This window comes from Enterovibrio norvegicus DSM 15893 (assembly GCF_900115495.1).
Classification (GTDB): domain Bacteria; phylum Pseudomonadota; class Gammaproteobacteria; order Enterobacterales; family Vibrionaceae; genus Enterovibrio; species Enterovibrio norvegicus.
In genome coordinates this window covers 36,075-93,745 of the sequence record NZ_FOWR01000020.1, presented here as the reverse complement: position 1 = coordinate 93,745, position 57,671 = coordinate 36,075, and the positions used below count along the sequence as shown (strand labels likewise).

The window sequence follows — 57,671 nt, the reverse complement described above, 5'->3', positions numbered from 1 at the left end:
CATTTCGCCCGTCGCTGACAACCATTTCAGCTGAAAATGATGCGTAGGGTCCGCGAGGTTCGACATGCTCGGGTTAGCATAACCCAACACCATGAATGCCTGACCGCCATTGTCGGTTTTGGCATAAAGGCTTGCATAAGGAAGATCGTTAACGTTATCGGCAGAGAGCACCACATCGTCAGTTCCAAACAATGCCAGCGACATCGTGTCTTGCACATCCTGAAATTTTTGGCTGCAGCCGGAAAGGGCAAACAGTGCCCCCGTCAGCGCAAGGGCCTTAAGGCCTATTTTACAATTTTTCATAGTACTACAACTGTGTCGCCAATCGATGCGAACCGAGATTCACCCATTATGGTGGCGTAAAATAATGTCAAACCTATCAATCAATACCTTGGCAAAGAGTGGTGTTGTTCGTCTTTTTTCAACAGAGCTAACGAGATCTAACAGAGCCGCCAAGCACATTGACTGGGTATAAATACAAAGAAAACCGAACAGCTCACACTGTTCGGTTTTTTTTACACAACGTACTGATTAACCTTGAGTGGTTACAGAAGTTGAAGTAGTGGTTGCAGTGTCGTTGTCAGATGAGTCAACGGCAACAACGACAGCAGCAATAACGGCTGCGCCAATTGCTACTGTCGTCGCGGTAACACCGCCAACAGCAGCAGTAGATGCTGTCGCACCGCCTGCAGAACCGCCAGTAGATGCTGCTTCTTCAGCTGCCATTGCTGGTGCTGCCATCATCATCGCAACAAGTGCTGCAATTGCTGATTTTTTCATGTAGAACTCCATTTACGTTCAACCCGCCCTGAAAAATGGACAGGTGTATCAAATGCTAAACAGTATTTGAGATCAAGTAAACACAATCTGTGTTTTATAGGGAGGTTTTTTGGTTATTCAATTTTAAAAAATGCGAAGTATGTTTAAATTCTCACCATTGAGTCTTTGTGTAATAATATGGGAACATGTTGTGTTTTTATATTCACTGATATCAGGTGTGTTGTGAGAAAAATAAAATTTTGCGTGCTTATTTGTTCAGTATTTACGCTTTCAGCGTGTGTGAAACCCACACTTTCTCTTCAATCAAATGGTGTGATTTTGTGGAGTAATGGGGTGGAAGAGCGGGTGCAGGTATCCCATTCTAACGATCATCTTGTATTTCTATCGAGTGACATGATGAGAAGTCAAGTGGTTGTATACAGTAGAATAAATGGCGCAAGTAACATGGAGTGTGAGTACTATGTCAATGAACCCATGCCCCAAGTTCGTCTTACCGTGTGTGGCAACGGTGAGGTTGAATTACTCGAACAAGGGCAGACACTTAATATAGGTCAGCTAACAGTGTTTAATTTGTAATCAAATGTTTCTGACTTGGCTAAAATAACTGCGACATTCCATGAATTGCTCTCGTAATGAGAGCTTAATAAGTTGTTCAAATTAAAGACATGTAAAGAAATTCATTTATTGATGAATAATCGATCAAGCTTCCACAGTAATTTCCTTCCAGATCCAAATTCTACAATTTCCAATATCCCTTAATATGGACATGTGTACCCGTAATGATACACTTGCACCGATTTTTATTGTGACAGTGGTCATGTTGCTCTTGTAAAAGCAACGCTGAACCCAACACATAACGACCCCTGACTACCATCGACATAACACTGAGAAAGCGGATATTGGGAACGACACCCAAGGGCGGTAGCGTACCTGAAATACCTCCAATGCTGCTTTCTTGTGCAGTACAACTTGCTCACTTAACGGGTTAAAAAATGGATAAGATGAACAACCATCATCGTGTTTTAACGATTTTACTCGGCTCGGTTCTCACACTTACGGGCTGTGCACAAACACCGCCAGATGTTCAAGCATCCTTACCATTAATGGGTGGAGTATCTGCACCTGACTACGCAATGCTTCCTCAAAACATGTCAAACGCATTGATGAACAACCAAACCGTGGTCGCCACCCCTAGCGGTCAAGCGTTCAATGTGAGTGAGTCTTACTTTTCTGCGTTAGGCATAGAATGCCGCCAATTGACGGGTATCAAAATCAAACCTGTCATTACATCTTCCGTATGCCTTATCGACAACACATGGGTAAACATAGGTGGAACAGAAAATGGCGAAGACATGCACCTTTCTGAGGAGCATGCAGAGGGCGAAACGCGATGAACTTTGTGACAATCAAGTTAAAACGCGGTTTTAGTATTGCCACCCTTATTGCTCTGATGGGGGCCACATTTTCTTCCTCTCTGGTTCTGGCTAATCCGCTTTCAACCAATTTTTCACTGTTAGACGAAAGTGAAACGGCCCAACTGAATGTGGAAGAGCCAAACCAATATGCCGCACAGAGTCGTTCAGGACTGCTATTGCCTGGTGAGGCCGACATCAAGCACTTACTGCCTGCATCTGGTGAATCACTGCCGCCGCCTTACGGTGCAAACCTTTTTGCGGGTGGGTATGAAAGCGAGCGCTTTGATGGCTTGAATGATGATTACCTTATTGCTGCAGGTGACAAGCTATCCATATGGCTATGGGGCGCGGTTAACATGGCCGAAGTGGTGACCGTTGATAATCAAGGGAACATATTCTTGCCGAATGTTGGCCCTATTTATGTCGCGGATACCCCAGCGAGCAAAATCAACGATGTGGTGACAGATAGGATCCGCAAAATATACAAAAAGAATGTCAGCATTTACGTCAACCTGCTGACGGCGACACCTGTCACCGTTTACATCTCTGGTGCGGTGATCCGCCCAGGGCAATATGCAGGTGTTGCGTCAGACAGTATTTTGTATTTCCTAAAACGTGCCGGCGGCATTGATTCAGAGCGAGGCAGCTACCGAAACATTCAGGTGCTCCGCCAAGGTGAACTCCTGTCAGAGTTTGATCTCTACCGTTTTGTGCAAGAAGGCAAATTGGATCACGTCAACTTCAAAGACGGCGATACTATTTTTGTCAATCAGCAAGGGCCGACCATTTCCGTGTCTGGCACAGTAAAAAACCCGTTTCAGTTTGAGATAGATCAACCGCTCACAAACGGTGCTGCTCTGATAGAGCTTGCGAAACCTTATGCAAAAGTGAGCCACGTAGGGGTAATTGGTACTCGCGAAACTGGGCCATTTTCGCGTTATCTACCGATGGAAGCGTTTAAAACCTTTGCTCTGCAAGACGGTGACAAGCTCATCTTTAACGATGACCTTCGTGCGCAGATGCTAGACATTGAAATCAGTGGCAGTTATCTCGGCCCTTCTTACTATGCGGTCAACAAGCAAACGCGACTACATGCACTGCTCGCATCCATAGAAGTTGACCCATCTCTGACGGACTACCCTTCTATTTACATACTCAGAGACAGCGTGGCTGAGCGCCAAAAAGAAATGATTGAACAGTCACTTCAGCGTCTTGAGAGAAGTGTATTTACTGCGCCAGCTTCTTCGGATGGTGAAGCCGCCATTCGTGCTCGCGAAGCAGAAATGGTAATGGCATTCACAGAAAGGGCGAGAAAGATCGAACCCCTCGGACGGGTGATCGTATCTGATAACAACCAAGTAGCAAACATACTGCTTGAACAGGGCGACACAGTTGTTATCCCAGCAAAAAGCGATTTGATTCAGGTAGGTGGTGAAGTCGTGATGCCGCAAGCCTTGGTCTATAACCCGAATGCAAACATTAAAGATTACATCGCGTGGTCTGGTGGCTTTACTGAACGTGCAAATTACGAACGCCCGCTGATTGTAAAAGCCAATGGCATGATTGCGTTTGGTGAAAATGCCAAACTTCAACCGGGTGATCAGGTGCTTGTGCTGCCTAGAGTCGATGCAAAAACAATGCAAACTGTGAAAGACATTACTCAGATAATTTATCAAATTGCGATCGCCGCAAACGTAGTGCTTGATTAAAAATGCGGAAAAAATACAACATACTATCGTTAGACCCAATGTACTCGCCGCTGCATGAAAAAGTGGCAAAAATAGTTGCAAAGAAAAAATATGCAGTCACATCTTGTCTATCAAAAAAATTCTATCTTCCTACATTTAAACTCACTCTAGCTACAGCCATTATTGGCTCTGTGAAAGGAAGAATAGACGATGAATCAATAGAAAAAATGCGTTCACTTTCAACATATCATCATGCCTATGCGAGAAAAGTTGAATCAAGAAAACTAACATCTAATGAATTAGAATATATGGCCAAATTTTACATTGGTCTAAAAACCTTCATAAAGGAAAAAAAGATTGACTTAGTCATACTGCATAATGACACGCGCTGGTATCACGCTATAGCAGTGCTTATTTGTAATGAAAATAACATCAAGTACTTAGTGACTGAGCAAGGCTTGATACGGCCTCATACGACGGTTATTGATAACAAAGGGGTAAATGCTAAGGCTAATATTTCCCTGCTCGATAAAGAGTTAGCCAATAGTGATACGGGTGGTTTTTCCCCAAACAACACGCATGACTCACTAATATCCATGATGTTTTTCATACTATTTATATTGTCGTTTTCAGTAGAACGTTTTTTCGGAAAACCGACGATACTAAAGTATATGCATAATAGATATAGCGTTAGAAAGTACTATAAACGCTTATCTAGAAAGCTTTGTTCTATTAATGATAAAAAAAAGAATAGAAAACTAAGCATCCAGGAAAGTAGTGCTTTACTGCTTTTGCAGCTTGATCATGATTCACAATTTTTAATGTACAGTGATTTCTCTTCAAATCAAGAAGTCATAGACAGATTAAATACAAAGTGTTATGAGTTAGGGTTGAGTCTTGCAATAAAAAAACATCCATTAGATATGAATGAGTATAACTTGCCTATTGACGCATATTTTACTGATGGAGACCTCTCAACTCTAATTAGAAAATCAAAGATTGTTGTAACGATTAACTCAAGTGCAATTGTATCTGCTCTAAATTCAACTACGCCACTTTTTGTTATCGGTAATTCAATGTATAAGTTTGGGAAGACTCTTGAGCATTGCACAATTGAAAGTATAGATCCCAGTTTAGAACAGAATGTACATATACGTAAAAATTATTTGGGAAAGTTGGAAAAAAACTATCTATTACTTGGTGCCGGTTATGATTACTGTCCATCTATTTTAGAAAAAAAACTGGAGCAATTGCTTAATTAATCATGGCACTAGTAAATAATCGCTCGACACTATTAGTTTGGAGAGATGTAATATTTGCGATATTTCTAAGGGAGATTCGCAGTAAATTCAACGATAAACTAGGTATTAGTTGGTCGGTAGTTTCTCCATTAATTTTTATACTAATACTAACTCTTATGCGAAGTAGTGTCGATGGTGGAACGACGCATACTATGCCAACATTCTTCTTTATGGTTTACGGGATTATGTTGGTTCAGTTTTTTATTACGACTGTGAGTTCTGTTGCTGGAGCAATTAATAGCAACAAATCACTATTTGCTTTCCGTCAAGTTCAGCCAATTAGTTCAATTATTGCTATTGCAGGTCTTGAGTTACTATCCAGAGTGTTTGTTGCTTTGGTTATCATTACTATTGCCTACTTCATGAAAGTCGAGTTGGCGGTTAATAACCCTATTGGAATTATATCAACTTTTTTTCTTATTTGGATACTTGGCACTAGTGTAGGAATGCTATTTGCCTTAACTAGATGTTACATACCTGAAGTTGATAAACTAAGAACTCTAATTTTAAGACCTCTACTCTTTATCTCAGCTGTATTTTTTAGCTTGAGAGATGTACCCCAAGAAATGTGGAAGTTTATGACATGGAATCCGATTCTTCATGCTGTTGAGTATACGCGTTATTATGCTTACCCAACGTACGGTAATGTCGGTGTTGATATCTACTACCTAGGTTTTTCTACGCTAATAATTTTTTTCTTTTCACTTTGTTGCTATCACGCATTGTGGAAGTCAGCAATAAGTCGATTATAAAATGCAAGAACTACTAAAAAATATAAAAAACAATCTTTTTATTTCATTAGTTATTTTACCAGTTATTGTTTTTTCTACCTATCAGTTGTTATTCGCATCTCCTCGTTATGAGAGCAAAACACAGCTAATAGTACAGCAGCCTGATGGTATGGCCACCATGGATGCTAGCATGGCATTATTAAGTGGTTTGGGTATGCAAACAGGAAATAAAGATACCCAGTTAGTAAAATCTTATATATTTTCAAATGATATGCTCGATCATTTGGAGGATAAGTTGTCGATCAAGGAACATTATTCTAGTAATGAATATGACTTTTTTAGTCGATTACCAAAAGATGCATCTAGCGAGAAGTTTCATCAGTACTATACGAAAAATATCAGAGTTGAAATTGATGAAAAATCATCTGTTATAAGTGTTTATAATCAAGCTTATACGCCTAAGATGTCTTATAAAATCACTCATGAAATCGCTAAAAAAGCCGAGTGGTTTATCAATAATATAGGGCATCAGCTTGCCGAATCTCAACTTGAATTTATAAAGAATGAGCACGAGAAAACTGAAAGAAGGTTACAAGAAGCCAAAGTTAAAATTATAGATTTTCAACGTGAGCATCGTCTTTTAGATCCTGAGAAAGAGGGGGTTGCTCTCAGTCAGATTGCCTATGGAATTGAGGGTAAAATTGCGATTAAGAATGCAGAAATGCAAGCGATGTTATCTACAATGACAGCTGATGCTCCCCAGATTTTGCTACTTAATGCTGAAAAAGAAGCTTTAAAATCACAGTTGGAGTTAGAAAAGTCAAGATTAACAAATGGAAACCAGAGTGATTCCATTAATAAGGTTTTAAGTCGATTTTCAAATCTAAAAATTGAGTTAGAGATGGCGCTAACTGCTTTTACATCTACAACTATTTCTTTAGAGAAATCGAGAATTGAAGCTTATAGAAAACTAAAGTTTCTAGTAGTTGTTGAGGAAGTAAAACTGCCTCAAGAGAGTAAGTATCCAGAAGTCTTCTATAACATTTCCTTGTTTACCTTATTGTTGGTGATTCTATTCGGTATAACTCGGATTATTATTGCAACAATACATGAACTAAAATAAAGAGACGAAACATGAATAAACCAGTATTTGAAATTTCAGGTCGAAAAGTTGGGTTAGACTATGATCCATTAGTCATAGCTGAGATAGGTATCAACCACGAGGGTTCACTGGACGTTGCATTTCAGATGGTAGATGCAGCCATCGAAGGTGGTGCTGAAATCATCAAGCACCAAACGCATGTCGTAGAAGACGAGATGAGTGGTGAAGCGAAAAACGTAATACCTGGAAATGCTGATGTTTCTATCTATGAGATCATGGATCGCTGCTCACTCAATGAAGAAGACGAAACGAAGCTTAAGAACTATGTAGAAGCCAAAGGTGCGATTTTTATTAGTACGCCTTTCTCACGCGCTGCTGCAGAACGTTTGGAAAGGATGAATGTGCCAGCCTACAAGATTGGATCTGGTGAATGTAACAACTACCCGCTACTTGATCTGATTGCGAGCTACGGCAAACCTGTCATCCTAAGCACGGGTATGAATGATATTCCATCCATTCAAAAAGCGGTAAACATTTTCAGAAAGCATGAAACACCTTTCTGCTTGCTGCATACAACTAACTTATACCCAACACCAGATCACCTCATCCGTATCGGTGCAATGGAACAAATGCAAGAAGCGTTTCCTGATGCAGTGGTTGGTTTATCGGACCACAGTATTGATAACCTGGCATGTTTGGGTGCTGTCGCGGCGGGTGCTTCCGTACTCGAGCGCCACTTTACAGACAGCAAGGACCGCCCTGGCCCTGACATTTGTTGCTCAATGGATGCTAAAGAATGTGCTGAGCTTATTGCCCAATCAGCACGTATGGCAAAAATGCGGGGTGGTAAAAAAGAGCCAGCGAAAGAAGAGCAAGTCACGATTGATTTCGCGTACGCAAGTGTTGTAACCATTGCTGAAATCAAAGCTGGAGAAGAGTTTACTCGAGACAACCTTTGGGTTAAACGCCCGGGGACAGGTGATTTTCTAGCTGACGATTACGAAGACCTACTAGGTAAGAAGGCAACGACAAGCATTGTTGCAGATATCCAACTTAAGAAGTCGGATGTTCAATAATGAAAAAGATTGTTTTCTTAACAGGTACCCGTGCAGATTATGGGAAACTTAAATCTCTCATAACCATGGTAGAAGATGAACCTGATTTTCAGGCGCATATTTTTGTTACTGGTATGCACATGCTCCACAAGTATGGTTTTACGGTACAAGAAGTCGAGAAGTCTGGTTACAAAAATATCTACAAATACATTAACCAGCACGCAGCAGATACCATGGATGTGATCTTAGCAAAGACAATATCTGGCTTGTCGGATTACGTTAAAGAAGTGCAGCCTGATATGATTGTTGTTCATGGCGATCGTGTGGAAGCCATGGCTGGCGCTATTGTTGGTAGCTTGAATAATATTCTTGTTTCACATATTGAAGGGGGTGAGGTCTCTGGCACTATAGATGAACTTATCCGACATGCAGTCAGCAAGATGGCGCACCTGCACTATGTTTCTAATGATTCTGCGAAAAAGCGTCTTCTACAGTTGGGTGAGACAGAAAGGTCAATCAATGTCATTGGTTCGCCTGATCTAGATATTATGTCATCAGGAAGCCTGCCAAGCCTTCAAGAGGCCTTGGATCGCTACGAAATACCGTTTGATGATTTTGGTGTACTGATGTACCACCCAGTGACAACGGAGTTGGATACGTTGGCTGACAATATTAAGTGCGTGGTTGACGCTGTTATTGCATCAAATAAAAACTTTGTTGTTATCTACCCTAATAACGACCATGGTACCGATGTTATCATTAATGAATATAAGCGTTTTGATGGGGTTGATAATATAAAAATTTTCCCAAGTGTTCGATTCGAATGTTTCTTGACACTTTTAAAAAATGCAAAAATTGTTATTGGGAACTCAAGCGCTGGGGTAAGAGAAGCACCTTTTTATGGTATTCCTTCTTTAGATATTGGTACTCGCCAGAAAAATAGAGCAACAGCTACCTCGATTAAAAACGTACAAGGACATACAGACACGATACTTACTGGTATTGAAGTAGAGTATGGGAAAGTGTACGACGCGTTCCATGAGTTTGGTAAGGGGGATAGTGATAAACAATTCATCGCTTCAATATGCTCTAGTAAACTATGGGAAACCAAGAAACAGAAACTATTTGTAGATTTTGAGGTTATATAATTAGACATGAATCTATTTGTGATAGCTCAGTTTGGACAATTAATTCATAATGAAGCTTTAATAAAAAGGGATAAGTTAGAGAAAAATAAACTTATCATACTATATACATCTGCAAACATATTAGTTCCAGAGAAAATTAAAAACGAAGTAGATAGTCGATTGTTTTCTGAAATTGAAATGGTTGAAATCCCCTTAAGTCCTAATAGTATTGATATTGAAAATATAAATGTTATATTTAAAACATACAAAAGGATATTAAAAGGCGTAGATGATCTATACATTTCGTCTTTTGAAAGACACTATAATATATTACATGAAGTTGCACTAAGAAAAAAAATAAGAACCCATCTTGTTGAAGAGGGTTTAGGAACGTATAAGTTTGCAAGTAACGAGTTTTCATTTACACCACCGTCAAGGAAAGATAGTTTAGTCAGGGCTTTAAATAAAAGTGGACTTTCTAGTAATAAATACTTTCCAATAATAAAATCAATAAGAACATGGATTCTGGATACTCTTTCATTACCTAAGCAATTGTTTAAGGCACTATTGGAAATAAAAAATTCCGAATTTAAAAACTATAAAAAGCTTGAGTTGTTTTCTGATGAGAGAAACGGGTTTTTAGGCTATGCAAAAAATTTCCATAGTATTAACTTAGCTTATCCTGAAGCGGTATCCAATGTATTTGAATCTAAAGAAAGTAAAATATTAAATACCTATTCATCATATGAAAGTAATGTGGAGATCACATCACTGATAACTAAATATGATATAAGGGAATCAGATAGTCTTTATTTATCCCAAGTTTTCCAGATTACAAGTGTATACTATGCTGATGCAGTAATTAAAATTATTAAGGATGAACTGGAAAAAAGTGAAGGACGTTTTTTCATAAAATTCCACCCAAAAGATAAAATTGTATTTATTGATAAAATAAAAGAAAAAGTACTAGAGCTCGGGTTGTCTGATAGGATTATTATAATATCAGAATCAGATTTTCCTATAGAAGCCATAATTAAAGAGTCGAAATTTGAAAGAATAATAGCAATATCATCGACTGCATTAGTCTATGCAAAACAGTTAAGCGAGTCTACAGAATGCGTATCAATTACAAATACACTAATAAGTAGACTGGGCTCCAATTGCCCTGTTAAAACGCGAAAACTAATGTTGGAACATACAGAAATGCTATCTATTTTCCCACATATTGAATTTAAATAAATAATTTATATAAATATATCGTGATTTCACTTAATCATAGTGAAGATCATTAGGGGAGATAATCAAACGCTTGATTACTTCCTATTATATTTTTCACTATCGCTGTGGAGCTATCTATGGAAAAAATTAGGGGTGTCTTGGATTATGAAGAAACTGATTGTTGATTTAGATGGCACGTTGACACGTGCAAATACATCAGATTATAAAAATGTTTTACCTCGTTCAGATGTGATTGAACAAGTAAGAACTTATAAAGAGCATGGGTTTCAAATAGTGATCGCGACAGCACGTAACATGCGCACATATGAAGGTAATGTAGGGAAAATTAACATTCATACATTGCCAATAATCATTGAGTGGTTAGATAAGCATCAAGTACCCTATGATGAAATTATTGTGGGTAAACCTTGGTGTGGTCATGAGGGATTTTATATTGATGATCGTTCCATCAGACCTTCAGAATTTGCCAAATTAAGTTATGAAGAAATTACGCAGTTATTTGAGGAAGAAAAAGCGTGTTCCTAATCATGTCCGGCGCATATGTCGGAATAGAACTTGAGTCAGAGTTTGGTAAACTGCCACCGAGTTTTTTACCACTAGGCAACAAGCGATTATTCCAACACCAAGTCGCGCTTGCTCCTCGAGGTACTGATATTTACCTCTCACTCCCAGATTCTTTTGAGTTGTCAGCAATAGATAGGAAATGGCTAAGTGATCAAAACGTAAAAGTATTGGCTATACCTGAAAAACTAACATTAGGCGCCTCTCTTGTTGCTGCTTTGAATGTCTCCGGACATAGCTTAGATAAGCCACTTCATGTTTTGTATGGAGATACTCTTTATCGAAATTTACCTTTGGGAGAAAATATCGTAAGTGTATCAAAAGCTGAAGGCAGTTATAATTGGGCAGTTCTTGGTAACAGCACTAAAAAATGGCTTTTACATGATGGTAATGATGATATTTCTACCTCAAAAAAAGTGATAAGTGGATATTTCAAATTTTCAAACCCTCGAGAACTCATAAAGTGCATAACACAAACTGATTGGGATATTATAGAGGGGCTCAATTTATATCATAATGCTATCGCTTTAAGCGTCGTTGAGTCTAATGATTGGTTAGATTTTGGTCACGTTAATACTTATTACCATTCAAAAACAAGATTCACTACTCAGCGAGCATTTAATGAGCTTACAATTAACTCCAATTGGATTGAGAAATCAAGTTCTAAAGATGCAAAGATTGCTGCTGAAGCGAATTGGTTTAATGCTATCCCCCCAAAGTTGAGAATTAATACACCTCAATATTTAGGTTCTAATTTTGAAAATGGGAAGACATCATATAGATTAGAGTATCTACATCTAACAGCTCTTAACGAACTATTTGTTTTTTCAAAATTACCAAGTCATGTTTGGGAAAAAATCATATTAAGTTGTTTGGAGTTTATTTCTAATTGTAAAAAACATCCTGCGCCAGATTCAAACTCCGCAAATTCGCTTGATGCTCTTTTCATTCAAAAGTCAGAGCAGCGTCTAGGGGAATATTGCTCCTCTATGAAAATCACGTTTGACGATAGATGGATTTTTAATGATTCTGAGCCACTTTCAATAAGAGATTTACTTTGTGAAAGTGAAAAGTTTTTACCGACTGAAAAGTCCCTAGAGACTGTATTGCATGGTGATTTTTGCTTTAGCAATATACTTTATGATTTCAGAGCTGGAAAAATAAAAACAATTGATCCTAGAGGCATGACGCCTGAGGGTGTTCAAACGATTTATGGTGATGTTAGGTATGATCTAGCCAAGCTAAGCCACTCTATACTTGGGTTATATGATTGGATTATTGCGGGTTATTACCATGTAGAGATATCCAATAATAGAATTAGTTTTGATATTACTGAAGATACTCAGAATAGCGCGATGCAAGAATTATTTATCAATATGGTTGAAAAGCAATTTAATTTGTCATCAAAAAATCTCTATGCAATGCAGATTCAACTTTTCCTCTCTATGCTTCCTCTACATTCTGATAATCCAATGCGTCAAAAAGCATTGTTTGCTAATGCATTCCGTTTATACCACATATTGATAAGGCTTTAATGTGATCATAATTCCTATGGCCGGTTTAAGCTCTCGTTTTTTTAAAGCGGGTTATACTAAACCAAAATATATGTTAGAAGCACAGGGCTCAACACTATTTGAACACTCTGTGAATAGTTTTAATGCTTACTTTTCGGATAAAGTTTTCTTATTCATAGTAAAAGATCTATACGACACACCAAAGTTTGTTGAAGAAAAAGCAAAAAAAATGGGTATAGAAAATTTCGAAATCGTAGTTCTAACTGAAAATACTCAAGGTCAAGCTGAAACAGTGGCTTTAGGATTAAATAACTTTGAAGCCAAAGGTGGACTTTATAATGGTCCAATAACTATATTTAATATAGATACTTTTAGGCCGAATTTTGAGTTCCCAGAGATAACAAAAAATTCTGATGGATATCTTGAAGTTTTTGAAGGTACTGGTGACAATTGGTCATTCGCAAAACCTAAATCCGATTCAACGACAGAAGTGTCCTTAACAGCAGAAAAAAATCCAATTTCAAATCTGTGTAGTACTGGGCTATATCATTTTAATGATTTAAACACTTATCTTTATGCCTATGCTGAATACCTAGATAAGCCCGAGTCGGAATGGGAACAGGGAGAGTTATATATTGCACCTTTATATAACCTATTAATAAGCAAAGGGCTTGATATTCACTATCATCTTATTGCTGAAAAAGACGTTATTTTTTGTGGAACACCTGACGAATACACTTCGATTTTGAATAAAGGCTATTAATATTGGAGTTAGCATGAGTATACAATTAGAGAAACAAAGAGATGCAGCGCGATCTCAAAGAGAAATAATCAGAAAGCAGCGAGATACAGCTCGGGCTAGGATAGCACTAGTAGATAATAAGTATTACGATCCTGATTCACTATATTCTGTTTTTAAAGAGGATAAACTTGAGGCAAAGATTTCTACTATCAATACTCTTTTTAAACAGAAAGATCTCGAATCCGTTAAGGTAGTATTGAAAGCCTGTGATATCTTAGGTCTAAAGCACGACTTTCTCCTTGAGAAAAAGCTATCATTAAAAAGCGCTCTAGGCGAGCTTACCTGTGAAGATAGTTTTCTTGAATTTGAAGAATTAAAGAGTTCAGAATTCAACTCTTGTAAAATAAGTTATTTTAAAGAGAAATTATTACTCTTACTTAGAAATAAAAATTATAAAGATGCTTATTCGATAGTAAATGTTTCTTTGAAATCTATCCCTCATTATGCGTTAGATGTACCAATATTATATCTACAAACACAGATTAAGTCTCATGGTAAGATTAGCCATTCCTATTTCGATACTCTTAAAAGATTAGACTCAGAAGCTAGAAGTCTTTTTCAGATTACGAATTCTAGTTTGATAATGAGGGAGATATTGAAGATTAACATGCTCCTCTCCAAAGACTATGATGATTATATTACAGATAATGTGGAGAAGCAGTTTGCTAACTCTGTAAAAGAGGATGGTAATGCAAAACTAAACTATTACCATCTTACTAATTTGAAAAAAATTGTCAAACCAGAGTCTAATCTTAAATCCAGAAAATCCTTAAAAATTGGGATTTTATTCTCTGGACAGGTTCGTGGTATCGAGAAGAGAAAATTCAATATTAACTCATCAAAAGATCTTTTGATTGATACCTTCTATCATGTTTGGGATAAGCGTGGCGTCCGTGTACCAGATAATTTGGCTTTAAGTCATTATCGAAGGGTGTTCTCAGAAGATTTTTGTAATCAAATTAAGAACTTTAATCTTTGGGGTGATGTATTATATTGCCGATATCCGTCTATATATAAACAATTATGTAGTACAGAAAAGATTAGTGAAGATGTAATAACTTCTGATAAAATTTACGTCAATGATCTTATTTGTAATGATAAAAGATCTATAAAAATTCTTGATGAAGATAAAGTTCAACTTCAATTATTGGAAGAGAACAAAGAAACCAACTGGAAGAATCAAGTCAATCAATTGAAAATGTTCTACGGCATGTGTTCTTCATTTAATAGTATTGAAGAAAATATTGATGAATACGATCTTATTATAAGATGTCGTCCAGATTTAGATATGAATATTGATTTAGATGAGATATTGGAGAATCTTAACAACGAACTTGTTCTTGATGTTTTTCGTTGGGATGATTGTGGGGATAGATTTGCTCTTGGAATTCCTAGTTCTATGAAGCTTTATAATAATTTTTATAGTCAACTCGATGAATATATTCCTAGCAAGAAAGTCTGCTGTCCTAACCCCAAACCTCACGCTTCTTTCTTCTACTATTTATTTTATAATGGTATCCAACTCGTGAAATCACCTTTCATTACTGCTGGTGAAATGAATAGTTTTATTATTGATAATGAGTCAGTACTCGGCCTAATCCATAGTGATCTTTCATTGAGAAATAATGATCATATTGATAATAAGATAGTGAATTTTTTATCAAGTTGATACGGTTATCTTTATAATCGAAATTTTATGGAATTATTGGTTTTTGTGATAATAGGATTTATGAAAAAAATAAAGGTTTGTTTACTCGGTGGCAGTAACTCAGTAATAAAAGATGGTTTATCATTAGGTTTAAGTCGAAATGATGTTGAATTTAATAATTATTCTTTAGGTGCTAGTACTTCTATACAGAATTTATATGAAGTAGTTAGAAATAAAGAAAAAATATCTGGTTCTGATTTGATTGTTACTGAATCAAATGTTAATGATTTTCACAATTATAATATTATTGAAACTCCAATTAAAATAATTGAGTTTGGAATAGAAAAACTTTATGCAAAGTTGAGTTCATTAAATTCTAACGTAGTTGTGCTTATCCTCCCCATGCTTTCTGGTACTTTTTTAAAGTCTGAAGAAATTGCTAGACTACATAGAAAATATGCAAATCTACACAACTTCAAATATTTGGATCTTCACTCTCTTATAAAAAAAGAACATCTTGATGATTTCTACGACCTTAAAAACCTAGACCATCCTCTTAGAAGCTATATGAGATGGGTGGCGGATTCCATCTTAAATAACTATCGTAGAATGTATTTCAAACCAAGTAAACATCAAAATCAATATGTTAATGACTTTACAATAATCCGAGATATCTCTACGACAAAATTAAAGAAAAACTCAGTTTTTAGTGAAAATGTTTCATTGGTTAATCGCGTTAGAACAGAATTGAAAGTCCCCGCGAGGAGTGAACTCGTTGGGTTACACGCTTGGAACGATAATAGTTCTAAGATTCTGGTCGAGAGTGAAGGTAATAGATTGATTGTTTCTTCTAATCATGAGAATCAATTCCATGAAATTCATAATAGTTTTGTATTAGGTAATAATGTATTCCTTTCTACCCCTGATGTTAAAGACCCAGTAACGCAGGCCACGATACGAAATCCAAGTAATACTGTTCACTATGAATCAAATTTTTCATTTGTATCTATTCTTGTATATGAGCGCATGAATAGTAAAAGAAAATATTTATATCCTTTAAGAAGGATGAAATATATTTGCTATAAAAATTTTTTTGTTGATAGAATATATAACAATAACATATCATTTATTGCACCATCCATTAACAGGATCTCAGAGATTATAAAAGAGTATAACCATAGGAAATTAGGCCGATGATTTTATGAATGCACACATGCGAATCTATAATGAGTAGTTTTTCTGATTCTTATATGAACTCTATTAATAATCTTTGCGTGAATGATTCCAAGATTGTTCCCTACGGCGGCGTAAAGATGGTAAAGGAGTGTTTTGACTTTCGTGATAAAAAAACAATTTTCCCAGGTGTTTTTTATAAGGACGCTGTCCTATCTTTGATGTCTCGATGTAATTCAGATTCTGTAGTTCTATATAATAAGTATTCTTTTGAAAAGGCTCATCAGGTATTTAGTATCTTTAGTGTTGGGATAAGTATAGCTTCTCGTCCTTATCTAATAAAAAACAATGATGATGATATTAGAGAGAAAGGTCTTTCGGTTTTTTTTGAGCAGTCAATAGTCCCATATGGATATAAGGAACGTTTGTATGTAATTAAAAAGCTAATATCATTTGCAAATAAAGAAAAAAGTAGAAGGTTGGTGATTTGCGTAAGAGACTACCGTAATAGTCCACATGCGCCAAAAATAGCCTTTAAAGATATTATAAGAAAACAAAAGTTAGTAGTTCCTAGTAATTTAGATGTGATTGTTGGTCGTTCTGATGATTGGTTACCAAGGGCTGAACATGTTATCTCTGTTACATCAAGTGTTCTATTAGATGCGATTAATAGAAATAAGTACGTAACTGTACTTGAACTTCCTAGGAGTGAACACTACGGACAGGGTCTTTTTTTAGGCTCAGGTCTAATGAGGAAAGATGTCATTTTTCCAACTGATAATGTCAATGAGGCCTGGAGAAAACTACATGTTTCTTCACATATAATCGATGAGTTTTTAATAGGTGAGAATAAAGAAGTTTTTGACTTTAAGTTGAGTATAAAAAATATTAAATGCATTCTTAAGGCAAATTTTCTTCACTTCGGAAGGTTAAATAAAGACTTCATTAGATTCTCAATAAAGAATATTGTTTTCTTTCACAAATATCATAAGATATATTTACAAAATCAGAGAAATGAAACGCTATGAATATCGCACTAATTACTGCAAGAGGTGGTTCTAAAGGTCTCCCTGGTAAAAACATCTATCCCCTAGCGGGTAAACCGTTACTTGCATGGAGTATTGATGCAGCAAAAGAAAGTGGATTATTTGAAGATGTTTACGTTTCTACCGATTGTCCTGACATAGCAAGTGTTGCCCTAAAGTTTGGTGCAAAAGTCATTGAACGTCCTCCAGAGCTTGCAACCGATAATGCTTCCTCTCATTGTGTGATAGAACATGCTATCGAAGAGCTTGCGTTGAAAAGCTCAGATAGGGTGATGCTTCTTCAACCTACCTCACCACTTCGTACTGTCGCTGATATAAAGCAGTCTTTCGAAGTCTATGATCATAATGAAACATGCAGTTGTGTTATTTCTGTGTATGAACCGGATAACACGCCAGCCAAAGCTTATAAAATTTTGGAAAGCGGCGAAATCACAGGTTTAGTGAGTGCAGAAGCCCCATACACCCGTAGACAAGATCTACCGCGTTGTTTTCAGCCGAACGGGGCGATTTACTTATTTTCTGTAGAAGGTTTCTCTCGAAGTCAGTGCATTCCGAAATTGGGCGGTTTTCCTTATGTAATGGAAGAAGAGCGATCTCTTGACGTTGATACATTGGCAGACATGCAAAAAATTGAAGCGTACCTTCAACGGAAATGATGAAAAACATAAATAAGACGTCGGTTAAGTGTTTTTCCCGAGGAATCAAGAAAATCCCTCACCTTCATGCATTTATCCCTGAGTTGGATATCGTCGATTCGGCTGAAGATGCAGTGATTGGTTGGGGATTTAAAACTACCGCTAAAAAAGCACGAGTGTACGCACGCAATAAAGGCTTGCCATATGTCGCATTGGAAGATGGTTTTTTGCGTTCGGTTGGCCTTGGTGTTGATGGTGCTGTCGCTGCGAGTATCGTTGTAGATGGATCTGGGATTTATTATGACGCCCGGCTGCCTTCAGACCTTGAAACACTTATCCTCAATACAGCCCAGCTCACAGCAGTTCAATTGACACGTGCTCAGTCTTGTATCGCCGCAATCAAAGAAAAGCGCCTATCAAAGTATAATGTAAACCAAGCCTCGACATTTGTAGAAACGCCTAGCGTGGTCGTGGTGGACCAAACTAAAGGTGATGCGTCTGTTGAGGGAGCGTTGGCAGACCAAACGACTTTCGTTGCCATGCTTAAACAGGCTTTGTTGGACCACCCTAATGAGTCTATTTGGCTAAAAGTGCACCCTGATGTGCTCGCGGGTAAAAAGCAGGGCTTTTTATATCCACTACCTATCGAAGATGAACGTATCAAATTATGTTCAGAAGCAGTGAACCCGTGGGAATTTTTAGAATCAGTCACTGATCTTTACACTGTCTCAAGCCTCATGGGTTACGAAGCATTAATGGGCGGCGTCAACGTTCATTGTTTTGGTCTTCCATTTTATGCTGGGTGGGGGTTGACTCACGATTCCCAGAAATCTGAACGACGAAATGTCTCACGTAGTTTAGAGCAAGTATTTTATGCTGCTTATATACAATATGCGCGCTATGTCGACCCTGTGCTCGGTGAACCATGTGAAATAGAGGATATCATCAATTACTTCTCAGATATTCTCAGGCAAAGCAGCGAAGCCCAACAAGACATCGACCTTTCACAACTTTCGGTAACACGAAAATATCTACTGTCACATTACCTCCGTAGCTGGAAGTTTTCACATAACAAACAGTCCACAATTACTTCGTTGTGGGGTCGAAAGCGAACAACGGAAAAAACCGTATGGCGTATTGAAGATGGCTTTATTCGTTCAGTTGGCTTGGGCGTCCAACTATCTAAACCTGCATCATTAGTATTAGATAGATCGGGCATTTATTTTGATGCGACGAGTGAAAGTGATCTGGAAAAAATATACCTTGAACTAGAAATTTCTAACTGGGATAAACTGCGTGCTTCAGAACTTATCAAGACATTACGCAAGGCCAAAGTTACAAAATATAACGTAGGAAATAATGAGGGATTAACCCTTCCTCATGGGAAGAGAATACTTCTTGTTCCTGGGCAAGTAGAAACAGACGCTTCCATTCGATTTGGCTCGCCTGAAATAAAAACCAACAAAGCCTTATTGATGAAGGTTCGTGAGAATAATCCACATGCTTTCATTATTTACAAGCCGCACCCAGATGTATTGGCCGGAGAGCGTGACTTCGTGCTAAATCAAGATTCTGAATATTCCCAGGCCGATATCATAGTAAAAGATATCAATATGGACAGCCTGTTAGAACGTGTTGATGAGGTACATACCATGACATCATTGACGGGTTTTGAGGGCCTGTTACGTGGAAAAATCGTGCATACCTATGGCATGCCATTTTATGCAGGGTGGGGGTTGACTGTCGATTACCTCATTTGTAATCGGAGAACACGCAGTTTAACGCTACAAGAGCTTGTATATGGTGCTTTAGTGCTTTATCCAACATATGTTGATATTTGTTCCAATCAAATGTGCACTGTAGAGCAGACTATCCAACGCATCAGCCAGCAAAAAGCTGGGCGGGTGAAAACAAAGTTTAATCTTGTTTTGTTTGCCTTGCTTCAAGCTAGACGCCTCAGAGATAGGGTGACAAGATGATAAGGTTGGAAAACCTAACGAAATTTTATCCATCAAAATTGGGAAACCAGTATATTTTTCAGGATATCAATTTCACCGTTCCTGAAGGACACAACATTGCGATTTTGGGTTCGAATGGCGCGGGTAAGTCAACGTTGTTCCGTATATTGGCGGGCAGTGAGTACCCAAACAAAGGAAAGGTTATTACTGACAAAGAGATATCTTGGCCTGTAGCCCTTGCTACTGGTATTCACCCGCAAATGACCGGTAGGGAAAACACACGTTTTATCGGACGCGTGAACGGTGTTGCAGACTTAGATGCTTATGAAGAAAAAGTGAAAGGGTTTGCTGAGCTAGGCATTAAGTATGACTTACCTGTGAAAAGTTATTCAAGTGGTATGCGCTCTCGCTTGGCATTTGGTTGTTGTGTCGCCATTGATTTCGATATTTACTTGATAGACGAAGCGACATCCGTGGGCGACCAGAAGTTTCGTAAAAAAGCCAAAAATGCGCTTTTAGAAAAGAGTAAGGTCGCGAGCGTTATCATGGTTAGCCATGATATGAAAGAGATAAGAGAGTTCTGTGATAGCGCAATTATACTTCACAAAGGTGAGATGAATTTTTATCCAGATCTAGAAGAAGCCATCAAAGTCTATAGTGAATTTTAGCGCGAACGTATTCCTGTCATAAAGTTTCTATACTATCAATCCTCTTTCAAAATTATTCAATATTTACTTTTAGGGTAATGATGTTTACTTCAATAATTGCATCTTTTTTACTGTCTTTTTTTCTTCTTTTCATATTTAGAAAATTAGCCAAGAATATTGGCCTTGTTGATAAACCAAGCACTTGTAAGCAGCATGTCGGTGAGATTCCTGTTATTGGAGGTTTGGCTGTTTTTACTGCTATCTATTTATCTTCTCAGATTTTCGCTTCAGAGTCTTTTGGTGAGGGGATATATCTGAATGTTGGATGGATTTTGATATTTATAGGTATGCTGGATGACAAATATGATATTAGTTATAAGTTTAGGCTGTTAGCCCAAGTTATACTTTCATTGTGCGTGATAACTTATAGTGATTTGAGTCTAGATAGCTTAGGTGGCATTGCTGGCGATACTTTCTTAGAACTCCCAATGTGGGCAAGTTATTCCATATCGGTACTTGCAATTATTGGTGCAATAAATGCTTTTAACATGGTCGATGGTATCGATGGACTTTTAGGTGGGCTAGCGTCCGTCTCATTTGCTGCACTAGCGATTATGTTTTGGCTAAACGGTGATACTTCTATTGCGATGAATTGTGTCATGTTTATTGCTGCTTTAATCCCCTACATCTTATTGAACCTTGGGATCCCGCTTGGTCAGCGATTTAAGATTTTTATGGGCGACGCCGGTAGTATGTTAATCGGCTTTACTGTCGTTTGGTTTCTTATCCGCGCGTCTCAAAACGATCATATCGATGCGATTCGCCCTGTAGCCGCGTTATGGTTTATTGCATTACCCTTAATGGACATGACGACCATTATGGTGCGTCGTGTGCGTAAAGGTCAGTCACCATGTAAACCAGACCGTGAACATCTGCACCACATTTGCCAACGTGTTGGCTTATCGTCTCGTATGACCTTGGTGTTCATTTGTTCTCTGGCGTCGTTCTTCGCTGCAATAGGTGTTTTCGGTGAGCTTTATGCGGTCAGCGAAACCATCATGTTTATGGCTTTCTTGGTGCTGTTTGCGGTTTACTTCTCGGTGATTAGCCACATTTTCCGTATCACCACAAAAGTCAGGGCCTTGATGGGTAAATCGGCTCTGTTCGAAGAGGTCGCCTAACGCGAGTGAGACGGGTATCAGGCGAATAGGGCAAAGATGTGACTGAGAAAGGCGATGGGAAACCATCGCCTTTCTTGGTTTTGGGGCAACAAAACCCACTTGAAGAAGGGTCACAGTGACATGGCCTGAGTGGGTAAGTTGCTCTGCATCTTGACCTTCTTTGGGTATATAATCTTTGTTAATGGAATCAGCACGCGCTTGGCGCGTGCGTATAATTACAATCCAATCAGGAATTACTATGAACGTACTCGTTACCGGTGGCGTTGGCTACATCGGCAGCCATACCTGTGTTCAAATGATCGAAGCAGGTTTGAACCCTATCCTTGTCGATAATCTTCATAACAGCAAACTCGCGGTGCTTGATCGCATTGAAACGCTGACGGGCAAAAAGCCAACCTTCTATCAAGGTGACATTCGCGACAAAGCGTTTTTGGCGTCTGTGTTTGCAAAGGAAAGCGTCGACGCAGTGATCCACTTTGCGGGCTTAAAGGCCGTGGGTGAGTCGGTTGAGAAGCCGCTGGAATATTACGACAACAATGTAAACGGCACGCTGGTGCTGGTTGATGCCATGCGTGATGCCGGTGTGAAGTCGATTATCTTTAGTTCTTCTGCAACTGTGTATGGCGACCCTGCGTCTGTGCCAATTCGTGAAGATTTCCCTACTTCTGCGACTAACCCTTATGGCCGCAGCAAGTTGATGGTGGAAGAGTGTTTAACAGACTTCCACAAAGCAAACCCTGATTGGAGCATTACGCTGCTGCGTTACTTCAACCCGGTTGGATCGCACAAATCTGGTGAGATGGGTGAAGATCCGCAAGGCATTCCGAACAACCTCATGCCGTTTATCTCTCAAGTTGCTGTTGGCCGTCGTGAGTTTTTGTCTGTGTTTGGTGATGACTACCCAACGCCAGATGGCAGCGGTGTGCGTGATTATATTCACGTTGTCGACTTGGCGAACGGCCACTTGGCGGCGCTAGACAAAGTGGGACCAAAAGCAGGTCTGCACATTTATAACCTTGGCACGGGCGACGGTAAAAGCGTACTGGAAATGGTTGCCGCGTTTAGCGAAGCGAGTGGCAAAGAAATTGCGTACAAGATTGCGCCGCGTCGCCCGGGTGATATCGCGGAATGCTGGGCTGACCCTGCAAAAGCACGCGCTGAACTCGGCTGGGAAGCGACGCATTCGTTAGATGACATGGTGGCTGATACATGGCGCTGGCAGTCTAACAACCCGAATGGGTATCCGGACAAGTAAGCGCGAGGTCTTAGGGGGAAAAGATAGGTCCTAGGAAAAGAAGGGCTTGTTTGATTAACCCTTTATATACCTAATAGCGCCTCCGAAGAGGCGCTAACCAGCCAACTTATTCCGGAAGGGAAACGGCGTAGCGATGATATTGAGGTGCCCATGAAGGGGCATTGATTTTCTGCTGTACAATACCTCGGTTGGTGTACCAACGTGTGTCAACATCCTCGATGTCACTGCCGTTAATGCGCACTTTTTCTGTCACTTTGCAAGCTGTGATAGTGCCAAAAGGCACGACGACATCAAACTTACCCTCGTAGGTTTCGGTCACATCAATCTGAGTCAGGATCAGGTCGTTGAACGATCCGCCTTCTGTTGTTCCATCGCCGTCTCTATCTCCTCGTGAGAGATAGACTAAATCATCCATTTTTACCTTAGTAAACGAAGATGAGATAGGTGTATTCAAACGCTTCTCGGCATTTTCTGGCAGTGTCGCCCTTACGCTTCCCCATCCGCCATAACTCCCGTCAGCAATCAAGCCAACTTCACCATAATATGACGCAGCATCGTGGAAGGATTCTTCCATATGGAGCAGCTCATCATCCACAGAAAACGCGGAAAACAGTGTTTTGTTTAACGCGCCATCGGTTGCTGCGACCCATGCTGGTAGGTCTGAAATATTTGGGTACGCAGATAACCATGAGAAACCGTTGCCCATATATTCGAAGGTCTCGATATAATCTGTTAGCGCACTGTCATTCTCCCAAGCCACTGATTTTTCAACTTGATAGGTGATTTTATCGCCCACTTTCTGTGTGTGATTGGCATCGGGTAAGCTTGCCATACATTGCGCGAATGTTGTCGGAGAAGGCAACACGATGTTATCTGTAAACAAAGGGAGAAGACTTGATGCAAACACATACTCATCAAATGTGCTGCTACGTTCTTGCCAAATCAATCGTACAAAATCATCGACGACTGAAAAATATGCGCTGTTATCATTGGTATTGAAGTTATTCCAGCCTCGGTTGGCATGGTGAACAACCGCATTTGGCGCCTCAATTTTTCGCAGGGTCTTTCCGAACGCATCAATATCTTGCCAGTATCCGTTCGCAATATGATGGATGTCTCCATTGGAAAAAAGGTACTCGTAATACTTCACTCTGCCATTTTTCTGCAACTCGGCCATAATCGCACCACCCGGAATGCCAACCATAGACACCATACCATTCACGGATGTGCCTGAGTTTGGAGAAATCAAATCACCAAGTGTTTGTGCTAACGTCGGCGCGCCCTCAACATACACGGAATTACACATTCCGCCTCGGGCTTGTTTTTGCTCATCCGTACACCAATCACCTTCATTAAAGCTGAAGTAAGCGTCGGTAATCTCAGATATTTTCAGCTTATAAGCAAATGTATTTGTTGGGAATGTCAAACCTGGCGATAACATAGATTCCCAAGCACCAGACGTATTATCTGCGGTCTTTGAAACAATACTGGTAACACGAAGGTCAGAGACATCCACTTTGCTCGTTTTCACATTCATTGACAGTTCTGGTGTGCGAGTAACGAGCACCGCACTGCCATCTTCGCGTGATTCAATGCTTATGATGGTGTCATCTGCAATGTCCCAGCCTTGGGCGTTCAATATACGTTGTCGGTGACTGCCACCCTCATTCAATTCGAAATCACCAAAATCTGGGGTCGACGCGTACTCTTGATCGATAAGATTACCGTCATTGGCTGACGTGAGGGTTCCATACTGCAATTGGATTTGATCATCTTCTTGTTCACTTCCAATCCAAAGTAATCCTTCTGACTCAATCAGTGTCGCGAGACGTGTCGAGGCTGAATGACGGTCTGCATTATTGGTATCAATCTTGTCTTTCATGTTTGAAGCTGACAGGTCAATCTTGTCCTTCGCCGAGTCTGCGACGGTATCAGGATCAAAACCATTGCCTGCTAAAGTCACGTCAGAAACGATATCTGAGAGTGACTTGGTGACTTCTTCGTTAATCACATTGATGAGATCGACGTTAGAAACGCCGTTATTCAATGCGTCATCTTTTAGCTCATCAAGCTTAGAAGCAATAACACGTGCAGTGACTTGAGCAATTTTATGTAGACGTTCAAACTCTGCTTGATTTGTAACGTCACTTTTTCCTGCAATGTAGTCTGCGGTGACATCGAGATCAGTCCCTAACTTTGTTTGAATTTGAGCAACTGACTCTTCAATCGTCGCCCCTTTTTCGATTTCATTTTGAATTAGGGTGGTCATTGGGCTCACAAAATTGAAAGCCGAAGGCGCGCTTAACGTATAGCCTTTGTCAATGGCTACCCCTGGCTGATCTGAATCCGTCGTGGTTCCTGGAATAACGTTGACCAAAAGTGGCGCCGAATCAATATGCGCCTGCGTCGCTTCTATAGAGAAAGCACCATTTTCATCCGTTGTCGCCGTTGGCTCATCGCTGTCACAGGCTTTGTTCTGATTGATATCTAGACATACGTTCGCGTTTTGCAGATAACCATCAGCCGCTTTACCGCTCAGGTTAGTTTGAGTTGGCTCTGGCGTTGAACCACTGGTGGAAGAGGATGAGTCACCGCCACAAGCGGCGAGGGATAGAGCAATTGCAGTTGCTAAGAGTGTCCTTTTCAGTTTCATACTTTGTTCCCAACTAAAGTTGCTTCGTTCTTATCGAAGTGATGTTTTTAAAATCGAACAAAGTGTCTGAAAACTTAGTGGCTACCGTAACTGTGAAATCTCATTATTGAGATGTACTACTATTATCAAAGTTGTGATTTGTTAAATCTGGCTATTTTTTTATGAAATAGAATGCTTCAAAGATGTTGCTGGGTGTTTAAAACCAATCATTTTTTGTAATCCGTTGGATAATGTTTGTTTATTTTATCAATTGATATTGATCATTTGACGGTTGATCTGAGGAACAGACTCTGCACGCAATAAAGCATAAGCGGCAACCGTGTATGTCGGCGATGAATCCTGTGTGCCTAATCTGTCAATGTGATGGTTTCCATCCCGATGCCTTTATTTTGGTGGTGTAGTAGCATGACCACTGTTGAGTGATTAATGCGGCGTTTCTTTGCTTTGACTGACAATGAAGGCGCTTTGGATGTGGTTTTGACGAGATTGACTTAGTGAAACAATCGCCGTTATCTATTGCCTTGCACGTCTTCGCACTACTTATCGTGATTGTCAGCGTGGGTTCTCTATTTACGGGAATAGGGCCTTCTGTATTCAATATCGAAGGTAGGCACTTTTTCTTCGGCTATGGCGATCTGCTTTTCCACTTCGCGCTGTTTCACTTTTGCGGATGGCTTGCTTACATCTTTAAGCCAACACCTAGAATTGTAGCTTGGAGCCTTCTCGTTTTCTTGGGATGAGTTCAGAGCTTGCCCAAACCTATTGGGTTCAAGGCCGTGAAGGGAGCATGAGTGACGCGGTTGTAAATGTCTTCGCGGTGCTTTCTGTTTTTCCACTTTCCCTCCTTGTTTTCTCTCTTCGCCAGCGTCATCAAACTTCAAAATAAACGTCAGAATTTCTTCATGTCCTATATTTAAGATAAATAAAGATTTTGCCCTTGCTTCTTATTGCAAGAGGCGGAACGAAAAGCAGTTGGATGCGCTTTTATTTTTCTTTTTATAGGGTGTGTGAATGAAGATAGCGGTAGCAGGAACAGGCTATGTCGGGTTGTCTAATGCCATGCTGCTTGCGCAGAATAATCAGGTGGTTGCGGTTGATATCCTCCCTGAAAAGGTCGAGATGCTAAACAATGGGCTCTCGCCAATCACAGACAAAGACATCGAGCATTTTCTGGCCCATAAAGACTTAGCTTTTTATGCTTCGCTAGACGGCGATGAAGCCTATGCTTGGGCAGATATCGTGTTTGTTGCGACACCAACGGACTACGATCCTCACACCAATTTTTTCGATACGTCCTCGGTAGAGGCGGTGATAGAGAACGTTACACGCGTTAACGCTGAAGCGATTATCGTCATCAAATCTACCGTTCCTGTGGGCTTTACGGAATCGGCAAAACTTACCTACCGCACAGACAACCTGATTTTCTCTCCCGAGTTTTTACGTGAGGGAAAAGCCCTTCAAGATAACCTAAACCCTTCTCGCATTATTGTGGGCGCTCAAAACGACAACGCGAGAGTGGTCGCTGATCTTCTGCTTGAAGGCGTCGAGCAAAAAGACGTGCCCGTTCTTTATATTCATTCGACGGAAGCAGAGGCAGTGAAGCTGTTTTCGAACACGTATTTAGCGATGCGCGTGGCGTATTTCAATGAGCTGGACTCTTATGCCGAAGCGCTTGGGTTGGAATCTCGCGAAATCATAGAGGGTGTGTGTTTAGACCCGCGTATTGGTGACCATTACAATAACCCTTCGTTCGGTTATGGTGGATACTGCCTACCGAAAGATACCAAGCAATTGCTGGCGAACTATCAAGCGGTGCCCAATAACATCATTGGCGCGATTGTGGATGCGAACCGAACCCGCAAAGATTTTATTGCCAATGCGATATTGGACAAAGCCCCGAGAGTCGTTGGTATTTATCGGCTGATCATGAAATCGGGCTCTGACAATTTTCGTGCATCGTCCATTTTGGGCGTGATGAAGCGATTAAAAGCCAAAGGCATTGAAATCATTGTTTATGAGCCTGTGTTGGATGAAGACAAGCTCTATAACTCTGAAGTGGTTTCTAACCTTGATGCCTTTAAGGACCGTGCCGATGTGATCGTGTCTAATCGCATGGATGACTGCTTGGAAGATGTCGCATTCAAGGTGTATACACGAGACCTGTTCGGTTCAGATTAAAGGCGCTACTCTAAAGCGCCTTTCCCAAAGCGTTTGCCTTACACCCCCACCAAATTTTTAATCCACACCTTCGCGCGCACGCGGTAAATCGACCCTATCCATTTCACGACTTCTTCTACGGCAAACAGGGCGTAAACCCATTCGAGCGGCAGCTTTAATACAAACGCGGCGAAGGCGACGATGGGGATGCCAATCATCCATTGGGCGGCGATGTCTTGATATAGGCAGTAACGAATGTCGCCACCGGCGCGAAGTACGCCGACAATCATGCTCATTGGCACGGATTTCAACACCAGCATGCCTGCAAACACCCAATAGAATTTCTCGGTTAGCGCCATGGTGCTTGGCGACAGCGCGGAGAACAAACTCAATACAGGTTGGCAGACCAGCAGCATGACTGCCGCGATAAGCACGGCACCAACAAAGCTAAATACCGCGATGCCCCAGGCTTGCGGATACACCACATCTAAACGGTTAGCGCCGAGCTGATTTCCCATCACGACGCTGGCCGCGTTCGACAAGCCAATCAACAACGCAAGCGCGAAGGATTCAATCGGCGTGATGACAGAAAGGGCGGCTAAGCCTTCTACGCCAGCTTGCCCTAAAATCGCGTGGTAGACGAAGATACCGCTCGACCAAATCAGGTGGTTCGCGGCAGTCGGCAGTGACAAGGACATAAAGCGTTTCATGCCCTCAGGCTCAAAGGCTTCAACGATGTGTTGAAGGTGAAAAGCCGCCGCCAAGTTTTTGCGGTATACGTATAAATAGAACAAGCCTACTTCGACGATGCCGCTGATCAAGGTCGCCCAAGCAGCACCTGCAATGCCCATGGCAGGGAACCCGAAGTGACCAAAGATGAGCACCCAGTTCAAACCAATGTTAAGGCTGATACCCACAAAGCTAAACCATGTACTGATGGCGGGTTTGTTCATCGCACGAAGCGAGACAGACAAACTGCTGCCGAGGGCGACGGTGATCATCGCAATGCCTGTAATTTGTAAGTATTCCGCGCCTAGGGCGATAACCGTGGGGTCATTAGTCGCAAGCCCCATCACCTGATCGGCCATAAACAAGAAGACCAGTGCAAACACGCTTGCAGCTGCCGATGTCATGACAACGGTGAGGGCGGTTTTGCGGCGAAATCCTTCCATGTTCCCAGCACCCCAATATTGGGCCGTCAGCATCGAACCGCCTGTGGTAACACCAAAGATCAAGATGGTGGCCACGAACAGGGCTTTACCTGCCACACCAATGGCCGCGACATCGGCTTCGCCAAGCTGACCCAGCATCAAAATGTCGACCAAGCTTCGGCTGGAAAACAGCATGGTTTGCAGCGCAATAGGCAGACCTATGCTGATCAAACGGCCAAAAAAGTGCGCATCGCAGTGCGTGCGAAGTGAGGTCAGTAATGTGTTCAATCTTGGATCCTACAGAGAGGGAGGTGCAAAAAGGGAAGAGATTTCGGGGGCGATTATCAGGCAAACCTAGGTTGTCAGCAAGCAGTAACCAAGCAAGGTTTAAGACTAAATTTTCATACTCTTTGGGCGTTTTTGATAATTGGTTATATCTAATTTTTTCAATAATATAGGAGCATTTTAAGGGCGGAAAGAACAGAATGTGCAGGAAGTGCAGGAAGTGCAGGAAGTGCAGGAAGTGCAGGAAGTGCAGGAAGTGCAGGAAGTGCAGGAAGGGGAGGTTGGGAGGGGTTATTTCTCGGTGTTGGGTGTTTGCATTGGGCATCAGTTTCATCAATCCCAATGGTTCTCAGATTTTAGCTGTGACTGCCTGAATTGAATATCTAAGCGAGATCTCACAGCGATGGTGGAATACGTTAGGACTCTTTCGGGTTACTTGATATTATTTTGGTGATAGTCGGGGAGCCTATTGGCTGAGAGTGCAGTGCGAATCGAAAGACACGCATGCATGACCCGTTGAACCTGATTCAGTTAATACTGACGTAGGGAACTATTGTCACGCTGGTTGCGGCTCCACATCTGCTTTCCTTCCATCAGCGAGATTCTGTTCCTGTGCGTTGGTTTGGGAACGTAATGATGCCAAATCCAAACACACCTTCTTCTCTTGTTTCTTCTACACCGATTGTACTGACCATTGCAGGCTCTGACAGTGGTGGTGGCGCGGGTATTCAAGCCGATATTAAAGCCATTTCAGCCACGGGTGGTTATGCCTGTTCAGTCATCACCGCCATTACCGCGCAGAACACGCAAGGCGTATCTGCCATTTTTCCCATTCCCGTTGAACACGTTAGCCATCAGCTTGATGCGGTGTTTTCTGACCTCAATATTGTGGCGGTGAAAATTGGCATGTTGGCGGATGCCGACATCATCAAGGTGGTGGCGGACAAATTGCGTCAGTATCAGCCTCAATATCTGGTGGTTGATCCTGTCATGGTGGCAACCAGCGGCGACGTTCTGTTGGAAAACAGCGCGATTCACGCCCTCAAAAATGCACTGCTTCCCCTTGCCGATATCATCACACCAAATTTACCTGAGGGTGCAGCGTTGACAGGCAAACCGTTGCCAAAAAGCGAAGCCGACATGCAAGCCATGATCGACGACCTACGACTACTCGGTGCAAAAGCGGTGTTGTTAAAAGGCGGGCATCTCGAACAAGACGAAAACAGTAACGATCTACTGATTTTGTCCGACCGTGTTGAAACCCTCAGCGCCAAACGCATCAATACCAAAAACACGCACGGCACAGGCTGTTCGCTGTCTTCTGCCATTGCATCGTATTTGGCGCAGGGACATGACCTTGAGCGCGCGGCGTTTCTCGGCAAATCGTATATCTCACAAGCCATCGCGCATTCGGATGAACTGAACATCGGAAAAGGCCACGGGCCAGTGAATCACTTCTTTGAAGGTCATGCTGCACGGCGCTAATGCGCGAGTTAAATGCGTTGAGTGAAAACAGTACTAGTCATGCGAGTGGAGGCACTATGAATTCAGGTATTCCAAAAACAAACACAGACGCGGTAAACACCGTCATTTCAGCACTAAACGCGGTGCGAGAAGCTAAACCGCTGGTGGTGAATATCACTAACTATGTGGTCATGAACAACACCGCGAATGCACTGTTGGCGGTTGGCGCGTCGCCCATCATGGCGCATTCAACGCAAGAAATGACCGAGATGATGTCATTCGCGGGGGCGCTGGTGGTTAATATCGGCACGTTAGACAGCGTTTGGGTTCCGCGCATGTTGTTTGCGGTGGAGCACGCCAATGCGAACAACAAGATTGTGGTGCTTGATCCTGTTGGCTGTGGCGCGAGCAGGCTCCGCACTGAAACCTCGCGACAAATCGCCCACCTTGCCGATGCGTTGATCATTCGTGGTAACGCCTCTGAAATTATCGCGTTGGCGGGTATTCAACATCAAGGCAACACCAAAGGCGTCGATGCGCAAGACAGCAGCGATAAAGCGTTAGATGCCGCTAAGTATTTGGTTGAAACCTACCGTTGTCAGGTCGTCGTTTCTGGTGAAACGGATTATGTCGTGACGCGAGATGGCCATATTACGCTAAACAATGGTCATCAAATGATGCCGTTTGTGACAGGCATGGGCTGCTCGCTGTCAGCGTTAACAGGTGCGTTTGCAGCCGTGGGTGAAAAGTCTGGATTAGCGGCGGCTGCCGTGATGGGAGTGGCGGGTGAGATGGCCGCAGAGAAGGCGAGTGGGCCGGGCAGTCTGCAAATGCATCTGTTAGATGTGCTTTACCAACTCGATGAAGAAAACCTGAAGCAACGTTTGCGACTGACAGTCAACATTGGGTCGGAAGGCTAGGATGAATACCTCTAATTCAATTTCTAACCCTAACCCTAACCCCTATCGTTTGTATCTGGTGACTGACGATAATCAAGATCTCGACACGCTTAAACGCGTGGTAAAAGATGCCGTGGCGGGTGGCGTTACCATGGTACAGGTGCGCGAGAAAAGCGGTGATGTGCGCCAATTTATCGCCCGCGCCGCCGCAGTGAAAGCCATTCTGGCTGGCACAGGCGTGCCTCTCATCATCAATGACCGTGTGGATGTGGCGCTTGCGGTGGATGCAGATGGTGTCCACCTTGGCCAATCGGACATGCCAGCAGAGTTCGCAAGGGCGTTGATTGGCGAGAATAAGCTGCTTGGGCTGTCCATAGAAACTGAACAGCAGTTAGTTGATGCAGAATCTTTGCCCGTGGATTACCTCGGCTTGAGCGCGATATTTGCCACGCCAACCAAAACTAACATCAAAAAAGAGTGGGGCATTGATGGCCTTGCTCATGCGGTAAAGCAAAGCGCGTATCCCATTGTTGCTATCGGCGGTTTGAATGCGTCTAACTTGGATGATGTTATCGCAACCGGCGCGTCAGGCATTGCATTGGTCTCCGCGATTTGCCACGCCGATTCGCCAAAAGAAGCGGCGAAAGCACTGATTCAGCAATTGGAGCGGAATGCGTCCGAAGATCATGAGAGTTGAGTGACGAGATAAGAGATAAGAGGAACCAGAGGAGAATTGTGTTCTTCGTTTCTCTTTTTTGCTTTTGGTTCTATTGCTCTATTCTCGCTATCTCAAATCTCAAATCTCAAATCTCGTTCCTAGTTACTCCCCATTCAACGCCCCAATATGCTCCCTCAATGGCGTTGGTTTGGCGATGCCAAATCCTTGCGCAAAATCTATCCCTAAATGCGTCAGAATGTGCGCGTGATTTTCGGTCTCGACGTATTCCGCTACCGTGGTCAATTGCATATTTTCAGCCAGCAATTGCACCGATTGAACGATCAATTGGTCGGCATCGTTTGTGGGAAGATTTCGCACAAATTCGCCATCAATTTTCAGCACATTGATAGGGATGCGGCGAAGGTAAGAAAAGCTCGCATACCCTGTGCCGAAATCATCTAGCGCTATCTTGCAGCCCGCCTTTCTCAGCGCGTGTACGGTTTCAATGGTGAGCGTTTCATTTTCAATGGCAGAAGATTCGGTGATTTCAAAACACACTTTATAAAGCGGAATCGAAAACTCGTTGGCTTTTTGAATCACAAAATCGGATAACCCCTCGTCGCCCAATGACTTCGCCGTGAGATTAATGGCGCAGCGATCCACCAGGTTCCAATCATTCAGTTGGGTGGCGAGCATTTCAAAGGTGTGTGCGATAACCCATTTGTCTAACTGAGACTCTAATCCGAATTCGTTAATCATGGGGAAGAATTCGTCCGGTTCGAGGGGGTTTGCATTGACCTGTTTTAAGCGCAATAGCACTTCAAAACTGCTGCTGATAGCGTCAGGATCTTTTAGGTTGCGGTAGGGCTGGCAATACAATTCAAACTGATTTTCTCGCAGTGCTCTTTGCACTGAATTAAGCCTTAGAAACTTATGGGATGACAAATCTGAGTCGTCAAACCAACGAATTTTGTGGTCATGAAAAGTGGGTTGGTCGCAGAAGACAGAAATGGTTTCTTCCACCTTGTCTTTATTGCTGAGCTCGCAACAATGCAGCGTGTGAGAAAACAGTGAAATGGAGGTGCCTTGCCAAAAGAATTGAAAGCTATCGCACAGGTCACTAATAGCAACGAGGTCGTCATTCATGTCAGGTTTCAACGGCTCGACATAGATGAGTCCGACAGAAAACGGAGGGCGATAAAAGCGAAGAATACTCGGCTGTGCCGTAAAGAAATGCTTGGTTAATTGGCGCAGAAATTGTGCCTGCCCAGTGTGCCCAATACCCGTTAGGTTGAGCATGGTGGTTTTTAAATCTAAATATATCAACACTGGCTTATCAATGTGTGACAGATCCTCTTTCAACTGCGCAAGATTATACAGCCCGGTATAGGGGTCTATCCTCTCCTTTCTTAATTGTTCTTGGTTCAGCATGAATCTGCGAATGCTGTCGCTACCCTGTATGTAGGCGAGAACAGAGAAGAGTATTAACACCTCCAATAAGCCAAGGAAATTCTCGTCGATGTCATCGGTGATGTTCACCCAAATCACGGCTTCGTAAACCATGACCAAGGTAACGATGGCACCCACGATCATCGGTCGCAAAATACCATATCGTCCGATGCCCATGAACACCAAAATTAATAAGAAAAAACAGATAGAAAAGAGCAGCAAAGAATAGTGGATAAACAAAGAAATCACGGAGAGAGACAGAGAAAGACCCAGCCAAAGGTAATAGGTCCAACGGTGGTGGTTCGCGTTGAATAACTGCTTGTCGAGCCGCATATTGGCATCGGCATAGCCTCTAAACACATACACTAAGGCGATATACATCAAGGGCGTGATCACTAAGTGTGTGAGTTCGATGCTAATGGATGAAAAGAAAATAAACGGCGTATCCACATGAATGATGGGCGACGATGCAATAAGGAACAACAACAAGGCATTGAGAAGGGGGAGCACGATGGCAAACAAGAAAAAATAGATGCCAGCTTTTAGCGGCACGCTTCGCTGTTTCATGCGGTGTGTAACATAATTATAGGCAAAGGTGGTTAAAGCAGGCGCAATGGGGAGTATACAGGAAAAGAGCAACACCTCGTTCCAGCGCAAATCAGAGGCAAAAAAACCGTGGGTCAGCATGGCCAAAATGATGGCTGGAATGGCAGCGATACCCCAGTAGAAAATCGCCGACACCATGAACGCATTAACAAAGGAGATGACGAAAAAACCAGTCTCTTCAATTTCGAAAAAAGAAGACAGGTAATAACTCGCCCATAAAACACCAAAAATAATGCACTGAGAGACCAGTGGTTTATTTAAGAAGCGGCGAGCTGCTTTTTCAGTATGGGGAGATGGGGTGGAGAGCAGCATCTGTCGACCTTATCCAAGTTTCTATCTGTGCAGCGTAGCAGTTTCCGATGCCAACACTGGGTTGTCTGCGCACTTGAACAGGGTAAAACGCCGAGTTTCTTATATGTGAAATGAGGTGCGTTGAATCCAGCAATAAAAAAACGAAAGCGCATTATTTTTAAGACACTGTTTTCATTGCTCTACAGCCTTGTATACGTGATAAATGGCGGAATGTTTGCATAGATAAACAGGCGTTTTTATCGCGAATTTCCCGTGGTTTGTGGGTTCAACCCTTCGTAGCACAGTCACCTCCCTATATGTGAACCAAGATCACAACCTTTATTTCTCAACAAGATAGTGAGTCAGTGTTGACTCGGTGACCGAATTCACACAATGAATTTACGGCTACTTTTGTCCAGTAAATGCGAGATATTTCATCTGTCTGGAATCCTGATACTCCCTTAGCATGAGCCTGTCTGAATCAAACGATAAGTAGAGCACATGAACGTCGTCGCTATCACTGCATGCCATACCGGAATTGCCCACTGTTACATGGCTGCAGATCGCCTCATCGAAGCCGCTAAAGCACTCTCCATCAACATCAAAGTTGAAACCCAAGGCGCGATGGGTATTGAGAACAAAATCTCCAAACGCGAGTTTGATTCTGCAGATTTTATATTGTTGGCCACTGAAATTAGCCCGGCAGAAAGCGATCGCTATGAAGGGAAAAATCCCACCATCGTTTCCGTGCAAGATGCCATCAATCACCCCCTATCTCTTTTGAAAAAATTTAAGTGAACACAATGAAAAAAGAAGTCGCCTTTACCTGTGAACTGCCAAACGGTATTCACGCTCGCCCAGCAAACCATCTTGAAGCGGTTTGCCGTCAATTTAGCAGCGACATCACGCTGAAAAACCTGCGTAACGAGAACTCTGGTTCTGCGAAGAGTGTGCTTTCACTGGTGGGAACTGACACCCTACTGAATGACCCGTGCTCATTGATCATTGAAGGTGATGACGCAGAAGCGGCATTTGATGTGCTGGCGACCTACCTGCGTGAAGAATTCCCGCTTTGTGATGAAGAAATCGTAGTGATGGATGAGGGTGATGTGACCCTGCCACAATCACTGATGAACCATAACCCAACCCTTATCCGTGCGAAGCGTCTGTCTGCAGGTATCGCGAAGGGTAAATTGATTCGTTACAACGACATCGAATTGTCCGTGTTCGAGCAAGAAATTGCATCGCTGACTTTCGAACAAGCGAAGCAACAAGTGACTGAAACGCTGATTGATAAGGCTGAACTGGCGAGCGGCCAAGAAAAAGAAATCATCAAGGCGCATTTGGGTATCTTGAACGATGAAACCCTGAATGAAAAAGTGTCGGCTTTTGTGTCGAACGGTGAGTCGCTGGCGAAAGCGATTCTTCTGACCGTTGCGGCAATCACTGAAACCTTGATGCAATCGTCTTCGGCATACCTGAAAGAGCGTGTGCTGGACATTAAAGACATCGCATTGCAATTGCTGATGACCGCACACCCGCACGTTGAAGTATCAACAGACTTCACATTGACTGAACCGTCAATCGTGATTGCGAACGACTTAACGCCAAGCCAGTTCTTGGGTCTAGACCGTGAATTCCTGCAAGGCCTAATCCTGACGCAAGCGGGCTCTACTTCGCACACCGTCATTCTGGCGCGCGCATTCAACATCCCTGCAGTCTCTGGTGTTGAAATCGACGCATGCGCGAAGCACGAAGGCGAAACCTTGTTTGTCGATGGTGGCCTTGGCATCGTGGCACTTGCCCCTTCTGATGCAGTGGCGACTTACTTTGAACGTGCGATGTGGTTGGCAGAGCAAGTAAAAGCCGCTGAAAGCGAATACCTGAACCTACAAGCGCAGACCAAAGACGGTCACAAGATTGAAATCGCAGCAAACATCGCGTGTACCGTAGAAGCGGAGTCCGCGTTTGCGAAAGGCGCAGAAGGCATTGGTCTGTTCCGCACTGAAATGCTGTTCATGGATCGCAGCACGGCACCTGACGAACAAGAGCAGTTTGACGCGTACAAAGAAGTGCTGGAAGCCGCGGGCGACAAAGCTGTGATTATCCGCACCATGGATATCGGTGGTGACAAGCCGCTGGATTACTTGAACCTGCCACACGAGCACAACCCGTTTTTGGGTTACCGTGCGGTGCGTATCTACCCACAATTCCTCGCGTTGTTCCACACTCAACTTCGTGCGATTTTGCGTGCGGCGCAATACGGTCACACCAAAGTGATGATCCCGATGATTCAAAGCATCGAAGAAATCCGTTGGGTGAAAGCACAGCTAGAGATTGTGAAAGCGGAGTTGGTAAGCGACAACACACCATTCGGTGAGATTGAGCTTGGCATCATGGTAGAAATTCCATCGGTGGCGTTCATCATGGATCAGTTCTGTAAAGAAGTGGACTTCTTCAGCATTGGTTCAAACGACATGACCCAATACCTGCTGGCGGTTGACCGTGATAACGACAACGTTGCCAAGCTTTACAATAGCCTTGCGCCGTCATTCCTGCGTCTACTTCGCGCGGTGGTCTCTGGTGCGCAAGCGCACGATAAGTGGGTTGGCCTGTGTGGTGAGCTAGGCGCGAACAAGAAAGTGCTGCCATTGTTGGTGGGTGCTGGCTTGAACGAGCTAAGCATGGCGGCGCCAAGCATTGCTCCAACCAAAGCGGCACTTCGCCAGTTCGACAGCGAAGCGTGTAAAGCGCTGTTCAATGAAGCGTGTGATTGCGCGACGATTGCCGACGTAGAAGCTTTGCTAGAAGCGTTCGCACAATCTCAAGAAGACAAGCCACTGCTAGACGTTGAATGCGTGCTACTAGATTGCGACTTCAACAGCAAAGAAGAAGCGATTCAAACGCTGGTGGGCAACCTAGGTGTTCGCGGTCGTACTCACGTGGTGAATGAGCTAGAAGCGGATATCTGGGCGCGTGAGTCTGTGTTCACCACCGGCCTTGGCAATGGCTTTGCTATCCCACACACTAAATCAGACAACATTGCGCATTCGTCCATCTCTATCGCTCGCTTGAACAAGCCTGTGATTTGGAGCGACGACGAAGATGGCGCGGTCGAATTTGTCATCATGCTGACGCTAAATAAAAACCAAGGCGACCAGCACATGCGCATTTTCTCTGGCCTTGCGCGCAAACTTATCCACGAATCTTTCCGCAACACCCTAAAAACAATGACGACGGAAGCTGAAATCATCGGCTACCTGCAGTCTGAGCTTTCTTTGTAATACCCCATTACGATTTCAGGTGCTGCATCCCCCTGCGGCACCTTTTTTAAAAAAGGTAGAAGAATGAACATCAAGTTAGCGCCTTGTGCACTTGCTTTGTCTGTTGTTGGACTACTGATGAATTAAAAGTGAATAAATAAAAAATAATACAAGCCGCCTAATAGGTATTTAAGCAATGTGGACATGTTTAAGTGTCGGGCGGTTTTTTATATCCAAAAAACGTGAATAAAAAAATGAGGATGAATGTTTAAACATCCTCAATCCCTATAGTTAAACGTGAAGGTGTAACATGAAATTCAAAAAGAGTTTAGTTTGTGTTGCGGTAATAGCAGGAATATTGGGGTCGGCGGGTTGTACTACTCAGGGCATGTCTTTCACTGAGCAACCTGCAATTGAAATGGGATTAAACGTGCCAGTCACACCACATTCCTTACTTATACAACTGGACCGCAGAGCCTTGGAAAACCCAAGAAGTCGTCGACCACATTTTGGATGACATGTACCTCGCGGAGCCAAAAGGCATCATCGGTAACGAAGACGTTGGCGCAATGTCAGCGTGGTATGTCATGTCTGCCATGGGCTTCTACCAAGTGAACGCGGCTGATCCTACCTATACCATTGGCCGCCCTCTGTTCGATGAAGTGAGCATCCCTGTTGCAGGTGGTGAGTTCAAAATCAGCGCTGAAAACAACGCGGATGACAACTTCTACGTCAAATCAGTGACCATCAATGGCGAACCACTTGAAGACGGTTTGTTCTTCAAACACGCCGATATCAAAGCGGGTGGAAAACTCCACTTCGTGATGACTGGCGATAAAAACGAAGCGATGACGCCTATTCGTTAAGTGGGTGAGTAAGAATTAATGGCAAGCCGCTCTTAAAGAGCGGCTTTTTTATGCGGATTAGCATTCTTCGAAGGAATGACTGAAAGAGAGATTCGTGAGCTTTTGTTTCTTTGCTAATGCGACAAATTTCTCTGATGCAAGCAGCGGCTCGCCGAGGCGAATGTCATACCATGCTGCTTTCTCAGACACGATATCACGATACAAACGTATCCCGTCTAACTCTGCTTCATGGAGGTTTTCCACCGGCGCCATGACAACGCGCTTGATGCCATTCACGTTGGGAACGATGGCATTAAAGATGTTGAGTGTGCGCCAGAAGTACGCTTTCCCCAATACATCTCCTTTGCGGTTAACAATGTTAACGGGATAGAAATGATGGTTGTCTGCTTCCACACTCTCAATGCACGATTTGAATTTTTCACTGACCACTGAAAGGCCTAAATGCCATGTGTTGAAGTCTTCGCACATGTTGTCATTCAATGATCGTAACGTGTTCGGCAGCCACGCGGTATTGATCGTATGCTTGATGATGTCAAAGCGAGTATTGAGCATGCTGTCGTTGCCACTGTCGAAAAGCATCCTGTCTTCTGCGGTACTTTCGATGTTTCTATGTTCTTGTTCGAGCCTTCCCAAATTCTCTTTGTCTTTTTCACTCACAACGTCAAATCGCTTTGTTGCGTGAGCGGTGTCAGTCTCTGTTCGAATAAATGCCGCCATTGGTATGAGCTCTCCCTGTGAACATACCTGATAAGTAGAACAGATTTTATGTGCCGATGCAGCGAGGGTTTTCTTTATCGAGCGCGAAGAAAAAATATCGATACGGCGGTGAGGCACCCAGCAACTTGCTGTCACCTTGTCGTTAGAAGGCCCCACCTTTTGGGACGTTTTATGTTCTGCTCAAGCTACGCATTTAAACGGTATTCGCTCGGCGTCTTCCCCGTTTTCTGCTTAAACACACGACAGAAATAGTTGGTGTCTTTGAAGCCGCAACGGCGGGCGATTTCTTCCACTTTGAAGTTGTATTTCTTCAACATGAATTTGGCGCGGTCGAGGCGCACATAGGTCACGTAGTCGGCGTATTTCACGCTGCCTTCTTGGTTAAACAGGCGAGAGACATGTGCGGATGACACGCCAAAGCGGTTCGCGACGGAAATGCGGGTAATGTCTTTGTGGAAGTTCTCTTGCACGTAAATACACATGCTGCGATAGAGCTTCTCGCCGCGGCTGACTTTCTCTTGCTGTGGGTTTTGCAGTAACGCCAAGCAATACAAGATCAGTGATTTGGCTAGATGCTCGCCCATCACCGTGCATTTCTTCTCTTCAGCGATGCAGTTTAATGCGGCCAATACATGCTCAACAGCCATGGAAGAGGGCAATGGGAGCGCCTGCTTGATCACATCGACAAACCCTTCTCCTTCTTTGTAATGCACATAACTGAAGCCCACTTGGTTTTTGCTGAACAAGATGGAAATCATTCGTGAGGATTTTTCCCACGTGGGTTTGCTCCAGGCATTTGAAGGGATGTAAATCATTTGGTTTTCGGTGAGAGAGAGGTTCTCAAAACCTTGGGAAGAGTCGACCACCAAATCATGTTGACCCTCAATAATGATCTCAAGTCGATTAAAGTTAACTTGGTAAGAACCTTCTGGTGGCGTATTTTCGCCACAACAAACACGGACAAGTGGTCCATTAAATTTTTGTAGGGGTTCGGTTATTATTTTGTTCATTTTTTCGAAGCCTTATTTTTACCGATGAAAGTATTAATAAAGCGGGGTAAGGGCAAGGTAACTTTGATTTGAAACGACATGAATATGCCGTTTTATGACGTGGGTTAAATTAATGGAACAAGGAAAGAAAGAGGAATAAAAGAATAGAAAAACGGAGTGGTCTTTTTTAATCCCACTCCGCAACATTTCGTTATCGCTTGATTATGCTTGCGCTAGCATGCTTTCAAGTTTTGCGATGATTTCAGGTGCTTGTTTTGCTGCCTGAGCAACGGTAACTCGAACAATCTTTTTACCGTTGAAACGCTCTTCTTGCTTGATAGCGATGTCTTTAGTTAGAACCACTACATCTGCGCCTTCAACGTCTGCTGCAGTCAGTACGTTTTCGATACCGATAGCGCCTTGAGTTTCGATTTTAACGTCCCAGCCTTTTGCTTTTGCTGCGGTTTCCAACGCTTCAGCAGCCATGTAAGTGTGAGCAACGCCAGATGGACAAGAAGTTACGCCGATAAGTTTCATAATATTTCTCTCTTTTACACTTTTATTGTTTTTTAGTTCTATTTGGAGCGACAACCGAATTGTGGGTAAATCGCTCCGTTTAATTCAATGTTGCTTAGTCGAAAGACAGTTCTAGTTCTTCTGTATTCGCTTTTGTCTCTTCTTCGCGGTCAGCCACTGGTTTCTTCAGGTAGTTGACGACAAGGGCTGTGGTTGCAGAGCCTGCGATAACAGCGATGACATACATCATGCGGCCTTCGACAACCGGTAGAACAATCAGACCACCCCATGGTGCGTGGTTAAGAACGCCAGCCATGAAGGCTACAACGTTACCAACGATACCGCCTGCGATGATGGCTGGGATAACGCGTGCTGGGTCATTTGCTGCGAATGGGATTGCACCTTCAGTGATACCGATACAGCCCATGATTGCTGCTGCTTTACCAGCTTCACGCTCTTCTGGAGAGTATTTTTTAGGCGCAAGGAACGTTGCCAGTGCCATACCTAGTGGTGGAACACAGATTGCAACACCAACACCACCCATCAACCAAGGTTGAGTACCTACTTGAGTTTGAGCGAATAGGGTTGCGACTTTGTTGATTGGACCACCCATATCGAATGCAGTCATACCACCTAGAACCGCACCCAGTACCGCTTTAGATGTGCCAGCCATTGATTGCAGGCCTTCGTTCATGAATGCCATGAAGCCTGCGATAGGTTGACCGATTACCCATACAACCAGCGCAGAAACGATGAACGTACCGCCGATTGGAATGATGAAGTAAGTTGAAAGCGCTTTAAGCTTGTTAGAAAGAGGAATGCGCTTAAGCTGCAGAACAACGTAACCAGCGATGAAGCCGACGATGATTGCACCTAGGAAACCTGCTTGTACTTGGTTAGCAAGGTAAGCACCAATCATACCCGGAGCAAGTGCTGGGCGGTCTGCGATAGAGTAAGCGATGTAACCGCCAAGAACAGGAACGAACAGGGTGAAACCTGCGATACCCATGTCCCAAATACCTTCAAGGAACACGCCTTCTGGCACTGCGCCTTTACCGCCTAGCATTACAGACAATGCAAGTAGAACACCACCGGCAACAACGAACGGCAACATGTGGCTGGTGCCCGTTAGTAGGTGTCTTTTTAACTCCGAGAAATCAACTTTCATGTGTAAGACCTTTTTATAGTTTGACGATTGGATTTAGCGAGATAGATATTTTTTCCCTCTCGTTTATGGGGCTGATTATGCGCTGTGAATCCCGTGCTGGATATTGGACAAATAATCTCTTTACTGGAGAATTGTTGCATGTTGAATTGACTGAGAAGGCAATCACATAAACGCGGTTGTTAATGATTTTTAGTGACTTTCCGCACGTTTAAATCGCAGAAATAATAAAGGTAAGTCAGTAAGAATGCGGTTTGTAAAGGAAAGTTGATTTTATTTGTTAAATAAAATGAGCGAGTCAGATAGGCGAAAGTGAGGGCATAAACAAGCAGTGTAAATCACATTTTCACTGGATAAATAAAGACGACCTTCACATATTCTAGATTATACCTATACCCAAACAACCTGAAGATGCTCGATGTCAGAGGCCCTCAGAGTGTTCAATTCAAGGCAAATTCTTGTAGGAATAGTCATTCTATTTCACAGGGATTTAACGATGAAGTGGACGCTCTGAGGGCCTCCCTTCGGGCGAGTTTACTGACGCCATGCTCGGTGTTGTCCCTTTTTGATGGAGCGCACTACATCGGCAAAGGGACGCCTTGATCATAACATCAGTAAAGCTCGCTGAATCCTGCATCTTCAAGTTGTTTGGGTATATTACCCTCTAAATTAATCTCTGATATCGGAATTAGAGGTCGATTCGGCGATGCCTATTGCGTTGTGTGATGGATACGTGCTTTGTGGCATATTGGTTGTAAACGCGCAAACGATAAAGGAATGATGTTGAACGTTCGAATTGCACTGATCGGCGAATGCATGGTTGAACTCATCAAACAAGAGGGTGAAATGATGCAGGGCTTTGGTGGTGATACGCTAAACACGGCGGTCTACCTAAAAAGGCGGCTCTCTGGCATCCCGAATGACGTTGCGTATGTCACAGGGTTAGGGCGCGACCCTTTCAGTGATGAAATGATGGCTGCGTGGCATGCTGAAGGTATTAATACCGATTTGGTTTCACGTTCACAGAGCAAGCTGCCTGGCATGTACAGTGTGCATACTGATGAGGAAGGGGAGCGCGCCTTTCATTATTGGCGTAGCGATTCTGCGGCGCGATATTGGCTTGAGGGAATGGATATTTCTGTATTGGTGGAAAAGCTCAGTCATTTTAATGTGATTTACTTGAGCGGAATAAGCCTCGCCATTCTGCCAACTAAAAGCCGTGAAACCTTGTTTGAGGGGCTTGCCGCGCTAAAGGAACAAGGCTGCAAACTGGCGTTTGACAACAATTTTCGTCCTCGGTTATGGGCGTCACGGGCAGAAGCCAATGCGTGTCACCAGCAGATGTTAGCACTCACTGACATCGCGTTACTGACGTTTGACGATGAACAGGCATTGTGGGGTGATACAGATGTTGAGTCCACGCTATCTCGAACCCAACAGTTCGGTGTGCCCGAGATCGTCATTAAGCGAGGGAAAGCCCCTTGCTTGGTCTATTTTGATGGTGTTACTGACGCTGTGGAGGTTGAGCCGGTTAGCAAGGTGGTGGATACGACCGCTGCTGGCGATTCGTTCAGCGCGGGGTATTTGGCGAAGCGATTGCAAGGCGGTTTACCCATTGAAGCGGCAAAAGCGGCACATTCACTCGCAGGATGTGTCATTCAACATCGTGGCGCGATTATCCCACAAAACGCCATGCCAAAGGTGTAAATCCTGACAACGAAAAACAGCGCCAATCAGCGCTGTTATTTTGTTTGTCGTCATCACAGATCGGCGGCTATAGCTCGACGTTGGCAACCACTTTTTGCAGCAGATGAATGAGTTGAGAGTGTTCATCGTCGTTCAGTGTCGTCAAAAGCTCAGCGTTGATCGCCAATGGAATCGCGGCCACTTTGTCACGCAGCGCTTTGCCGCTTTCGGTGAGGTAGATGCGATAATTACGGCGGCTGTCAGGATCGTCACGTCGCTCTACGAGCCCGAGCTTTTCTAACTTGTCCAAGGTACGTGTCGTTGTCGAGTTTTCAACTTTGGCTTTTAACGCGATTTGACGCTGTGTGACGCCTTCTTCTTCCCACAAACACATCATGGTTGGCCAGAGCGCAACAGTAAGGCCATGCTGTTTTAGCTCGGCATCCAAGCGCTTTTCTGCCTTGCCTGCCACTACGTTGATAAGCCAACCAAAGCTTGCTTGGCGGTCAAATTCACTCATTTTTATTCTCTATGTTCAATGACACGGTTCAGGGGTGTTTGGGTATTTTGATTAAGCGATATTAACTCAACAGCATGCCGAACATGCCGCCAACGCTGATAAGCAGTATACCAGCACGAATATTCGAGCGGAAAAATACCGAAATAGGGCGAGGTAAGTGCTTCTGCGTGCCGGTGATCATCGCCTTTACCAGCGGGGTGCCTTTGCGCTTGTAGAAGATGATTGCGCTGATGTGCAATGCCACGGTAGCGACCAGTAGATAAGCACCATACAGATGCATCGTGACGAGCAGATCGGTGTCATAGAGTAGGCTGTCATCGCTGAGAAAAGCATCAAAGAAGCCTGCCATCGACATACCCACAAAACACTGCGTAAGCAGAAGTGACAGCATTGCGATTACCATCCAACCGCCTGCGGGGTTATGGCCTGCACCGTGGTGTGGGTGTTGACCCTTCATATAGCGATACACGGTGTTTGGGGAGCGCAAGAATTGGCGAAATCGACTCGTTTCGCTGCCAAACATTCCCCATAGTATTCGCCAAACAAGCAGCCCAGAGAGTGCGATGCCCAGCAACTCATGTGGCCCCGTCGCATTGAACCCAGTGATCGCGAGAAGGGTAAAGAGTAGAGCTTGAAGCCAGTGATAGAGGCGGGTGGGGAGATCCCAGATTTTCATTTTTCATGTTCCGACGTCGAGTGTTTGTGTTAATTTACACGACAATGGTTGCGCAGGCAATGATTGCAATGTAAATTGACGGTCAGTTTAGTGAGGAAATGCAGCATTCAGGTGTGACGTCAGTGCTTAAAACATGAGGACTGCGTGCATAGCTTAAAAGGCGCATGACCTGATATTCAATCCCCCAATTGCAACAGCATATTTCGGTTTTAAAGGAACAAGTTATGACAGGCTCATCGCGCAAGTTAGTACACACTCTGATTTTCGGCATCACGCTAAGTTTCATGGCGATTCCGTCAATGGCGGAGACGCAAGACGCTGTTGATGCGCGCCAAAAGACGTTTGTGTCGATGGCTGATTCTTTTAATAGCATGAAGAAATTGGAAGATGGGCGAGACACGGATTGGGACACGATCAAAACCATGGCGCTGGAAAATGCGGAATCCATCAGTTCGCTGCCGGGGTTGTTTCCTGAAGGCAGCCTAGAGGGAAGTCGAAGCAAGGAAACCGTGTGGACCAAGTGGGACAAATTTGAAAAAGGGTTGGTGTCGTTAGAAACAGCCTTTGAAGACATGAGCACTGCGGCGGAAGCACAAGATGCGAAAGCGTTAAAGAAAGCCTTCAAAACCGCCGATCGCAGCTGTAAAAGTTGTCATCGTGCTTATCGTTCAAAGTGGTAACCCTCAGAGAAACTCTTAACCGAAGCATCTTCAGGTTGTTGAGTTTCAATGCCTGTCCAGCGAGTGTTTTCATTGCTGACAGGCACTGCTGTGAATAGACACATCGTTTGTGTGTTGAGCATGCAGTTAACTGTTGTGCTCAGTGACAGGGAGCGCCAGCGTGACCCATTGATTCATGCCTCCTTCTAAAGATGAGACGTTAGTGAACCCCATTTTCTTTAATGACTCTGCGGCGAGTGCTGATCGTGCGCCTGAGCGACAGTAGAGAACGAGTTCGACATTTTCTATGTTTTCGTTACCTGTTTTCTGCGTCAAGTACGTCTGAATATTCATTTCTAGTACGCCGCGAGCGATTGGGTGGGCATGAGGGATCATGCCTTTTTCTAATTCTGCACTTTCTCTCACGTCAATCAGCACTGGCACGCCTAGACGTTTGAAAAGTGATTGCGGTGATATTTCCTTTATGTGGTTTTTTGCCTCAGCGACAAGCTGGTTACTTGTGAGGATCATATCTTTCTCCAATGACTAAGTGACAGTTCATTGATGATGAGGTTTCCAATCATCAATATGGCGAGTGTGATAAGCATGAAGCCAAAGCTTCGAACGATAAGAGTCCTGGGTAATCTGCCACCAAACCGCGCTCCTAAAACACTGCTGACTGTGCCAATAACAATCATTAATGCGATCATCGGCCACTGAAAATCGATAGGGTATGCGGTCTTAGCGGTGAAATAGCCCACAAAGCCAATCAAGGCATTGACTGAGATAATAAGTAAGCTCGTTGCTGTCGCGCCTGACAGAGAGATGTGCGTAAACATCAGAATGGCGGGGACAACCAAAAAGCCGCCTCCAACACCGACAAACCCGGTGATAAACCCAATCATGGCGCCAATGGCAATCAGTGAGAATGTCCAAGGGATGTGTTCAGTGGTAGGAGGTGCCTTTGGCATGGACATCAACATGCGAATGCCTGCGATTGCCATCAATAGTGAAAGCACCAAAAGCTGAAGGATAGCGGGGCTGCGTTCTCCTAAGGTTGCACCCCAATAGGCTCCTAAGACACCTGTCAGACCAAATTGCAAAAACAGTGGCCAATTTACCGTCTTATTCCTGACATTTTTAATTGACGATAGGAGGCTGATGGCACCCACAATGATGAGCCCGCTCGCGATGGCTGATTTTTCTTCAATGCCAAGACCGTGAATAAGGACGGGGATCGTGATGATGGCACCCCCCGAACCGAGCAGGCCTAAACTCAGTCCAATGATCAATGCACCTAAGACAAGTATCATGTTGTTTTCCTAACAACCTGTTTTTGTGTAGAAACATTAACGACATGATGTAATGGGAACAACGGAGGTTTACTTTACGTAGGCGATACAATTCCTATCTCGCTAGGGGGTGTGACCGTTAGAAGGGACGCGGTGGTGGGCAACGCCGATGCTGATGGGCGGCTGCGCTGTATGTGGCATTTGATCTTGTTGGAGTAAACGCGCGTGATTTCAGCAAAGAAAAAGGCACGGCGTTGTATGCGAGTGTGCATATCAATCACTGTGCCTTGCTCATGTTTGGATTGATTATCAGATGTTATTAAAGCGCTGCGACAGCGGCCTTCATTCTTTTTAAGGCTTCATCCAGCGTTTTTCTTGTACAACCAAAGTTCAGGCGCACAAACCTGCGATTGCCAAAATCTAACCCCGGTGATAAGCCAACGCCCGCCTCTTCAAAGAAACGATGAGGGTTATCAACGGGCAATCCGCTGCAATCAATCCATGCCAAATACGTGGCTTCGATGTGTTCGAGTTTCAGGCCTGGGATAGCATTGATTTCGGTCATGAGCAGATCGCGATGGCTAGTGAGGTAATTGAGCTGCGCTTGCAGCCATGGCTCTCCATGCTCATAAGCCGCTTCTGCTGCGGTGAAGGCCAATACATTTACGCCCGGCACGATGCCGCGCTTCACTTTGCTAAAGCGTTTGCGGATCTCTGCATTTGGAATAATGGCAATGGATGCACCTAACCCCGCGATGTTGAAGGTTTTACTCGGCGCCATCAGTGTGATGCTGCGTTGAGCGGCACTCTCATTGAGGCTTGCAAAAGGAATGTGGGTGAGCGAATCATCAAGGAGCAGGTCGCAGTGAATTTCATCCGAACATACAAACAGATCATGTTTCTCCGCAAAGGCCAATGTTGCTTCTAATTCCTCACGACGGTAAACCGTGCCGCCAGGGTTGAGAGGGTTACACATTTGGAATAGCCCACCTTTCCCGGTTAACTGCGCTTCTGCTGCGTCTAAATCTGGTAACCAACGGCCTTCATTCAATACGACGGGGGCTTTGACCAATGGCCTTTCCGCAAATTTGGCAGATGAAATGAAAGGCGGGTAAATCGGGCTTGGACTGATGATGGTTTGCCCATCGTCCGTCAGTGTTCTCGCGGCAAGGTTTAAACCACAGACCAAACCCGGCAAGTAAACCACCCATTCCGGTTGGACCTGCCATTGGTATTTTTCCGCCAAGCGGGCAATGAACAGCTCGGTCAGTTTTTCTGATGAATGTGTGTAGCCAAAAATGCCATGAGAAACACGTTCTTGGAGGGCTTCAATCACTTCGGGTGGGGATTGGAAATCGCTGTCTGCAACCCACATAGGCAAGATGTCTTGGCCTTTGTATTTATCCCATTTGTCGCTGTCTGTGTGAGTACGGTCAAGTTCTAGGTCGAAATTGAATGTGGTTTGGCGTGTTGTCATTGGCTCATCCTGCGGGTTAGCAATCCATTGAGCTTACTGAATTCAATTGTGCAAGGTAATCAAAACCCGCGCATTTCTTGAAATAGAGCAGGATATATGTGCAAAGAACCAAGCTGTCTTGTGTGGGAATGAATGCGGCGCTAAAACGGACAATGCGCCTTTCACGAGGCGCATTGTTTATTGAGGCTTATATGTCATGCTGAATGCACGACAGGTGGCTTGTTAGGTCACAGTGATCATGCGCATGGTGTTTGTTGTGCCCACATAACCGACGATATCGCCTTGCGTGAAGATCACTACATCCCACGGCTTCAAATACCCCATTTCTTTGAGCATCTTAATGGCTTTGTGCGCGACCTCTGGGCCAGCGCCTGTGTCACTTTCAAAATACACGGGCGTAACACCACGGTAGAGCGCAGCGCGGCTGAGTGTCGATTCATGCTGAGAAAGGGCAAAGATGGGTTTGCCCGAACTGATACGCGACATCATCAGCGCTGTCTTGCCCGATTCGGTCAGCGACACCATGGCTTTTACTTTCGGCATGTGGTTTGCCGCGTACATGCTTGCCATCGATACCGTTTCTTCAATCAGTTCAAATTCTTTGTTTAAACGGTGGTTAGACACGTTAATGGACGGCATTTTTTCTGCACCTACGCACACTTCCGCCATGGCTTTCACGGTTTCTAGCGGGTAGTCGCCTGCCGCTGTTTCTGCTGAAAGCATCACGGCATCTGTGCCGTCGAGTACGGCGTTTGCAACGTCCATGACTTCTGCGCGCGTCGGCATGGGCGCTTTGATCATGGATTCCATCATTTGTGTGGCGGTGATAACACAGCGGTTGAGAGCACGTGCGCGTCGAATGAGTTTTTTCTGCACACCCACCAATTCCGGGTCACCAATTTCTACCCCAAGATCCCCGCGCGCCACCATGACGCAATCCGAAGCCTCAATGATGTCATCGATGTTTTCATCGGTAGCGACAGTTTCTGCGCGCTCTACTTTAGCAACAAGGCGAGTTTCTAATCCTGCATCTCTTGCCAGTGAACGCGCCAATCGCATGTCATCGCCGTTACGCGGGAAAGAGATTGCCAAGTAATCCACGCCAATTTGTGCCGCGGTGAGGATGTCTTGTTTGTCTTTGTCTGTCAGGGCTGGGGCCGACAAGCCGCCGCCTTTTTTGTTGATCCCTTTGTTGTTCGAAAGCGGGCCACCCACTGTCACCTCGGTGTGCACACAGGTGCCTTTAACGGAAATGACTTTAAGTTGAACACGGCCATCATCGAGCAACAGAATGTCACCGTTAGACACGTCTTTTGGCAATTCTTTGTAATCCAGGCCGACACGCTCTTGATCGCCTTTGCCTAGAGGAAGGTCACTGTCGAGAATGAATTTATCACCCACTGCTAAGGTGATCTTGCCGTTTTCAAATGTTGAGACGCGAATTTTAGGGCCTTGAAGATCGCCTAAGATGCCAATGTGTTGCCCCAACTTCGCCGCAATGGTTCTCACTTTTTGTGCCCGCGCCACATGGTCTTCAGCGCTGCCGTGTGAGAAGTTCATTCGGACGACATTTGCACCTGCAGCGATGATCTGCTCAAGCATGTCGTCTTTATCTGTCGCTGGGCCAAGAGTGGTGACAATTTTCGTTCGACGCATCGGTTCAGTCATGAATATCTCCAAAGTGAATGCTTAGTTCAAAAAGCAACAGCATCTCGTACTGCCAAAGTGAATTCCGTATTTGTTAATAAAGTGTAGCCGAGGAGGGTGGTGCGCGGAAAAAAGAGAGAAAAAAGGCAGACTTAGTGTCTGCCTTTGAGCGGTTAGGTCAGTGACTCTTTGTTAAATCGCGAGTCCTTGATGGCGTCTTTTACGCGTTTTAGGTTCTCTCGGAACCCAGGGCCTCGTCGTAACGTAAAGCCTGTGGCCAATACGTCAATCACTGTCATTTGCACCACGCGGCTTGCCATTGGCATATAGATGTCGGTGTCTTCTGGTACATCTAGGGTGATGGTTAGCGAACACACTTTATCCAGTGGCGAGCCTTTTTCGGTGATACCAATAACAGTGGCACCGTTTTCTCTTGCAAGGGTTGCTACATCAACCAGTGATTTGGTACGGCCCGTGTGAGAAATAACCACCACAACATCACCGTCTGAACAGTTAATGCAGCTCATGCGTTGCATGACGATGTCATTGAAACAAACGATGGGAATGTTAAAGCGGAAGAATTTGTTTTGCGCATCGTGCGCGACGGATGCTGACGCGCCAAGACCAAAGAATGATATCTTCTTGGCTTGTGTCAGTAGGTCAACAGCACGGTTAATTTGGTGTGGATCGATGCTGTTTTTAGCAACATCAAGGCACGCCATGGTGGACTCGAAGATTTTTGCGGTATAGGCGTCAGCACTGTCATGTTCTTCAACGTTGCGGTTTACGTAAGGCGTGCCATTAGCAAGGCTTTGCGCAAGGTGAAGTTTAAAGTCAGGGAAACCTTTAGTGTCCAAACGACGGCAAAAACGGTTGACGGTAGGCTCACTTACATCCGCCAATTTTGCCAAGGTAGCAATGCTCGAATGAATCGCTGTTTGTGGCGACGCAATGATCACCTCAGCGACTTTTCTTTCCGATTTGCTGAAATTTTCAATATTTTTTTGTATTTTTTCTAAGGTATTCATCCAGATTACCGCTTTGCGTCCGCTGTAAAATTTATCGGCAGGGTCGTTGATGAAATCTGTAAAACGACAGTACCGACTTGAAGTTTAGGATAAAAAAAATCCTCAATAATGTTATAGATAAGTCTAACGTTTGGTGGTTAGTAAGAACATTTTATTGGGGTTTTGACATTAAAAACTTTGTATTCATTCACGCTTTGAGTTGTTTTATTACACAAGTTCGGAGTTTTTTTTCATCAAAAATTAAACTTTTGCCCTCATGTAGCACGTATTCTGTGCTTTTTTCCGATTACTGAAACTGGATTACAGAGAACTTTCTATGAAGAAACCATATAAAACAGTGTCCGTATGTGGATGCGGCTGGCTAGGATTGCCATTGGCCGAATCTCTGGTTCAATCGGGCTATCGTGTCTTTGGCTCGAAGCGAGATCAAACTGACGCCGACGCGCTAAGTGCAAAAGGGATCCAAGGGGTGTGTTTCGATGTGTATGCACCGACTGCTTCTCTTTGTAATGCTTCCCCTGGTATCGATGCGCTGTTTAGTGCTGACGTGCTCGTTGTGAATATCCCACCCGGAAGGCGTGACTTTGAGCGCGCACGTTTTGTTAACGCCATGAAATCTTTAATAGATACTGCAAAACAACAGGGCGTGAAACAGCTCATTATTGTAAGTACCACCTCTGTCTATGGGGAAGTCACGGGTAACGTAACAGAAGAGACGGTTTGCCAGCCAAACACAGAATCTGGCAAGGCGCATCGAGCGATTGAAGACCACGTATTAAAGACGTTTCCTGAAACGGGCGTTGTGTTGAGATTTTCTGGACTCATTGGTGCAGAGCGACACCCTGCGAAGCATCTTGCTGGAAGGGAAGGCATTGCCAACGGCAATGACCCTGTGAATTTGATTCATCGTGACGACTGTATTCAAGCGATCTCCCTCATTATTCATCAGCAAATTGGCGGGGAAATTCTGCACCTCAGTGCCGATGATCATCCAACGCGGGTGGCATTTTATGCTTGGGCTGCGGGGGAGATGGGGTTACCACTGCCCACCTTCGAGCTGACGGGTGGAGAAGGGAAATGTATTTTGGCTCAAGGGACGCTCGACACGTTAAAGATGTCACTGAAGTATCCGTCGCCCTTTGATATGCCATTGCCTGTTGTGAGTGCTGAATAAGGCGCCCATCGTTGCAAACAAGCTCAGGTCCTGAACACGTATTTAGGACGGGACAACAGATAAAAAAAGCCCGCTTCATAGAAGCGGGCAACATAAATGTTTTGTAACTAGGAGTAAGAAAAAGCAGCAGCATTTAGCGATAAGTTAGACATCATGTTTGGCGGCCAGCTATACATTTAAAGGCACTTATTCGCTATCTACATATACTCTGACGCCCCGTGTTTTGTTTAGTTCAAAATAAATTCACTTTTTTACGAATTTCTTTTCTCTCTCCTTCTCTATACCGCTTTGATCCCAATAGAAACCCATGCGCTGAATGCGTTCCTTTTTCGGGTTGCTGTGTTCGTCTGAGAAGACATGTTCCCTGAGTTGGCATCGTCGTGAGTAAAAAGAGGGTCAAATGGCAGGGAATCGACAGTAACGGGGAAAGGTCAGAGGAAAAGACAAAAGAAAACTGTTTTAGAACCAGCAAGATGAAAAAAAGCCCGTACGCAAATTGGCGTTACGGGCTTCAGAAGATCAAAACTTCTTAAGAAAAAGCAGTGGCATTATATGTGACCTGTCACTGTTGGATTTGTTCCCGCTGTCTTCCATTTTTTTCTCAAAAATGAGCGTTTATTTTTTCTTTGAAAAGAAAAATGTATAGATAACAACAGGATAATTTTTGTGACTTTATTTTGAATTTGACTGCGGTCACGCCTCCAATTGTTTTTGGCTTGTTATTAATGCTAACGAGATGTAAAGTTAAACGGGTGTTTAATACAGGTGAATGAAAATGGCAGGGAAAGGCGAAACTAAGGGCAAAATCCTTGATGCGGCAGAACAGCTTTTTGCTGAGCATGGCTTTAAAGACACCTCACTGCGTACCATCACAAGTAAAGCAGGTGTTAATTTGGCGTCTGTGAACTACCACTTTGGCGACAAAAAGTCTCTGGTTCGCGCTGTCCTTGAAAGATATTTAGAGCAGTTCATGCCCCAGTTAGAAAATGAGCTGAAAGCACTCCTCACTGAAGACAATGCCTCAATGGACGACGTCTTCGCTTGCACAAAAAAACCACTTCTTGAGCTTGATAAGTTTCGCCGTCATGGCGCGTCTGTGTTTATGCAACTTATCGGCAGAGGTTATACCGACGTGCAAGGTCACTTGAGATGGTTCATTACAACCCGCTATAGCGGTGTTCTCTCTTTGTTTACTCAGGCTGTCTCAAAAGCCAACCCTACACTTAAACCAGAACACATTTTCTGGCGTTTGCACTTCACACTTGGTGCAGCAATTTTCACTATGGCGTCGAATGTGGCACTGAGTGAAATTGCGGAGAACGATTTTGGTCATACGGTCTCAATAGAAGAAATTTTAGACCGATTGATCCCTTATCTTGCTGCAGGTGTAGATGCTTCTGTAAGCAAAGAATTAATGCTGGTGTCGAGTGATTCATCACTGAGCGCGAGCTAAAGAATAATAAGAAAGTAAATTAACGTCTTACGAAACAAAAGGATCTGAATCATGAGCTCTCAACCATCACTAAGAAGACGCTACCTCAGCGATCCGGCGTTTAAGTTTTTCAAAAAAGTCCTTCCTCCACTTTCCGAAACAGAGCGTGAAGCAATGGAAGCGGGGAGCGTTTGGTGGGATGGAGAACTGTTTGCAGGTAACCCTGATTGGCGCACACTGCTTCAATACCCGAAACCCCGTCTTTCTGAGGAAGAACAAGCGTTCGTTGATAATCAACTCGAAACGCTTCTAGATATGCTGGATGACTTCGACATTGTTCAGCAGCGCAAAGATTTGCCGCCAGAAGTGTGGGCGTATCTGAAAAAAGAAAAGTTCTTCTCACTGATCATTTCAAAAGAATTTGGTGGTCTCGCGTTCTCGGCCTATGCGAATTCGACGATCGTCTCTAAGATCGCGACGCGCAGCTTGAGTGCGGCAGTGACAGTGATGGTCCCCAACTCGTTAGGCCCTGGTGAACTTCTGACTCACTATGGTACTGACGCGCAAAAAAACTATTGGTTGCCACGTCTAGCGAACGGCGAAGACGTGCCATGTTTTGCACTGACTGGCCCAGAAGCAGGCTCTGATGCGGGCTCTATCCCTGATAAGGGTGTGGTTTGCATGGGCAAATTTAATGGTGAAGACGTACTGGGTATCCGCCTGACGTGGAACAAACGTTACATCACGCTTGCACCGGTTGCCACGGTTCTCGGTTTGGCGTTCAAGCTAGATGATCCTGATGGTTTGATTGGTGACACAGAAAACCTCGGCATTACCTGTGCATTGATCCCCGCGGATCACGAAGGCGTTGAAATTGGTGAACGTCACAACCCACTTGGCTTGGCGTTCATGAATGGTCCTACACGTGGTGAAGATGTTTTCATTCCGATGGATTGGGTCATCGGTGGTCAAGATTACGTGGGCAAAGGCTGGCGCATGCTGGTGGAATGTCTGTCAGCAGGTCGTGGTATTTCTCTACCTGCGTTGGGCACCGCTGTTGGGCATCTTGCAGCTCGCACAACGGGCGCATATTCGTACGTGCGTAAGCAATTCGGCATGAACATCGGTAAGTTTGAAGGTGTAGCGGAAGCGCTAGGCCGTATCGGTGGGTATACCTACATGTTGGAAGCAGCCCGTACGCTGACGACTACCTCGCTAGACATGCATGAGAAACCAGGGATCGTGACAGCGATTGCCAAATATCACATGACAGAGTTGGCGCGAACGATTCTGAATGACTCAATGGATATCCATTCAGGTCGTGCTATTCAGCTTGGTCCTCTTAACTACATTGGCCATCACTACTTTGGTATGCCTGTGGCTATCACGGTGGAAGGGGCGAACATACTGACGCGTAACCTCATGATCTTTGGTCAAGGTGCGACACGCTGTCACCCTTATGTTCTTAAGGAAATGGAAGCGGCGGCTAACACTGACGATAACAAAGGCGCAGAAGAATTTGATGCCTTACTGATCAAGCACATCAGTTTCGCGACAAAGAACGTCTTTAAGTCATTCGGGAACGCGTTTACACGCTCTCGCTTTAACCATTCGCCAGTGTCTGGTGAAACCGCTGACTATTACCGCCAATTGTCACGCATGAGCCGAGCGCTTGCAGTGACTGCGGATGTGTCAATGTTGACCTTAGGTGGTGAACTTAAACGTCGTGAGATGATTTCAGCGCGATTGGGCGATGTGTTGAGTAACCTTTATTTGGCATCTGCCGTGCTTAAGCGTTTTGAAGATGAAGGTCGTCAACAATCAGACCTTCCACTTGTCCATTACTCGCTTCAGCATTGTTTGAACAAATGTGCGATTGCTTTTGATGGTGCATTCAATAATTTCCCACGTAAAGGCGTTGGCTCTTCTCTACGTGCGCTGCTGTTCCCATTGGGCATGCATTTCAAAGCACCCTCTGATGACGTTGCGGTAGAGATTGCGAACTTATTGATGACACCTGGCGCGCACCGCGAACGCCTCACGCACCTTTGCTATGTCGGCAACAAGGAAACAGATCCGGTTGCAATCATGGAGCGTGCGTTTGAAGCCATGCAATCCATCCGACCGATTGAGAAGAAAATGGCTGTGGCCGCGAAGAATGGTCAAATTGCACGAAAAGGCCCGCTAGCGGATCGTCTTGCCCAAGCCCTTGAGCAAAACGTGCTGACGGAAGATGAGATTGAGCAAGTGAAAAAGGCTGACGCACTGCGTTCTAAAGCCATTCAAGTTGATAACTTTGACCCGTCTTGGTTTGCACCAGCAGACACTGCATCTGCAGGAAAAGGGAAAAAAGGTAAGGCTGCGTAATTCAATCTCTTACTCTAAAAACGCCGCATTTGCGGCGTTTTTTGTAGCTAACACCTCCAACCACTGCCTTAAACCCACCTTTTGCAACAAAATTGAGTGCCAAAACAAGATGAAGTATTTATCCTAAGCCCAACTTTGTAAGGAAGGTTGAATATGATCATCAAACCGAAAATTCGCGGATTTATCTGTACGACGACGCATCCAAAAGGCTGTGAAGCTAACGTTAAAGAGCAAATCGAATACACCAAAGCCCAAGGTCCTATCGCAAACGCACCGAAGCGTGTGCTGGTAATTGGTTCATCAAGCGGCTACGGCATGTCATCGCGCATCGCTGCGGCGTTTGGCGGCGGTGCGGCGACCATCGGTGTCTTCTTTGAAAAACCAGGGACTGAGAAGAAGCCTGGTACAGCGGGTTGGTACAACACTGCTGCATTCGACAAATTTGCAAAAGAAGAAGGTCTCTACAGCAAGAGCTTGAACGGTGATGCTTTCTCTGATGAAGCAAAACGCAAAGCGATTGAACTGATTAAAGAAGACTTGGGCCAAATCGACATGGTGGTTTACTCGTTGGCATCGCCAGTACGTAAATTGCCTAAAACCGGTGAAGTGGTACGTTCGTCTTTGAAACCGATTGGTGAGACGTACACATCAACAGCGGTTGATACAAATAAAGACGAAATCATCCAAGCGAGCGTAGAGCCTGCAACCCAAGAAGAAATCAAAGACACCATTACCGTTATGGGTGGCGAAGATTGGGAATTGTGGATGCAAGCCTTGTCTGACGCAGATGCATTGGCTGACGGCTGTAAAACAGTGGCATACAGCTATATCGGTACTGAACTAACGTGGCCAATCTACTGGGACGGTGCGCTAGGCCGTGCGAAGATGGATCTGGACCGTGCAGCATCAGCATTAAATGACAAATTGTCTACCACAGGTGGCAGCGCGAATGTGGCCGTACTGAAAAGTGTTGTCACGCAAGCGAGCTCAGCAATCCCAGTTATGCCTCTCTACATCGCGATGGTGTTTAAGAAGATGCGTGAGCAGGGCGTTCACGAAGGCTGTATGGAACAAATCTACCGTATGTTCAGTCAGCGTCTTTATAAAGAAGATGGCACAGCGCCTGAAATGGACGATAAGAACCGTCTACGTTTGGATGATTGGGAACTGCGCGATGACATTCAACAGCATTGTCGTGATCTATGGCCTCAAATTACGTCAGAGAACTTGAAAGAACTGACGGACTACGCTGAGTACAAAGAAGAGTTCCTGAAATTGTTCGGTTTTGGTGTCGTTGGCGTAGATTATGACGCAGATGTAAACACAGAAATCGACTTCGACGTTAAAGCTATTTAAGTTTTTCTGTCTCTAAAATGAAAGAAGCCAGTCACTATGTGCTGGCTTTTTTGTTTTTGAAACAACCCTGCTAGATAGTTTTTGATAAAAATTTCCAGTCAAAATTGCTAAAAGTTTGATCAATGTGGCTGATATTTATCATATTTGGTTGATAAAGAAGCAAACGAACAAAAACGACATAATTAATGCGTGACAGCCTCAAAAAGTTAGGTAGAATGCGGCCCATACCAACGAGGAAGACAACTTCCAGAGTGAGTATGAACCCCTCGGGGTTGAGAAACAAAGGCGCGTTGGCAGAGTGGCTATGCAGCGGATTGCAAATCCGTGGACCTCGGTTCGACTCCGGGACGCGCCTCCATTTGCGACACTA

Annotated in this window: 48 protein-coding genes, 1 tRNA gene, 1 pseudogene and 1 riboswitch (1 of these 51 only partly in view); of the genes and pseudogenes, 34 read left to right on the top strand and 16 right to left on the bottom strand. The window is 43.9% G+C overall.

Annotation, left to right across the window (positions count from 1 at the left end; genetic code table 11):
• Positions 1 to 303, bottom strand: partial view of a YjbF family lipoprotein gene (locus BM082_RS14030; RefSeq protein ID WP_074927418.1) — the start only. The gene continues 411 nt to the left of window position 1, outside the view; 303 of the gene's 714 nt are visible here — the first part of the coding sequence; its start codon is at positions 301 to 303; its stop codon lies off the left edge, out of view.
• A gap of 228 nt (positions 304 to 531) precedes the next feature.
• Positions 532 to 780, bottom strand: a complete 249-nt coding sequence (locus BM082_RS14025) for a hypothetical protein (protein ID WP_074927416.1) — start codon at positions 778 to 780, stop codon at positions 532 to 534.
• 992 nt (positions 781 to 1,772) lie between these two features.
• On the opposite strand from BM082_RS14025, the gene BM082_RS14015 reads away from it, so the two are divergent.
• The 19 genes from BM082_RS14015 to galE all read left to right on the top strand — a co-directional run bounded on the left by BM082_RS14015 (position 1,773) and on the right by galE (position 22,858).
• Complete coding sequence (locus BM082_RS14015) at positions 1,773 to 2,174, top strand: hypothetical protein (protein ID WP_139218791.1); 402 nt, start codon at positions 1,773 to 1,775, stop codon at positions 2,172 to 2,174.
• On the top strand, positions 2,171 to 3,904 hold the full coding sequence (locus BM082_RS14010) for a polysaccharide biosynthesis/export family protein (protein WP_074927410.1): 1,734 nt from the start codon (positions 2,171 to 2,173) through the stop codon (positions 3,902 to 3,904). The genes BM082_RS14015 and BM082_RS14010 overlap by 4 nt, the downstream gene beginning before the upstream one ends.
• A gap of 62 nt (positions 3,905 to 3,966) precedes the next feature.
• Positions 3,967 to 5,145, top strand: coding sequence for a capsular polysaccharide export protein, LipB/KpsS family (locus BM082_RS14005; protein ID WP_244276018.1), 1,179 nt, complete (start codon positions 3,967 to 3,969; stop codon positions 5,143 to 5,145).
• 2 nt (positions 5,146 to 5,147) lie between these two features.
• Entirely contained in the window at positions 5,148 to 5,936 is a 789-nt protein-coding gene (locus tag BM082_RS14000; protein ID WP_074927404.1) for an ABC transporter permease, read from the top strand.
• Between the two features lies 1 nt (position 5,937).
• Entirely contained in the window at positions 5,938 to 7,038 is a 1,101-nt protein-coding gene (locus tag BM082_RS13995; protein WP_074927402.1) for a KpsE/RkpR family capsule polysaccharide export protein, read from the top strand.
• 11 nt (positions 7,039 to 7,049) lie between these two features.
• Positions 7,050 to 8,093, top strand: coding sequence for an N-acetylneuraminate synthase family protein (locus BM082_RS13990; protein WP_074927399.1), 1,044 nt, complete (start codon positions 7,050 to 7,052; stop codon positions 8,091 to 8,093).
• Positions 8,093 to 9,220, top strand: coding sequence for a UDP-N-acetylglucosamine 2-epimerase (gene neuC, locus BM082_RS13985; RefSeq protein WP_139218790.1), 1,128 nt, complete (start codon positions 8,093 to 8,095; stop codon positions 9,218 to 9,220). The genes BM082_RS13990 and neuC overlap by 1 nt, the downstream gene beginning before the upstream one ends.
• Positions 9,221 to 9,226: 6 nt before the next feature.
• Positions 9,227 to 10,438, top strand: coding sequence for a polysialyltransferase family glycosyltransferase (locus tag BM082_RS13980; RefSeq protein ID WP_074927395.1), 1,212 nt, complete (start codon positions 9,227 to 9,229; stop codon positions 10,436 to 10,438).
• A gap of 144 nt (positions 10,439 to 10,582) precedes the next feature.
• A complete protein-coding gene (locus tag BM082_RS13975; protein WP_074927393.1) occupies positions 10,583 to 10,963 on the top strand; it encodes an HAD hydrolase family protein in 381 nt (126 codons plus the stop codon).
• The gene (locus BM082_RS13970; RefSeq protein WP_074927392.1) at positions 10,954 to 12,534 is read left to right on the top strand and encodes a capsular biosynthesis protein; all 1,581 of its coding nucleotides are present in this window, start codon (positions 10,954 to 10,956) and stop codon (positions 12,532 to 12,534) included. Before BM082_RS13975 ends, BM082_RS13970 begins: the two co-directional genes overlap by 10 nt.
• A 1-nt stretch (position 12,535) precedes the next feature.
• Entirely contained in the window at positions 12,536 to 13,276 is a 741-nt protein-coding gene (locus tag BM082_RS13965; protein ID WP_074927390.1) for a glycosyltransferase family protein, read from the top strand.
• Between the two features lie 13 nt (positions 13,277 to 13,289).
• Entirely contained in the window at positions 13,290 to 14,984 is a 1,695-nt protein-coding gene (locus BM082_RS13960; protein WP_074927388.1) for a hypothetical protein, read from the top strand.
• A 27-nt stretch (positions 14,985 to 15,011) separates the two neighbouring features.
• Positions 15,012 to 16,160: a hypothetical protein gene (locus BM082_RS25185; RefSeq protein ID WP_074927386.1), complete on the top strand. Its 1,149-nt coding sequence runs from the start codon at positions 15,012 to 15,014 to the stop codon at positions 16,158 to 16,160.
• Positions 16,161 to 16,189: 29 nt separating this feature from the next.
• Complete coding sequence (locus BM082_RS13950) at positions 16,190 to 17,164, top strand: DUF6716 putative glycosyltransferase (RefSeq protein WP_139218789.1); 975 nt, start codon at positions 16,190 to 16,192, stop codon at positions 17,162 to 17,164.
• Complete coding sequence (locus tag BM082_RS13945) at positions 17,161 to 17,838, top strand: acylneuraminate cytidylyltransferase family protein (RefSeq protein ID WP_074927382.1); 678 nt, start codon at positions 17,161 to 17,163, stop codon at positions 17,836 to 17,838. Before BM082_RS13950 ends, BM082_RS13945 begins: the two co-directional genes overlap by 4 nt.
• Entirely contained in the window at positions 17,838 to 19,796 is a 1,959-nt protein-coding gene (locus tag BM082_RS13940) for a capsular polysaccharide biosynthesis protein (RefSeq protein ID WP_074927380.1), read from the top strand. The genes BM082_RS13945 and BM082_RS13940 overlap by 1 nt, the downstream gene beginning before the upstream one ends.
• The gene (locus BM082_RS13935; protein ID WP_074927378.1) at positions 19,793 to 20,443 is read left to right on the top strand and encodes an ABC transporter ATP-binding protein; all 651 of its coding nucleotides are present in this window, start codon (positions 19,793 to 19,795) and stop codon (positions 20,441 to 20,443) included. Before BM082_RS13940 ends, BM082_RS13935 begins: the two co-directional genes overlap by 4 nt.
• Positions 20,444 to 20,523: 80 nt before the next feature.
• A complete protein-coding gene (gene wecA, locus BM082_RS13930) occupies positions 20,524 to 21,603 on the top strand; it encodes a UDP-N-acetylglucosamine--undecaprenyl-phosphate N-acetylglucosaminephosphotransferase (protein ID WP_074927376.1) in 1,080 nt (359 codons plus the stop codon).
• A gap of 238 nt (positions 21,604 to 21,841) precedes the next feature.
• Positions 21,842 to 22,858: a UDP-glucose 4-epimerase GalE gene (galE, locus tag BM082_RS13925; RefSeq protein ID WP_074927374.1), complete on the top strand. Its 1,017-nt coding sequence runs from the start codon at positions 21,842 to 21,844 to the stop codon at positions 22,856 to 22,858.
• Between the two features lie 106 nt (positions 22,859 to 22,964).
• On the opposite strand, the gene BM082_RS13920 is transcribed toward galE, so the two are convergent.
• A complete protein-coding gene (locus BM082_RS13920) occupies positions 22,965 to 25,511 on the bottom strand; it encodes a hypothetical protein (RefSeq protein ID WP_074927372.1) in 2,547 nt (848 codons plus the stop codon).
• A 1,011-nt stretch (positions 25,512 to 26,522) separates the two neighbouring features.
• Here BM082_RS13920 and BM082_RS13910 point away from each other — a divergent pair.
• Positions 26,523 to 27,689 (top strand): nucleotide sugar dehydrogenase, encoded by a 1,167-nt coding sequence (locus BM082_RS13910; RefSeq protein ID WP_074927370.1) that lies wholly within the window; start codon positions 26,523 to 26,525, stop codon positions 27,687 to 27,689.
• A 38-nt stretch (positions 27,690 to 27,727) separates the two neighbouring features.
• Here the strand turns inward: BM082_RS13910 and BM082_RS13905 are convergent, their stop codons facing one another.
• Positions 27,728 to 29,107: an MATE family efflux transporter gene (locus tag BM082_RS13905; protein WP_074927368.1), complete on the bottom strand. Its 1,380-nt coding sequence runs from the start codon at positions 29,105 to 29,107 to the stop codon at positions 27,728 to 27,730.
• A gap of 199 nt (positions 29,108 to 29,306) precedes the next feature.
• Between BM082_RS13905 and BM082_RS24965 the strand changes: the two genes are divergently transcribed.
• From BM082_RS24965 to thiE, 4 genes are all read left to right on the top strand, one after another.
• Complete coding sequence (locus tag BM082_RS24965; protein ID WP_159435495.1) at positions 29,307 to 29,483, top strand: hypothetical protein; 177 nt, start codon at positions 29,307 to 29,309, stop codon at positions 29,481 to 29,483.
• Positions 29,484 to 29,552: 69 nt separating this feature from the next.
• Positions 29,553 to 29,670, top strand: a riboswitch (TPP riboswitch).
• A 70-nt stretch (positions 29,671 to 29,740) separates the two neighbouring features.
• Positions 29,741 to 30,589, top strand: a complete 849-nt coding sequence (gene thiD, locus BM082_RS13900; RefSeq protein WP_074927366.1) for a bifunctional hydroxymethylpyrimidine kinase/phosphomethylpyrimidine kinase — start codon at positions 29,741 to 29,743, stop codon at positions 30,587 to 30,589.
• Positions 30,590 to 30,645: 56 nt separating this feature from the next.
• Positions 30,646 to 31,488 (top strand): hydroxyethylthiazole kinase, encoded by an 843-nt coding sequence (gene thiM / locus BM082_RS13895; protein WP_074927364.1) that lies wholly within the window; start codon positions 30,646 to 30,648, stop codon positions 31,486 to 31,488.
• 1 nt (position 31,489) lies between these two features.
• Complete coding sequence (thiE, locus tag BM082_RS13890) at positions 31,490 to 32,164, top strand: thiamine phosphate synthase (protein ID WP_074927362.1); 675 nt, start codon at positions 31,490 to 31,492, stop codon at positions 32,162 to 32,164.
• 123 nt (positions 32,165 to 32,287) lie between these two features.
• On the opposite strand, the gene BM082_RS13885 is transcribed toward thiE, so the two are convergent.
• Positions 32,288 to 34,492: an EAL domain-containing protein gene (locus BM082_RS13885; RefSeq protein WP_074927360.1), complete on the bottom strand. Its 2,205-nt coding sequence runs from the start codon at positions 34,490 to 34,492 to the stop codon at positions 32,288 to 32,290.
• A 480-nt stretch (positions 34,493 to 34,972) separates the two neighbouring features.
• Between BM082_RS13885 and BM082_RS13880 the strand changes: the two genes are divergently transcribed.
• The 3 genes and pseudogenes from BM082_RS13880 to BM082_RS13870 all read left to right on the top strand — a co-directional run.
• The gene (locus BM082_RS13880) at positions 34,973 to 35,269 is read left to right on the top strand and encodes a PTS fructose transporter subunit IIB (RefSeq protein WP_026024905.1); all 297 of its coding nucleotides are present in this window, start codon (positions 34,973 to 34,975) and stop codon (positions 35,267 to 35,269) included.
• A 5-nt stretch (positions 35,270 to 35,274) separates the two neighbouring features.
• A complete protein-coding gene (gene ptsP, locus BM082_RS13875) occupies positions 35,275 to 37,755 on the top strand; it encodes a phosphoenolpyruvate--protein phosphotransferase (protein ID WP_074927358.1) in 2,481 nt (826 codons plus the stop codon).
• Positions 37,756 to 38,171: 416 nt separating this feature from the next.
• Positions 38,172 to 38,600 (top strand): annotated as a pseudogene (locus BM082_RS13870) (glycoside hydrolase domain-containing protein); the annotation flags it as partial.
• Between the two features lie 57 nt (positions 38,601 to 38,657).
• Here the strand turns inward: BM082_RS13870 and BM082_RS13865 are convergent.
• The 4 genes from BM082_RS13865 to BM082_RS13850 form a co-directional block, all read right to left on the bottom strand.
• On the bottom strand, positions 38,658 to 39,317 hold the full coding sequence (locus BM082_RS13865; protein ID WP_074927354.1) for an imm11 family protein: 660 nt from the start codon (positions 39,315 to 39,317) through the stop codon (positions 38,658 to 38,660).
• A 185-nt stretch (positions 39,318 to 39,502) separates the two neighbouring features.
• Complete coding sequence (locus tag BM082_RS13860) at positions 39,503 to 40,327, bottom strand: helix-turn-helix transcriptional regulator (RefSeq protein WP_017010979.1); 825 nt, start codon at positions 40,325 to 40,327, stop codon at positions 39,503 to 39,505.
• Between the two features lie 201 nt (positions 40,328 to 40,528).
• Complete coding sequence (locus BM082_RS13855; protein ID WP_017010978.1) at positions 40,529 to 40,843, bottom strand: PTS fructose-like transporter subunit IIB; 315 nt, start codon at positions 40,841 to 40,843, stop codon at positions 40,529 to 40,531.
• Positions 40,844 to 40,937: 94 nt separating this feature from the next.
• A complete protein-coding gene (locus BM082_RS13850; RefSeq protein WP_017010977.1) occupies positions 40,938 to 41,990 on the bottom strand; it encodes a PTS fructose transporter subunit EIIC in 1,053 nt (350 codons plus the stop codon).
• Between the two features lie 777 nt (positions 41,991 to 42,767).
• On the opposite strand from BM082_RS13850, the gene kdgK reads away from it, so the two are divergent.
• Entirely contained in the window at positions 42,768 to 43,694 is a 927-nt protein-coding gene (gene kdgK / locus BM082_RS13845; RefSeq protein WP_074927352.1) for a 2-dehydro-3-deoxygluconokinase, read from the top strand.
• A gap of 67 nt (positions 43,695 to 43,761) precedes the next feature.
• Here the strand turns inward: kdgK and BM082_RS13840 are convergent, their stop codons facing one another.
• The gene (locus BM082_RS13840) at positions 43,762 to 44,193 is read right to left on the bottom strand and encodes a MarR family winged helix-turn-helix transcriptional regulator (protein ID WP_017010975.1); all 432 of its coding nucleotides are present in this window, start codon (positions 44,191 to 44,193) and stop codon (positions 43,762 to 43,764) included.
• 61 nt (positions 44,194 to 44,254) lie between these two features.
• Positions 44,255 to 44,869, bottom strand: coding sequence for a cytochrome b/b6 domain-containing protein (locus BM082_RS13835; protein ID WP_074927349.1), 615 nt, complete (start codon positions 44,867 to 44,869; stop codon positions 44,255 to 44,257).
• A gap of 224 nt (positions 44,870 to 45,093) precedes the next feature.
• On the opposite strand from BM082_RS13835, the gene BM082_RS13830 reads away from it, so the two are divergent.
• A complete protein-coding gene (locus tag BM082_RS13830; protein ID WP_074927347.1) occupies positions 45,094 to 45,549 on the top strand; it encodes a c-type cytochrome in 456 nt (151 codons plus the stop codon).
• Positions 45,550 to 45,675: 126 nt separating this feature from the next.
• Here the strand turns inward: BM082_RS13830 and BM082_RS13825 are convergent, their stop codons facing one another.
• From BM082_RS13825 to BM082_RS13805, 5 genes are all read right to left on the bottom strand, one after another.
• Positions 45,676 to 46,059, bottom strand: a complete 384-nt coding sequence (locus BM082_RS13825) for a rhodanese-like domain-containing protein (protein ID WP_074927345.1) — start codon at positions 46,057 to 46,059, stop codon at positions 45,676 to 45,678.
• Positions 46,056 to 46,841 (bottom strand): sulfite exporter TauE/SafE family protein, encoded by a 786-nt coding sequence (locus tag BM082_RS13820; RefSeq protein ID WP_074927343.1) that lies wholly within the window; start codon positions 46,839 to 46,841, stop codon positions 46,056 to 46,058. The genes BM082_RS13825 and BM082_RS13820 overlap by 4 nt, the downstream gene beginning before the upstream one ends.
• Positions 46,842 to 47,139: 298 nt before the next feature.
• The gene (locus BM082_RS13815) at positions 47,140 to 48,297 is read right to left on the bottom strand and encodes a MalY/PatB family protein (protein WP_074927341.1); all 1,158 of its coding nucleotides are present in this window, start codon (positions 48,295 to 48,297) and stop codon (positions 47,140 to 47,142) included.
• Positions 48,298 to 48,519: 222 nt separating this feature from the next.
• Positions 48,520 to 49,965 (bottom strand): pyruvate kinase, encoded by a 1,446-nt coding sequence (gene pyk, locus BM082_RS13810; protein WP_017010968.1) that lies wholly within the window; start codon positions 49,963 to 49,965, stop codon positions 48,520 to 48,522.
• Between the two features lie 152 nt (positions 49,966 to 50,117).
• Entirely contained in the window at positions 50,118 to 50,972 is an 855-nt protein-coding gene (locus BM082_RS13805; protein ID WP_017010967.1) for a MurR/RpiR family transcriptional regulator, read from the bottom strand.
• A gap of 316 nt (positions 50,973 to 51,288) precedes the next feature.
• Between BM082_RS13805 and BM082_RS13800 the strand changes: the two genes are divergently transcribed.
• The 5 genes from BM082_RS13800 to BM082_RS13780 all read left to right on the top strand — a co-directional run bounded on the left by BM082_RS13800 (position 51,289) and on the right by BM082_RS13780 (position 57,659).
• Entirely contained in the window at positions 51,289 to 52,146 is an 858-nt protein-coding gene (locus tag BM082_RS13800) for an SDR family oxidoreductase (RefSeq protein WP_074927339.1), read from the top strand.
• Between the two features lie 775 nt (positions 52,147 to 52,921).
• Positions 52,922 to 53,599: a TetR family transcriptional repressor PsrA gene (psrA, locus tag BM082_RS13795; RefSeq protein WP_017013988.1), complete on the top strand. Its 678-nt coding sequence runs from the start codon at positions 52,922 to 52,924 to the stop codon at positions 53,597 to 53,599.
• A gap of 51 nt (positions 53,600 to 53,650) precedes the next feature.
• Positions 53,651 to 55,945 (top strand): acyl-CoA dehydrogenase, encoded by a 2,295-nt coding sequence (locus tag BM082_RS13790; RefSeq protein ID WP_017010964.1) that lies wholly within the window; start codon positions 53,651 to 53,653, stop codon positions 55,943 to 55,945.
• A gap of 153 nt (positions 55,946 to 56,098) precedes the next feature.
• The gene (fabV, locus tag BM082_RS13785; protein ID WP_017016864.1) at positions 56,099 to 57,301 is read left to right on the top strand and encodes an enoyl-ACP reductase FabV; all 1,203 of its coding nucleotides are present in this window, start codon (positions 56,099 to 56,101) and stop codon (positions 57,299 to 57,301) included.
• 284 nt (positions 57,302 to 57,585) lie between these two features.
• Positions 57,586 to 57,659, top strand: a tRNA-Cys gene (locus BM082_RS13780).
• The last annotated feature ends 12 nt before the right edge of the window (positions 57,660 to 57,671 follow it).

What these genes read in the sequence shown, in the direction of transcription:
- BM082_RS14025 (WP_074927416.1), bottom strand. Translation starts at nt 780, where the DNA reads ATGAAAAAATCAGCAATTGCAGCACTTGTTGCGATGATGATGGCAGCA.
- BM082_RS14015 (WP_139218791.1), top strand. Translation starts at nt 1,773, where the DNA reads ATGGATAAGATGAACAACCATCATCGTGTTTTAACGATTTTACTCGGC.
- BM082_RS14010 (WP_074927410.1), top strand. Translation starts at nt 2,171, where the DNA reads ATGAACTTTGTGACAATCAAGTTAAAACGCGGTTTTAGTATTGCCACC.
- BM082_RS14000 (WP_074927404.1), top strand. Translation starts at nt 5,148, where the DNA reads ATGGCACTAGTAAATAATCGCTCGACACTATTAGTTTGGAGAGATGTA.
- BM082_RS13995 (WP_074927402.1), top strand. Translation starts at nt 5,938, where the DNA reads ATGCAAGAACTACTAAAAAATATAAAAAACAATCTTTTTATTTCATTA.
- BM082_RS13990 (WP_074927399.1), top strand. Translation starts at nt 7,050, where the DNA reads ATGAATAAACCAGTATTTGAAATTTCAGGTCGAAAAGTTGGGTTAGAC.
- neuC (WP_139218790.1), top strand. Translation starts at nt 8,093, where the DNA reads ATGAAAAAGATTGTTTTCTTAACAGGTACCCGTGCAGATTATGGGAAA.
- BM082_RS13980 (WP_074927395.1), top strand. Translation starts at nt 9,227, where the DNA reads ATGAATCTATTTGTGATAGCTCAGTTTGGACAATTAATTCATAATGAA.
- BM082_RS13975 (WP_074927393.1), top strand. Translation starts at nt 10,583, where the DNA reads ATGAAGAAACTGATTGTTGATTTAGATGGCACGTTGACACGTGCAAAT.
- BM082_RS13960 (WP_074927388.1), top strand. Translation starts at nt 13,290, where the DNA reads ATGAGTATACAATTAGAGAAACAAAGAGATGCAGCGCGATCTCAAAGA.
- BM082_RS25185 (WP_074927386.1), top strand. Translation starts at nt 15,012, where the DNA reads ATGGAATTATTGGTTTTTGTGATAATAGGATTTATGAAAAAAATAAAG.
- BM082_RS13950 (WP_139218789.1), top strand. Translation starts at nt 16,190, where the DNA reads ATGAGTAGTTTTTCTGATTCTTATATGAACTCTATTAATAATCTTTGC.
- BM082_RS13945 (WP_074927382.1), top strand. Translation starts at nt 17,161, where the DNA reads ATGAATATCGCACTAATTACTGCAAGAGGTGGTTCTAAAGGTCTCCCT.
- BM082_RS13940 (WP_074927380.1), top strand. Translation starts at nt 17,838, where the DNA reads ATGAAAAACATAAATAAGACGTCGGTTAAGTGTTTTTCCCGAGGAATC.
- BM082_RS13935 (WP_074927378.1), top strand. Translation starts at nt 19,793, where the DNA reads ATGATAAGGTTGGAAAACCTAACGAAATTTTATCCATCAAAATTGGGA.
- wecA (WP_074927376.1), top strand. Translation starts at nt 20,524, where the DNA reads ATGTTTACTTCAATAATTGCATCTTTTTTACTGTCTTTTTTTCTTCTT.
- galE (WP_074927374.1), top strand. Translation starts at nt 21,842, where the DNA reads ATGAACGTACTCGTTACCGGTGGCGTTGGCTACATCGGCAGCCATACC.
- BM082_RS13920 (WP_074927372.1), bottom strand. Translation starts at nt 25,511, where the DNA reads ATGAAACTGAAAAGGACACTCTTAGCAACTGCAATTGCTCTATCCCTC.
- BM082_RS13910 (WP_074927370.1), top strand. Translation starts at nt 26,523, where the DNA reads ATGAAGATAGCGGTAGCAGGAACAGGCTATGTCGGGTTGTCTAATGCC.
- thiD (WP_074927366.1), top strand. Translation starts at nt 29,741, where the DNA reads ATGCCAAATCCAAACACACCTTCTTCTCTTGTTTCTTCTACACCGATT.
- thiM (WP_074927364.1), top strand. Translation starts at nt 30,646, where the DNA reads ATGAATTCAGGTATTCCAAAAACAAACACAGACGCGGTAAACACCGTC.
- thiE (WP_074927362.1), top strand. Translation starts at nt 31,490, where the DNA reads ATGAATACCTCTAATTCAATTTCTAACCCTAACCCTAACCCCTATCGT.
- BM082_RS13885 (WP_074927360.1), bottom strand. Translation starts at nt 34,492, where the DNA reads ATGCTGCTCTCCACCCCATCTCCCCATACTGAAAAAGCAGCTCGCCGC.
- BM082_RS13880 (WP_026024905.1), top strand. Translation starts at nt 34,973, where the DNA reads ATGAACGTCGTCGCTATCACTGCATGCCATACCGGAATTGCCCACTGT.
- ptsP (WP_074927358.1), top strand. Translation starts at nt 35,275, where the DNA reads ATGAAAAAAGAAGTCGCCTTTACCTGTGAACTGCCAAACGGTATTCAC.
- BM082_RS13865 (WP_074927354.1), bottom strand. Translation starts at nt 39,317, where the DNA reads ATGGCGGCATTTATTCGAACAGAGACTGACACCGCTCACGCAACAAAG.
- BM082_RS13860 (WP_017010979.1), bottom strand. Translation starts at nt 40,327, where the DNA reads ATGAACAAAATAATAACCGAACCCCTACAAAAATTTAATGGACCACTT.
- BM082_RS13855 (WP_017010978.1), bottom strand. Translation starts at nt 40,843, where the DNA reads ATGAAACTTATCGGCGTAACTTCTTGTCCATCTGGCGTTGCTCACACT.
- BM082_RS13850 (WP_017010977.1), bottom strand. Translation starts at nt 41,990, where the DNA reads ATGAAAGTTGATTTCTCGGAGTTAAAAAGACACCTACTAACGGGCACC.
- kdgK (WP_074927352.1), top strand. Translation starts at nt 42,768, where the DNA reads ATGTTGAACGTTCGAATTGCACTGATCGGCGAATGCATGGTTGAACTC.
- BM082_RS13840 (WP_017010975.1), bottom strand. Translation starts at nt 44,193, where the DNA reads ATGAGTGAATTTGACCGCCAAGCAAGCTTTGGTTGGCTTATCAACGTA.
- BM082_RS13835 (WP_074927349.1), bottom strand. Translation starts at nt 44,869, where the DNA reads ATGAAAATCTGGGATCTCCCCACCCGCCTCTATCACTGGCTTCAAGCT.
- BM082_RS13830 (WP_074927347.1), top strand. Translation starts at nt 45,094, where the DNA reads ATGACAGGCTCATCGCGCAAGTTAGTACACACTCTGATTTTCGGCATC.
- BM082_RS13825 (WP_074927345.1), bottom strand. Translation starts at nt 46,059, where the DNA reads ATGATCCTCACAAGTAACCAGCTTGTCGCTGAGGCAAAAAACCACATA.
- BM082_RS13820 (WP_074927343.1), bottom strand. Translation starts at nt 46,841, where the DNA reads ATGATACTTGTCTTAGGTGCATTGATCATTGGACTGAGTTTAGGCCTG.
- BM082_RS13815 (WP_074927341.1), bottom strand. Translation starts at nt 48,297, where the DNA reads ATGACAACACGCCAAACCACATTCAATTTCGACCTAGAACTTGACCGT.
- pyk (WP_017010968.1), bottom strand. Translation starts at nt 49,965, where the DNA reads ATGACTGAACCGATGCGTCGAACGAAAATTGTCACCACTCTTGGCCCA.
- BM082_RS13805 (WP_017010967.1), bottom strand. Translation starts at nt 50,972, where the DNA reads ATGAATACCTTAGAAAAAATACAAAAAAATATTGAAAATTTCAGCAAA.
- BM082_RS13800 (WP_074927339.1), top strand. Translation starts at nt 51,289, where the DNA reads ATGAAGAAACCATATAAAACAGTGTCCGTATGTGGATGCGGCTGGCTA.
- psrA (WP_017013988.1), top strand. Translation starts at nt 52,922, where the DNA reads ATGGCAGGGAAAGGCGAAACTAAGGGCAAAATCCTTGATGCGGCAGAA.
- BM082_RS13790 (WP_017010964.1), top strand. Translation starts at nt 53,651, where the DNA reads ATGAGCTCTCAACCATCACTAAGAAGACGCTACCTCAGCGATCCGGCG.
- fabV (WP_017016864.1), top strand. Translation starts at nt 56,099, where the DNA reads ATGATCATCAAACCGAAAATTCGCGGATTTATCTGTACGACGACGCAT.